Below are 57,671 nucleotides of genomic sequence, written 5' to 3' on the forward strand. Positions count from 1 at the left end.
TAGAATAACTACTTATCGAAAAATTGCGCCTTGTTCTCAAGCATTTTCCCTACGCTATTTCTGATCACTTATTTACTGTGATTGGTATTACAAGAACTCGATGACTGATCTTTATGAACTCTTAAAATTCAGTTGCTAGTACCTTATACCAAACGAAAAAATACAAATAGTCTCAGGTAGTTAGACATTAGTCGTAGGGTTCGGGCTAACGGTATGAGCGTTGTGGTGGGATTTGATAGAACTAGCCTAAGGTCATTGGCGAGAGCGAACGAAAGGTGTGGAAGCGTGGTAAGCCAACAGCAACAGAAAGCTTGGGTTAACGGCTTTTTATCCAATTAAGAAAGGGGCTCATGTAGCCCCTTTTTGTCTGTTGATTCATTTATCGCAATTGGTCTAACAGCGCATCAACTGGATAACATTTTTCGAAACACTCGCTGCTTCAATGTCTTCCAGCGCACCAGCAACAAACCAATGGCGATTAGGATATAGATGGTTGGCTCTGCTACCTCTGACTTCACCGACCAATAGAAATGAATCGGTGCCAATATCGCAGCTAAGTAAACCCAGTTATGCAGCTTTTGCCATTTAGGACCCATTTTACGTTGAATGGATTGAATCGAAGTTACCGCCAGAAGTAACAAGATTACCCACACTGCTGCACCAACGGTCAAATAAGGGCGTTTGACGATTTCAGAGGCAAGCAAACTCCAATCTAACCCTAAATCAAGCACGGCAAACGCAACCAAATGAAGCACTGCCCAGAAAAAGCTGTATAGCCCGAGTAGTCTCCTAACTCGAACTAACAAACCCTGCTTGGTCCAACGCGCAAGCGGAGAAACTAACAAAGTAATAAACAGCGTATTCAGCGCGCTGATACCCGTGTAATGGATAATGCCTTGAACAGGGTCACCACCTAAGTTGTCGGTATTAATCGCAATAACCAGCAGACCTAAGAAACCGAGAGAGACAAGGTGGATCAGGACTTTAAGCGCAATGATGTGTTTTGGCGTCAGCTTTCTCAATAGAACTTCCTCAGATCCATATTCTTATAGAGATGTGCCACCTCTTCTTCGTAGCCGTTGAACATCAATGTTGGCTGCCTGCGAGTGCTGAGCACACTGCCCTCTCCGATAAAACGCTCGCTTGCTTGGCTCCAGCGTGGATGGTCGACATTCGGGTTCACATTAGCGTAAAAACCGTATTCATTCGGTGCTAAACGATTCCACGTTGTTGGCGGCTCCCGGTCGGTTAGACGAATTCGAACAATAGACTTGATGCTTTTGAAGCCGTACTTCCACGGCACAACTAAGCGAAGTGGCGCACCGTTTTGTGGCGCAAGCGTCTTACCGTATAAACCCACAGAAATCAGTGCGAGCGGGTTCATTGCTTCATCAAGGCGAAGCCCTTCGACGTAAGGATATTCAATACTGCTGAACGAGCCTTGAGCTGGGAACTGTTTAGGATCGTAGAGGGTTTCAAAAGCCACATATTTCGCGCTACTTTTTGGGTCCGCCATTTTGATTATGTCCGCTAAAGGAAAACCAATCCACGGAATGTTCATTGACCACGCTTCCACACAACGTAAGCGGTAGATTCGCTCTTCAAGTGTGAACTTTTTAAAGATGTCATCGTAGTCGAGCTTAATTGGGTTATTCACCAAACCATCGATCTCAACCGTCCATGGGTCAGACACAAACTCAGAAGAGTTTCTCGCGGGATCAGACTTATCGGTACCAAACTCATAGAAGTTATTGTATTTCAGAATCTTACTTTCAGGAGTAAGAGAAAGATCCGCTTGGTACTGTTGTGGCTTCGCCGCGCTAAGGTCAATTCGATTGTCTGAGACTGGCTTTTCCTTTGACGAGAAGATGTCCAAAATACCAGCTTGTGCATTCGCAGCGAGCGGCATACCGACAACCGCAATGCCAAGCTTTTTCAATATCTCTCGACGCTCTTTATAGACGGACTCTGGCGTCGCTTCGTTTTCAGATAAAGCCCAGCGATGATTCTTCTTAATCCACATAATCTTCCCCGAATGTGTTCATACTTTAGTAAATAGCGAACTGGTAATACGTTGATTTAAACAGACCGTAGCAAAAACAAATTTATTTCATAAAAAACAAAAAGAGACACGCATTCAAGTTAAGCTTTTTGCCCAGCAGAGTTGCACTCATACTGCCTCTTTTTAGTTCATTATTAACCAAATCTAAAAACTGATTTAGGGAATAGCCCTCTTATCATTAACAATCGCAACTCTATACTGGCATTGTTCCCGAACTTTCGAATCAAGAGCCTTGTGATGATAGCGATTTCCTCGACCTTAAAATCCGTTCTCGAAAAAACACTGCCGCTGACTGTCGGTCTTTTTGCGATCATGTCAGTACAACTTATCGACGCAGTGTTTATCGGCATGCTCGGCGTGAATGAGCTTACCGTGCAAGGTATCACCATGCCGTTCCAAGCTGGCTTTATTGGCATTCAAGTCGGCATTGGTGTCGCGGCAACGTCGATCATCTCACATGCTTTTGGCGCGAATAATACGCAACGCGCGACAAATACCGCTTCACTTGCGTTACTGGTCGGTAGCGCTTTTATCGCTCTCATTGGATTTGCGTTGTGGTTGATGGAGCAAAGTGTGTTTTCTGCATTTGTCTCTCTGAAAGACAGCGGCGCACAATATCAGCAGCTCGAAACGTTATTTGGTCAGTTCTGGGGCCTATGGTTGTTGAGCGCACTATCCAGTGCCGTGCTGTATTTAATGACCTGTGTTTACCGTGCGAATGGTGATACTAAAGTCACGGGCTCTGTCTTTGTTATCGCAAGCCTTATCAACCTCGTGCTCGATCCGATCTTTATGTTCGTTCTAAACATGGGAATTGCGGGTGCTGCATTAGCATCGATGCTTGGCTTTGCCATCAGCGCGCTTTACATGATGAAAAAAGCCAAAGGTCGTCAATGGTTCGCGCCTTTCTCTTCGGCTTTAGCTAGCAAAGACGATGCTGCTCTGCTGATCAAAACCACGATTCCAACCATGATGAATCAGATATTACCGTCAGTCAGTGCTTTCGTGACAGTTATGTTCATCGCTCATCTTGGTACTAATGAAATCGCATTTTGGAGTTTGTTAAACCGAGTGGAAAGCTTCTTGCTGATCTTCACGCTGGCACTCACCATGTCATTGCCACCAATTATTGGCCGTGAACTCGGTGCCGAGCGTTTTGATTCAATCCAAGCACTCGTCCAATCGGCTTCTCGCTTTGTGATTTTGTTCCACTTGGTCATCGCAACTTTGTTGGTGGTGAGTTTACCAATTGTTGTTCCTCTACTATCGGCGGACAACACAATGCAAGAGTGGTTAAAGCTAGCGCTTTGGGTGATTCCGTTTAGCTACGGCCCTTTAGGTTTGTGTATGGTTGTCACTTCTATCTTCAACGCATTGGGTAAACCAAAAACTGCCCTGTTCGTTTGCTTTGTGAGATTGGTAGTTCTGTACATCCCAGCGATTGCTATTGGTTCATTACAGGGTGACATTTTTACAATCGTCATCGCGGCGACAATTGCTAACGTTCTCGCAGGTTTGCTTGCATGGTTACAACTTACTAGCTATGTAAAACAAAACTTGTCTGCGACTCAAACGTCGATGTTGGAAGTGGAAGCAGTGAAGTAGCAGCGGGTTTTGGATTGAAAAGATAAACGCCCACTCTGCTGAATAAGTGTGGGCGTTTTTGTTCCAGGAGTTAGAGTGTGTGTCACTTTCCTTTATAAGGTGTTTTGGACATAAGCCTATCGTCCGTTTACTTTATTAGTAATATCAATAGGTTTATCGCCAATATCTAACTTGTAAGGTGCCTCTTTTTCTAGTTTTTTAAAGTCCAATTTATTTAGGTCTAAGCTGAATATCTGTGGTGATTCATACATTCTCACAGAGTACTTTTTATTGACCAAATCAGATACGGTTGCCCACTGTGTATAGTCGTGAACCAGATTGCCAGTGGAGTCTCTGCTCGTTCCCTGCGGAATATCCACGGTATTTAAAATGTGAAAAGCTAATGTTGTCGCGTCTTCTTTGCCTACACGAATATCTCTGCTCAGTGCCTCTTTTCTATATTGCATAGAATCCAAGTTGGCAGCCAAAATATCCTCATCATCCGTTAACTGATACACAGGGAAAGAGAAATTGGCCATCATCGACGCTCTCACAAAACGATCTAAAGGAGTCGAACTACCAGGAACTTTAGAAAAGCCTGTACCTTGAGCATTAGAGTTGCACTTAAATCGGCTTGCTGCATTATCATAGGTTTCAACATTAGGAGTCGCAGCGTGACTGTCATTATCTTGGAAAGTTAAATGGCACCACATCAACATAGTTGTATCGGACATTCTCTTGCTGCCAAGCAATCAACGGGTCGTTCGTTAGCACTCCGATTGGGTTAAGGTCTGTAATCGTGAGTTTGCCGTCCACGTATTCCAATACAATACCATTGCCCAAAGCATCTTGAACATGAAAATGAAAATACATTGCACTTGGTACTTTAGAGAAAGGATTGGCAACTAAGATTTTATCTTCATCTGGGATATCGCTTTCTTTTAAGTCAGAGTCATTCTCATTGACTACCAATTTATCGTATTGGAGACCATCAATAACATCTTGGCACGTAGCGCAGTTAGACAGGATCCATGTAGTGATACTCGGATAATAAATCACCCCTTTGCAGTTTTTGAACTCTCCATCTTGCTTCAATGGTTCTTGATATTCAGATTGTACCAAAACCATAGTTCCAGACGTCAATCCTTCTTTATTCATCCCATTGCTTGCAATATCGGCCAACATCTGTGTTACACCAACGCTTTTTTTGATTGAGGTAGAAAACCCATTCAAAGCAACAAAATCGTACTTGCCTTTCCATGTGTATAACTTGGTATTCACTAGGGAGATGTCTGGTCGTATAACAAATTCATCACTCTCAAAACTGTATGGCGTCAACTCCTTCGCTGCACCTTGTGTGTACTCATGCCCTTTGCTGCGGAAAAATAACTCTGATTTAAGACTTGGTCCTAACTCCATTGAACGACCGACTACGGGTATGTTCTTGTTTGGATCCAATGTCATCCCTGTAATGGAAAAATTAGTACACATATTCACTGTCCTTGATAAGTAGAGAAATGGCTCCCAATGGTTACAAACATAAGTGAGTTACCTTAAGTAGTTGGTCCAGCTTATGCTGCGTATCTTTGCCTACCGAAATAATCTTCATCAGGATTGAGGATTTGATGGTTACATCCACTAAAATAAAACACGGCGCATATCGAAATTTCTCAAGTTATGATTCTCTTTATGCGGAGTGAATTTTAGGCACAACTCCGTGTCGGTAGACATTAGAGTTTGAACAGCTTCTAGGAAAGTATTGGACAGAAGCTTCTTAGGAAGTTTGTACAGCTTAGGTTAGTTGATATTAGAAAAATTAGGGCGATGTTTGATTTTTAAACCATCCCCCTTATGATATTGGCAATGTTTTCTTATATCAGATATGTAATATTAGCGTGATCTAATTCAACACATTGGATAAATGTTATTTGAGAAAGACCAACAGCATTAAACAACCAAATTCAACATCTTCCTATAATCTTTTGCCTATTAATATCAGCCTTTCACTAAAAATTGGAATAGCCATAATCAATGCAGAGATATAAAGTGAATACTGTACGTTAAATATATCTGTTATCTGACCAAAAAAGAAAGATCCTATTGTCATCGCTAAGTACATAAAAGTGTATGATATTGATATAGTTAACCCTATGTTGTTTCTTTCTCTACCCATACGTTGAATTTCTCGGTTTATAATAGTCACCTTTATTGACCATAAAAAGCCAAAGATAGCAATAAAAAAGGATGCGATTATAGTTGAATAGCTGATAGAAAAGTTAGTTATTAAGAGCGTTAATGATAGGGTTATCGTGACTGATTTATATGTAAAACTATTAATTTTAATCGATGATATTCTCTCCCTGATCAGGAATGCGGGTACTGCCCCAAGAATCATTAGAGACATTAGTAGTGATTGGAATGATTGATTTAAACCTAATTCATGTGATGAGATATAAGGCATTAATGACCATAATGAACTGCCACTCAAAAAGAGAATAACAGAATCAAATAAACATTTCTTATATTCTTGGTTCATGGAAATACTATTGTAAAAACTTTGCTTTGGCTCTTTTTTTCTTACTCTTTCTACTTTGTAGTTAACTGATTTAATTGATATTGGTATGGTTATCACCATTAAAATAGCAATTATTAACAATGACTCAAAAAAGCCTAAAAGAGAATATAAGTAACCCGATGTTAAGGTTCCTAATATTCTTACAAAAGCAAGAGAAATGCTATTTATACTTGCTGAGGTGTTAAGCTGACTAACATCGATAACGCTGGCGATATATGATTGCATTGCAATTACTCTTACTGCTGCTATCGAAGAAATGAAAAAAGTTATTATTAAAATATATTGTATCGATTGAAAAAATAGCATTAAAAAAACAAAAGAAACGATAGAGAGATTTGATATGAGAATTATATTTTCTTTATCATATTTATCGCTAATTATCCCTGAAGCAATGCTAAATAAGGCGATTGGAGCGTTAATAGATATAAATGCCATCACGCCAATTGAAGCGGAGTTTGAATACTCAACAAGTAATAGCATTATTGAAGTATTAAAAAACCATATTGAAAAGTTACCAATTATATTATTGCAAATGGCCAGCTTATATTTTTTATTATGTTGTAAAGGTGTAATTAATAAACAATCATTCATTTGGTATTCCTTGAACACTGATTTGTTACGAAGCCCTAGAGTTTATGCTGAAGGTACTTTCTCAGTGAGCAGGCTTACCTAAATTCACTCAGCAATAGCTACCCCCAGCCAAATATGGGATGACTGATGGTTGCTATGAGATGAGACTAAATTAAAAATTATCATAGAAAATATATACCTTTTTGGTATGCCTTCGTCAACATTTAAATGATGCATTAATAAACAGTAAATGAAGCTAATCTAAATTCATGTAAATAGGATATTAATGAGTAAAAGGTCTAACTCAAAACGGGGCAAAACCAAGTTAGCCTGAATCATAGAGTCCCCGATTCTAAAGCTAAAAGAAAAAACAATCTAATTTCAATATAAGGGGACTCAAATGAGTCCCTTTTGTGTTTTTGAGCTGCTTACCTTATAAAACTGGCACGTGATGCGCTTCCACTTTAGTTTTGTGAATGTGGCTCATCTTATGGGTATTAACGAAATCTGTTCCGCTCCTAAAGCCCGTTTTCACTTTAGTCGTGAGCACGGCAATGTTGTTACCAAAGACGACGTCCGTGTAACGGGCATATTCACACATCGTAGTCTTAACACCACGCTCAGCGAATCCCTTCTCCATCCTACGAGAGTAAGTAACGAAGTCTGCAGGTGTGATTTTTTCGTTGAGTTTCGAGTTGCTTGTCACTTCACTTATCACATCTGCTGGCTTCAACGATTTATCGAGGTTTTCTAATACCTCCACTGCTTTTTTAGGATGCACCGTTGGTGCTCTTTCACAGGTATACATTTCGTAGAGGTACTCAACAACTGTCTCAATATCTTCTTTATCGTGTCCACCCATCAAATAACTCCCGTTACCTACTGCACCGCCGGAAAATTTGCTCTCGCCATTAAGATGCTTAACTAAATTCCCGTCTGGCTTGATGCTGACACCAATATCGAAGAAGTAATCTCCAGCATTTAGGGCAAGTAAAGAGACCATATTCTTCGCAAAAGCTGGGCTGCCATGGTTGATACTTGCCTCATACAATTCAGTCACCTTCTTGGCAATGACTGGCGTCGCGATGTTTTTCTTGCTCAGCAATTCATCAACTGAAACAAACTTAACATTATCAGGAAGCTCAACGCGTGAGTCATAACAGGTTCGCCCCTTAGTGCGTCTATCAACATATATAATGTGCTTTACCTTCGGGGTGATTTTTGCATTACTAATGACGTTCAATAGACCATGCTCCTTTTCAACGCTTGGAATAATATTGTCTTCACCACTTTCCGCTTTTGTATTAACCCAACAATAAGCAACGGTCTTGGTTGGGAGCTTGGAAAAACTCGGTTTCGCGCACAACAAAGAACTAAGCCCACCCTTTTTCTTATTTTCTTTTAATTGAGTTAAGGTGACTTCAGTATTTTCACTGTTGCGTTCAGCCATGACTCTTTCTCGATTTGCAGCCCAACGCTTATTATCTTCTTGTGTCACTTTAAGCTCTTCTTTTCGAGCCAGACGTTGTTGTTCAGCGCGTTCTTGAGTTGACTGTTGTAGCTGTTCTGTATGGTTACTTGGTGAAGATTGATATCGCATTAAACTGCCCCTAAATACCAAATGTAAGAATTTGTTACAATATGATAGTTCTAACAATTAGATAAATAGTGGCGACAAATTAACCATTAAAATAGATATTTTTACTACTCAAAAGCTCATCATGAAATCTCAGAGGGCTATTATTCCCTTTCTTTTAAGATAACTGTTAGTTTAATTAATTCACAGAAAAAATGAATTTGAACGCTATTTATTCACGAGTTTTAAACAACGGAAAATTTTTGGTGAATACAACGACAGACGTTTACATCTCTATCCATAATTCAAATTCAATATTATTTAGAGCGACAGCTACTCCCATCTAGTTACCCCTTTAGAACGACAAACAAATGTATTTGAATAGGCTCAAACATAGAGCTTTCAAAAACTAAGCCCACCGTAAAGTGGGCTTGGTGTTGTAAGTTAGTAGTTCGCCTGAATGGTCATACCGCTGTAGCTAGAATATGCGTAAATCATGATGTAGTACCGACCGCTCTGCGGTGCGGTCACTGTGCATGTCTCGTTGTTACCGTATTTGTATGGTCTGCAATCCCAGTTATTGCGTGTTGGTTTCGAGCCAAAGCGTACGTAGAGGTCAGCATCCCCACTTCCACCAATGGTTTGAACAGTTAGACGTTGGCCTGCCTCTAGGTCAGCATAGAAATAGTCCATCGCACCTGTTGCGCCGCTCAAGCCATTCACTGGTAAACCAGAGGTTAGCTTGCCCTCAGGATCCGGTGTTGGATTTGGACCACCACAATCTTGACCACAGTCAGAATCTGACAAGCTATAGAGCAGCTTGTTTACGCTTCCGCGAGTGTCTGAGACTTTTCCATTGGATGCTCGTTCAGCAATCAGAGCCTCTAGCTGGCTTGGTGATAATGCACTGTTTTCTTGAAGATATAGCGCTGCAACACCGGCTACATGTGGCGTTGCCATTGAGGTGCCACTGATGGTTTTGTAGCCACCATCATACCAAGCAGATTTGATTTGCGAGCCTGGTGCAAATACATCGACACAGCTACCCCAGTTTGAAAAGCTCGAGCGTGAATCTGAGCTCGTTGTGGAGCCAACGGTCACACCAGAAGCAACACGAGCAGGTGAATAGTTACAAGCATCCGCATTAGAATTGCCAGCAGCCAGCATAAAGCTCACGCCAGACTGAACTGCACTTTGCACCGCGCTATCGAGAGCGACAGATTGGCCGCCTCCCAAACTCATGTTGGCAACAGAAGACCCTGAAGCGTTAGCCGCCACCCAGTCCACCCCGGCAATGACACCGGATGTCGAACCTGAGCCAGAACAGCTAAGCACTCTTACACCAACAATATTCACGTTCTTTGCCACACCGTACTGGCTGCCGCCAATGGTGCCCGCAACGTGTGTGCCGTGTCCATTACAGTCACTTGAGTCTGAATCATTATCGACAAAGTCGTAGCCAGAAACAGAACGCCCACCAAACTCGGCGTGTGAATTGTTCACACCTGTATCGATGACATAAGCCGTTACCCCAGTGCCATCAAAGTTGGCGTTGTAATTGCTATCAAGCGGTAGGCTGCGCTGATCAATTCGATCAAGTCCCCAAATAGCATTGCTTTGGTTCGCTTCTACCGAGACTATCGGTTCAAGCGTTAGCATTTTATCTTGTTCGATATAGTCTACTCTCGGATCAGCACGCAGTTCGTCCAGCTGATTTGTATTCAACGTGGCAACAAAGCCGCTAATTGAGCGATCAAATACGGATTCTACCTGTATTGAATATAAGCCGGACATACTGTCCACGGATTGCTGTGTGGACTGCTGAAAATCAGGAGAATCGTTCGGTATCATTTGTGGCTGTTTAAAGACCACAATGTAACGATCAGCGATGGCAACATCGTCCGGAGCGAGCATCAACGCTGCAGGGGCTTGTTGTAAATCAGAAGCACCTGGCAGATCCGTTGATTTAGAGTAAACGGAAGCAGAATGAAAACAGAGTGCCGAGGTTATACAACAAGTAAGTAGTTTCTTTGACATAAAATGTTCCTTGAAATCATAGTGTTGTTGATTTTTACCTAGTACCAAACTGTCAACACGAAAACACAGACAATCAGCGTAATACGCTCAATACGTGCTGCAGTGACGTTACACGATTCAACCTAGAACAATGCGCAACCGGATGCGTAATTGATAATAATTCACACACTCAGAAACATGATCAATAACCAAGCTTTATTGAAATTGAAATACAAAGATTCATTTAGACTTAGAGCAAAATCCCTAAAATAGAATAATTCTACACACCTGACATATTACCTGTTACATACCCTCCTACTACCGATAATTTACGCAATAAAGACTTCACTTTTCTTTCATTCTAGGTTTTTCACCTACTAAGGTTCATTTGATTGCATAATTGACCTAAATCAACGAACCTGTCGTTTATATTCTTTGCATATTTGTAAATGAAAGGTGACCAACTGCTTGGGAAGCTAGCAAAATCAAATCGTGCAAAGTTTGTGCGTTTTTAACATCGTTTTTTGCCATAAAAACCATCGATTTTTTGCATTTTATCGAATAAAACGATTGCTATACCGTGACTTCCAGAGCGTACCAATAAGAAGTACGCCGCCCTAGTGAGAGTGAAAAATCACTTAAAAAGGAAGTTATTATGAAAACTCTTATAGCAGTGAGCGTCTTGTCAGTCCTATCTTTCGGTGCCTATGCAGAGCGCCAATCTGCAGAGCCAATCAAGGTCATTGAGCCTATTTCTGGCCTTGATGCTAAGAAAGTAGAACTGGGTAAAACGTTGTGGTTTGAACCTCGTTTATCCGCCTCCAACACCATTTCTTGTAACTCTTGCCATAACATCGCAAAAGGTGGCGTCGATAACCTACCAAGCTCCATTGGTCATAAATGGGCCATTGGTCCTATCAACTCACCGACGGTGTTTAACTCAGATTTGAACTTTGTTCAGTTCTGGAACGGGCGCGCAAAAGATTTGCAAGAACAAGCGGCTGGCCCTATAGAAAACCCACTCGAAATGGCCTTTAGCCACCAGCTTGCGATCGACACGCTCAAGTCGATTCCACAATATCGCGAGTGGTTTAAAGAGGCGTATGGTACTGAGACCATAGATATTGATAACGTCACCGATGCGATTGCAACGTTCGAACAAACCTTGCGTACACCAAACGCGCCATTCGATCTTTGGTTAAAAGGCGACGATAATGCCCTCACTACCGCACAGGTCGAGGGTTACAACTTATTCAAAGCGAAAGGTTGTACAGCGTGTCACAGCGGCCCTCTCGCTGGTGGTCAAATGTACCAAAAAATGGGCTTAGTGAAGCCGTTCGCAACGGATAACCCAGATGTGGGACGTAAAGCGATCACGGGTAATGATTTCGATAAGTTTGTCTTCAAAGTACCGACACTAAGAAATGTTGAACTGACCTACCCTTACTTCCATGATGGCTCAGTTTGGGAGTTAGAAGAAGCGGTGTCGATGATGGCTGATTTACAACTTGGCCAAAAGCTGACGAAGGAAGAGTCTGGAAAAATCACTGAGTTCTTACGTTCTCTAACGGGTGATCAACCGGAAGTGACGTTGCCTCACTTACCGCCATCCACTAACGAGACTGCTCGCCCGAATATCTAAATTGTTCGATAAGAAACACAAAGGAGCCACAATTGGCTCCTTTACTATTTCCATTACCAACTAAACGCTTTAAGCAACGCTCACTGATTTTTTCATTGTACTGCCTTGCTCAAAGAACTCTTCGTGCAGTGCACAAATCGCTTGTTTATACTCGCCATCACTGACCACAAACTGTACATTCACGTTTCTCATTGATGAATGGAGCGCGATCGGTGTTACCCCACTGTTCATCAGCGCTAGTACGCCTTTCGCTAAAGTTTTATTAGTGTCAATCTGAGAACCAATCGCTGAGATCAACGCGACCATTTTTCCTGTAATTGATGCTTTAGGGTGGCGCTTTTCAGCCTTGTAGAGCACTTTGTTTAAACTATCAATGCTGCCGCCTAGGTAATAAGTGATTGAGTTTGCGTTCATCTCCTTCCCAATCAGATTAACGCGAGCGTCCGCAATGATTTCCATCAGTTCGTAACTGACATTATCTACTTTGCCTACCATCGCTTGGTCAAACAAATGAAGTGCAAACACCTTTTGTTTACCTGCAATAATCTCAATACGATCATTCTCTGGGCGATAATCTGCTGAGATTAACGTTCCTTGGTGCTCAGGCTCAAACGTGTTCTTTATTTGTAACTCAATACCGCTCTCACGTAGACCCGCAGCAGCATTGGGATGGATGGCTTCCATCCCTAAGTTTGCCAGTTGATCAGCCACATCATAGTTGGTCGAGCCTATAGGGTTAACGTTATTGACACCAACCACTCGCGGATCGGCAGAACTTAAATGGTATTCCTTATGGATAATCGCCAGATCAGCTTTAGTCATGGCAGCGATGCGACTGAACGTCATCTCACTGTAACCGCGATCATAGGTGTGCATTAAACCTTCTTTGCAGTAGGCATACCCTGTGACAATTGGCAATTCTTGAGTAACATCAATCTCAGCAAAGGCATCAGAGATAGATTCATCCAGTGTTTTGGGTGTTTGGTTATCCCAACCAGAAAGATCGACAAACTTTGCATTAATGCCGATATTTTTCAATTTCAAAGCCGTGTTATAGGCACTGTGTACTTCACCTATCGAGGAGAGAAATTCACGAATTTGAGGCAAATAATGACGTAGAGAAAATTGACCATACTGACAAGTTTCAAGAATGTTGGTGACACAGTTTTTAGCTTCTGCGATGCGAGAACGGATGAATTTATCCGCACGCATTCTATTCATTGGGTCAGCAAAGATATGTTCATTGGTCAGTAGCATTCGACTTTCAACATAATCTAACGCCTCCTCCCATGCTTCATCTCGCTTGGCAATCAATTGATAGACGCCTGGCTTGCTGGTTTTTTTGCATTCCAGTAGTGCATCCGTCATACCACCGTAGGCAGAAACGACAAAAATCCGGTTATAAGGGTTTTGTGGACGAAGGAGAATGTTATCAAGCACAGCATCGAATGCTGTCATCGAAGTACCGCCGATCTTTTCTACGGTAAATGTCATGAGAGGGCCTTAATGATTGGTAATTTGAAAGAAAGGAAAAGAAAATGGGGTGAAGCTTCACCCCATTTCAAATGTTTATAGAGTTAGGCTAGTCAACCAGAGGGTAAACACCGTTCTCATCGTGCACTTCCGCACCTGTAATTGGTGGGTTAAACACGCATGCCATCACCATTTCTTTGTTTTTGTATGCACGAAGATAATGTTCGTCATGCTTATCAAGGATGTACAGTGTGCCGGGTTTAATTGGATAGGTTTCGCCACCTACGACTTCTATTTCCCCTTCTCCACTCATGCAAAATACCGACTCGAGATGGTTCTGATAATGGATGTGCGTTTCTGTTCCTTCGTATATCGTCGTGATATGGAATGAGAAGCCCATGTTGTCATCTTTCAATAACATACGTACGCTTTCCCAGTTGTCCGACACAACACGTCTTTCGCTATTGCGACACTCATCGAGTGTTCTAACGATCATAATTCTTTCCTTGCTATGATGCTTGTTTGAAATGTTTGCTTGCGATGGCTTCGACTGAACCCTCGAAGATATTCAGCCCTTGCGTAAGTTCGGATTCTGAAATGGTCAATGGACAGAAGAACTTCACGACTTCATCATTTGGTCCTGCAGTTTCAATCACCATGCCATTGTCGAAACAGGTTTTAGCAATATCGCCTGAGATTTGACCGTTCTTACATTCAATTCCGATCATCATGCCGCGGCCTTTGCGCTGTACAAACAACTCAGGGAATCGTTGAACCGAACGTTGAATAACTTCATTAACCATGCTTGAGCAACGCTTAATGTGCGTTTCGAAGTTATCGTTTGACCAGTAAGCCTCGAGTGCTTTCGTGGCAGTCACAAACGCGTGGTTATTTCCTCGGAATGTGCCGTTATGCTCGCCTGGTTTCCACTGATCAAGTTCTGGCTTTAAGAGCACAATAGCCATTGGTAGACCATAACCACCAATGGATTTAGACAGAGTCACCATATCTGGCTTGATACCCGATGGCTCAAAGCTGAAGAATGTACCTGTTCTGCCGCACCCTGCTTGGATATCGTCAACAATCAATAAGATATCGTGTGCTTTACACAACTTACTTAACCGCTGCAGCCACGCGTTGGATGCCACATTTAGACCACCTTCACCTTGCACGGTTTCTAGCAGTACTGCCGCTGGCTTATCCATACCCGCCGAGTTATCGGTCAACATGGTTTCAAACAGTTTGAGACCATCAATATCAGCATAACCTTCGAAAGGAATACGAGTGACGTTGTTAAGACTAGAGCCCGCGCCTTGGCGATGATGTTGGTTACCCGTTGCCGCTAACGCACCCGCCGTACAACCGTGAAAACCGTTGGTGAAAGCTACGATACTACTGCGCCCTTTCACTTTCTTTGCCAATTTAATGGCGGCTTCAACGGCGTTGGTTCCCGTAGGGCCAGTGAATTGAACTTTGTAATCAAGCGCTCTTGGTTCAAGAATGTACTTATTCAAGGCTTCAAGAAAAGCGGCTTTTGCTTCTGAGTGCATGTCTAAGCCGTGTGTAATGCCATCCATTTCAATGTACTCAAGAAGCGCTTGCTTGAGTACTGGATTGTTATGACCGTAATTTAGAGATCCCGCTCCAGCAAGGAAATCGAGGTAACGTTCGCCTTGTTCTGTTTCTAGCCAGGAACCTTTTGCTTTGCGAAAGACAACCGGGAAACTGTTTGAGTATGAACGTACGTTGGATTCCTGCTTTTTGAAAATATCCATGATGAGACCGTTATTTGATTCCTATTGGGTGGGAGTTAATTGAGGGGAATGCGATACAGGTATTCCGTATCGTGTTTGCCCTTGAAATGATCTTTTTCGTCCAAGAAAGTGGTCACCTCACCAGCATTACTATTTTGAGCATCGAGTTTTTTAAATAGTGCCCAAGATGCCTCATTAGATTTAGTAATTGTGGTTTCGACGGTGTCGATGCCTTCAAGCCCTTCTCGCTTTAATAAATTGTCGAGCATTTGAAAAGCCAAACCCTTGCCTCTAAAACGAGGAGCGACGGCGACCTGCCAGACGAACAACACATTAGGTTCATCTGGCTTTTGATAACCAGAGATAAACCCTGCGAGCTCGCCTTTATGCTCAACCAAAATACAGGTTTTGCTGAAGTGCGTAGACTGAAGGAAATTGCAATATGAAGAGTTCATATCGAGTGGTGGACAATCTGCTATCAAGCTGTAGACGTTGTCACCATCCGACACTTCTGGCTCACGAAAAATCCATTTTTTGCTTGGGTCTTCTCCAATTTCTGGATACATCACCCAAGGAGCTGATGTGATCATGTGTAGATACATATCCTTCGTGTTCTAATTAAATTTCCTTTTTATTATGGGCATCTCTCGTAGCTAAAAATCAAATAAACAAGAGATTAATCGTCATTAAGTCGATCAATATCACATCATTAGTGGTTGAGGGTGAAATGAAAATTAGTTTGAGCTCTAATGTATTTATAGGGCAACGTAAGAAATTAGACGATACAGCGTCACTATTCGTCAGCAGCCCACCCAAAGAAATGATTACAACCGTAAGAAATCCTTCCATTCGGTATTAATGCAACAGATTGGGTGAGAAAAAGAAATAAAGCATAAGAAAAGAAAACGGCACGCCTAAGCATGCCGTTTTTTATTGAAATTTATCAGAGAAAAGATTCGCGTTACGCTTTCGCTTTTTTCGCTGATTTAGATTTTGGACGAGGCTCATCCATTAGGCCTTTCACCAAAGACACTGTCGCCACAAGAAGTACGATTGTGAATGGCAAGCCCGTTGTTACCGCCATCGCCTGTGCCGCTGCTAGACCGCCACCAAGCATCAGTGCAATTGCTACCAAGCCTTCGAATGTGCACCAGAACACACGTTGTGGTGTTGGCGCGTCCACTTTACCGCCCGCGGCAATCGTATCGATAACCAAAGAGCCAGAGTCAGCTGACGTAATGAAGAATACGACTACTAGAATGATACCCACGATAGAAGTGATCTGAGAAAGTGGCATCACGTCTAACATAGCGAACAGTTTAAGAGGCAGTTCTGCATCAAATACTGCTTGGTAGCCATCGTTCACGTATTGGCTGATCGCCGTTCCGCCGAATGCGGTCATCCATAACACACACACTGTAGATGGGATCAAAATTACACACACGATAAACTCACGAACAGAACGACCACGAGATACGCGCGCAATAAACATACCTACGAATGGTGACCATGAAATCCACCATGCCCAGTAGAACGCAGTCCAACCTTGCGAGTAGTTCACGTCTTCACGACCAAACGGCATCGACAATGCAGGAATATTCGCTAGGTAAGCACCAATGTTGTCAAAGAAGCCCGTCATAATTGCCATAGTTGGACCAACAATGATCACGAATAATAGCAATAGCGCCGCTAAACCCATATTGATTTCAGACAGACGCTTAACACCACTATCTAGGCCCGCAACCACAGAGATCAATGCAAGTGCCGTGATGATAATGATCAACACAACTTGCGTGGTGTCTGTCATTGGGATACCGAACAGGAAGTTAAGACCTGTTGCCGCTTGCGATGCACCGTAACCAAGAGAAGTCGCTAGACCAAATACCGTTGCAACTACGGCAAGAATATCGATCACGTGACCAGTCCAGCCCCAAACGCGCTCACCAAAAAGAGGGTAGAAAATGGAACGCATCGTTAGAGGCAAGCCTTTGTTAAACGAGAAAATCGCCAAACCAAGAGCCAACAGTGCATAGATAGACCATGGATGCAGAGCCCAGTGGTAAATCGTTGCAGCCATACCAAGTGCAGACGCAGCCGAGGTGTCCCCTTCCGCAGCACCCAGTGGAGCCCAGTCAGTACGAACGCCGTTCTCAACGTTTACACCACCTAGTGCCGCACTAAAGTGAGACATTGGCTCAGATACACCAAAGAACACCAAACCGATACCCATACCAGCTGCGAATAGCATCGCAAGCCAACCGGCATAAGTATAATCTGGCGTTGCTTCTGTACCACCGATACGAACACGACCAAGTGGCGTGACGATCAGGATCAAGCACACCACGACAAACACGTTGCCCGCAGATAGGAAGAACCAATCAAGATTTGATACCAGCCAACCACGCAAACCCGCAAAGAACGGTTCTACTTGTTGTCTGAATGTCAGTGTTAACACTACGAACAGGATGATCGACATGCCTGAAATAGCAAATACACGGTTGTGAATATCAAGTCCAAAAGGACCGACTTTTAACGCGACGTTATCCTGACCAATCTGGTAATCAGTATCGATCGGGTTCACCTTACCGTCGGGGCGCTGTATACCGCCATTGTTGTCAGTGCTCACGATTTATCTCCTTAAAATACGTGGCCAAATTAAAAAAATCGTTGTAGGAATCGAAGGGATGGCTTTTTCGCGCCACTTGCTGCAAAGCTTATTGCGATCGTTGCGCCGCTATTAGAATTGTTACTCTACTGTGTAATTTTAACGTTAAACGCCCCGATATCGCATTGCATTTCGTTATCGGGACGACTAATTATTTTTATGGCTAAATTGCAGCGTGGTTATTGCCAAATCGTAGACAATCGCATGTCCTCGTCAAAATGGTATTGCAGTTGCGCTTGTAGCAGTTCCGCTGTCGCAAGCGCATCCGTAAGTGCATGATGAGGTTGATATACTGGCAGATGATATCTTTCACGAGCGTGCCCTAAACGCACCGAGCCCGGCTTTTTACCTTTGAGCTTATTTAACCAACCTTCACATTGACGACGCTGAATCGCGTATTCAATATCCAAGGTATCTACAACAGGGAATTGAATCCCCTCACCTATGCTATTCAACAAGGCATTGTTAAAGAATTGACGCTCAATATTTTTGTAATGCACCACCACAATCTTGCCTGAGAGTTCTGCCAATATAACCTCTAAGATTTGATTAAGTTGCGGCGCACTCTTCACTTCTGAATCGGTAATACCATGAATCACAACCGATTCTTCATTCAATTCTCGATTTGGATTCACCACCCAATGACGCGAGCCACTGCATTGCACTCGTTCCAGAGTAAACGGAACTAAACCAATAGTAAGAATGGCGTCTTCTTCTGCATTTAAGCCCGTGGTCTCAAAATCGACGGAGACAAAAGGTACCTCTTTTAATGGCGTATCTCCATTCACAATAGGCGCAGAGTAATAACGTTTTAATCGATCATCTTTCGCTTGCGCGGCAAGTTGCTCAAAGAAAACGGGCCAATCAGGTGTCTGGCTGGTATCTAATAAATCACGTGCATCTTGCTGTTGTTTAAAAAACCACATCATTTACTGCTTCTCTGATAGCGGAACTTAATGAAGTTTTGCGCGTTACTTAGAATCTGGAAGGCGGCTTTTAAATTACGGCGCTCAAACTCAGACATATGTTCAGGCTCGATGTTGTTGTCCGGCTCTTCGCCATTTTCAATATCCAATGCCTGATGACGAATACGTACCATGTAAATAAGTTCCATGGCATCTTTCAAGTCCATCCCTCGCCCTTTCGGCAAGATCCCAGCGTTATTGATGTCATCCAGACGCTCGAATGAATTTTGTGAGCGAGAGCCAATGGCAAGAGAATGGACACGAATCAAGTCCGCCATCGGTGCAGTGCCGCGACGTTTCAAGTTAATGGAGTTTCGATGACGGCCGTCCTTCTCCATTACAAAATCTTTAAAGAAACCCAGAGGTGGTGTTCGACGAATTGCGTTGTAGGCCATACAAGCGAGGAATCGGTTGTTCTTCTTCGCGCGGCGAACAATGAATCCGCTTAATTGCTCTGCCCACTTCACTCGGCCATGCACACCTAATAGATCAAAGAAAATGCTGCTATTGAGCAGACGTTCCGGTGTTGGGTCATCAATCCAGTTAGCAAAACACGCTTCCCATTCTGAGCGCGTTTTGCGCCATTCTGGATTAGTTGCCATGATGTCGCCAGAACAGTAGGTGTAACCACATTCTGCTAACCCATCGCAAATAAACTTAGCAAATTGCTCAAAGTACTGACCATGCTCACTCGGTTCGTAGCTGTTATCGAGAATCAATGCGTTATCTTGGTCCGTGACGATCAATTGCTCATCACGCGCCATGGACCCCATTGCGAGCAAACAATACGGAATAGGTGCTGGACCAAGCTCTTGTTCTGCTAACTCAGCAAGACGCTGCTTGAAGCTACTGCCAATAACCGACATCGCTCGGCCGACCATGTGGGCGTTCGCATCTTCACTCACCATACGGACAAAACAGTCTTTCACTTGTTTCGATACCGCTTTAAGATCTTCGATCGTGTTCTGTTGGAATATCGAACTCACAAGCAATAAACTGTTTTGCGACTCGTATCTGACGATATCCGTCATACTGAGTACACCAATCGGTTTTTTGTCTTTGAGGATTGGCAGGTGGTGCACGTTATAGCGCAGCATGGTCAGCATGGCTTCGAAGACATACGCACTGTTATCAAGAGATACGACGTCGTAACTCATCACCTCACTTACGGGTATGTTGGTCTCCCTACCCTCAGCTAAAACGCGTATACACAAATCACGGTCGGTCAGGATGCCTAAGAGTTGGTCGTCATCATCTTCGGTAATTTCTTCTTCTGGACGCACGATCAACAATGCCGTGACGCCCTCTTCTGCCATCAGTATTGCCGCTTCCTGAATGGTCGCGGTAGCAGCTAAGGTTACTGGCTCTCGGCTAAGAATCTTTCTCGCTTTTGCGGTGGTAAAATCGTTGCCATCAGACTGGTTCGAAACCACGGTTCTTAGTCTTGCACTGTCTTCCAATTCCATGAAATCAGCGAAATTCTCAAACTCATCACACAATTCGTTGAAGATGCCCTCTGGGATGCAATACACCAATGTATCTTCAATTGCTTTCGCTGGCATACGGACACGGTTATTCATCAACAACCCCATTTGTCCAAACAAACCACCAGCATCAATACGGTTATACAGCTCCCCCTTGCGGCGGAAAATTTCGACGACGCCACTGCGAACCATATACAGATCACGAATATCGTCACCTTTCTTTAAAATATCTGAGCCTGCGCGGTAGTAAGCCACTTCAGCGTTCATTGCGATATTTTTCAGGTGCGTCTCTGGTAAGTCATCAAAGGGAGGGTATTGGCTAATGAAATTGAGTACTTCTAATTGCTCGGCTTCCATTCTTTATTCCATGCATTGCCTAAACTTCAGCGATAAATATCACCAAGCATTCAATCAGGCAATAAATAAATCCAGTGATGGTATGAATCGACTCAAATAGCAGAACATGTCACCAACACATTAATTCGAACTCTAACTTAAAACATTCTAAAACGGCCTATTTACGAAAGATTTCGTTAGGATCAAAATGTCACTCACCAACCACAATAAATTCAAAAATATTTCACAGGCCATTTCACCCACTTTTGCGACGCACTACAAATAAACATAACTCACTGTTTTTACGTCATTTAAAGCCAAATCATTGGCTAAGCTGTTTATGTCTAATTTGTGTAACGCCACCACACAAACCTTTTATCGAACATTGAAATTCTCCCAAACATTACTTAGAGTACGAAACGTTTTACTACAAAACATTCAAAATTAAGGATGATTTACATGGATCCCATACTGGAAGTTAAGGGACTGTATAAGGTGTTTGGTGACGATCCTGACCGCGCATTCTCACTGATTGAGAAAGGCATCGATAAAGATCGTATTTTTGAACAAACAGGTTTAACGGTTGGCGTTAACGATGTCTCTCTTTCCATCAATGAAGGTGAGATTTTTGTCATTATGGGCCTATCTGGCTCAGGAAAATCCACACTCGTTCGTCTTCTCAATCGCTTAATTGAGCCAACCAAAGGCAGCGTTTACCTAAAAGGTAAAGACATTGCCCACATTTCTGAAGATGAACTTAGAGAAGTTCGCCGCAATAACATTTCCATGGTTTTTCAAAACTTCGCGCTCATGCCTCACATGACGGTGATTGAAAACGCTGCTTTTGGCCTTGAACTCGCCGGTGTGAACCTCAAAGACAGGCAAGAAAGTGCGTTGTCAGCCTTACAACGAGTTGGCCTTGATGCCTACTCAGAATCCTATCCGGATGAGTTGTCTGGCGGAATGAAGCAACGAGTTGGCCTCGCTCGAGCTCTCGCGTGTGACCCTGATATCCTCCTAATGGATGAAGCCTTTTCAGCGCTCGATCCACTTATCCGAACCGAAATGCAGGATGAACTTATTCGACTGCAAAATGACGATAAACGTACGATTGTTTTCATCTCTCACGATTTAGATGAAGCCATGCGAATCGGCGATCGTATTGCCATCATGCAGAATGGCGACGTGGTTCAAGTCGGTACACCAGATGAGATTCTTCATAACCCTGCCAATGATTATGTGGAAGCCTTTTTCCGAGGTGTTAACGTTGCAAACGTACTGACCGTGAAAGACATCGCTCGAAAAAAGCCAGCCGCTGTTTTCAAGAAGTCCGAACATGATGGTCCTGGGTCTGCAATGCAGATATTGATGGATCACGACCGCGATTACGGCATAGTCATTGATAAATCCAGCCACTATTCTGGCATTGTTTCTCTTGATTCGTTACGCGTTGCCCACAAAGAAAATCGCTCACTAGCCAGTGCACAATTGATCGACGAAATCACCCTCCAGCCAGACCAAGCAATCAACGACATTCTTGGTGTCGTCGCTGGTGTCCCTTATGCCGTCCCAGTTGTCGACGAGCAAGGCCACTATTATGGTGTCGTGACAAAATCACGTCTTCTGCAAACGTTGGATAAGGATTAGTCATCATGTCAACAGAACAAACCACTAACGATCCGTGGTCAACGACAGAAGCGGAACAAACCGACCCGTGGTCAACAGCCACAACAGAACAAAGTGACCCTTGGTCACAAGGCAGTGAAGCGACGTCAAGTATAGACTGGTTGAATTCTGAAACCGTTGAAGAAGCCCCTTTTGATATAATGAACCCATTTCAAGATGCGGTCCTTCCTTTGGATACTTGGGTAGAATCTGGGTTAGATTGGCTTGTCGAACATGGACGTCCGGTCTTTCAAGCAATTCGCGTTCCCATTGATTTCATTCTCTCCTCATTTGAAACGGCGCTCGTCTCTACACCTGCCCCATTCATGCTCATCATTCTATTTTTATTAGCATGGCAATTTTCTAATTTGCGTTTGGGGATGTCGACATTCGCTTCATTAGTCTTCATTGGGCTGATAGGTGCTTGGTCCCAAGCAATGACGACCTTGGCATTAGTACTGACATCCGTATTCTTCTGTCTGATCATTGGATTACCACTTGGTATCTGGCTGGCAAGAAACAACACCGCCGCTAAGTTCATACGGCCCATACTCGATGCAATGCAAACCACCCCTGCTTTTGTCTACTTGGTACCTATCGTCATGTTGTTTGGCATCGGGAACGTACCAGGCGTGGTGGTCACCATTATTTTTGCATTGCCTCCCGTGGTTCGCTTGACCATTCTTGGTATTCAACAAGTCCCAGAAGAGCTGATTGAAGCCGGACACTCATTTGGAGCCAGCAAAAAGCAAATGCTGTACCGCATTCAACTTCCCCTTGCCCTACCGACTATTATGGCAGGCGTAAACCAAACCCTGATGCTCTCCCTTTCTATGGTTGTTATTGCCTCTATGATCGCAGTTGGTGGGTTGGGACAAATGGTATTACGTGGAATCGGACGTTTGGATATGGGACTAGCAGCGGTGGGCGGTTTAGGTATCGTAATCCTTGCCATTCTACTCGACCGTATCACACAAGTTTTAGGCGCTAACGCGGGTAACACGAAGTTACGTTGGTACCACACCGGTCCAGTTTCTTACCTTTTAAAACTGACCAACAAATCGAACCAACCTGATCTCAAACTTAGGAGAAACATAAATGACTAATTCATGGAAGAAAGCGCTAACAGCTGGAACGTTAGCAACGATGGCGTTTTCGACTCAAGCTTTAGCGAATGACTTACCGGGTAAAGGCGTTTCAGTTCAACCAGTTCAATCAACGGTTGCGGAAGAAACGTTTCAAACTCTTATTGTTAACCGCGCGCTTGAAGCGTTGGGCTACGATGTTCAACCAACTAAGGAAGTCGATTACAACGTTGGCTACACTTCGATCGCAAAAGGCGATGCTACGTTCTTAGCTGTGGGTTGGTTCCCTTTGCACGCAGACAAATACACGATGTCAGGTGGTGATGATAAATTCTACCGCCAAGGCCAGTACGTTAGTGGTGCGGCTCAAGGCTACTTAATCGATAAAAAAACCGCAGAAAAATACAACATCACTAACATTGGTCAACTTAAAGATCCTGAGCTAGCAAAACTATTTGACGCCAATGGCGATGGCAAAGCAGACCTCACTGGTTGTAACCCTGGTTGGGGCTGCGAAATGGTAATTGAAGAGCAGCTTAACGCTTACCAACTTCGTGACACGGTCACACACAACCAAGGTAACTACGCAGCAATCATTGCGGATACTATTTCTCGTTATAAGAAAGGCGACCCGATCTTGTACTACACGTGGACACCTTATTGGGTAAGTGGCGTACTCGTTCCAGGCGAAGATGTGGTTTGGCTAGAAGTCCCATTCTCTGCTCTACCCGGAGAACGTAAAGATGTGGATACCACACTTAAGAATGGTAAAAACTATGGGTTTGAAATGAACTCAATGCGAATCGTGGCGAACAAAGATTTCACTGGAAAAAACCCTTCTGCCGCAAAACTGTTCGAAATCGTTAAGCTGAATATCAATGATGTCAGCGCACAAAACATGATGATGAGCCAAGGTAAAAATAGTGCGGCGGACATCGAGTCTCACGTTAATGGCTGGATCAAAGCCAACCAACAACTGTTTGATTCTTGGGTTGCCGAAGCTAAAAAAGCGTCAATGTAATTAACAATCGAATTCCTTCCTAAATAAGACCAAGCGCCAGCAGCCAAACCTGCTGGCGCTTTTTTATCCAAAATTCCTTTCGCAATCGTTTCTCTGTGATCTAAATTACATATTGAATGGCAGAACAAAAGTCCGTATATTGCGCCTGCCTACGCGGCACACCCTACAATGCACAACGCCATCCTGCTTCCACTGGTGCATTGATATTGGTGTTTAACTACATCCATGCAAAACACACCTTCCTCTTTTTCTCGTTTTTTTAAAGAATCGGGCGCATTGTTACACCTGTCGATCCCAATCATTTTGATGCAACTCGCAACTCAGTCGATGGGCTTTATCGATACCACAATGGCAGGCCAAGTAAGTGCAGCCGACCTTGCTGCGATCGCGCTTGGCACCAGTTTATGGCTACCCGTTTCGCTATTGCTTCGCGGCATCATCATGGCATTAACGCCTGTCGTTGCTTACCACCGCGGCGCACAAAGTTTAGATAACATCCGTATCTCTTTCATTCAGATGCTGTGGCTATCCGCGTTTGTTAGTGCCATCTTGATTGTTTACTTGCTACTTGGTGAAACCATTCTCGTTGGCTTAGGCGTTGCTCCTGAGATCATTCCTATTGCCAGTGATTATGTTGTCGCATTAGCGTTTGGTGTTCCGGGTATTGCGCTCTTCTATACGCTGAATGGTTTCTGTGAAGGGATGAATAACACCCGCGCTCCGATGCTGATTTCTGTCATCGGCTTGTTGGTGAACATCCCTGTTAACTACATCCTGATTTATGGCAAGTTCGGCATGCCTGCATTGGGCGCGGTTGGTTGTGGCTGGGCAACAAGCTTGGTTTACTGGCTGATGTCTGCCCTTCTGTTTAGCTATATTAAGAGCCATCACCACTACAAAAACATTCTGCACTTCGCTGAGCTAAAACCAGTATGGCAAGAAATCAAACAGCTGTTCAAACTCGGCATGCCGATTGGTTTGAACATTGCGGTTTGTGGCAGTATCTTCGCGGTGATTGCGCTATTGATTGGTCGTATCGGTGCAGAGAACGTTGCCGCGGCACAAATTGCACTGAACATCTCTAGCATGACGTACATGATTCCAATGAGTCTTTCCTTTGGTATCACGATTCGCGTTGGCCATGCATTGGGTGAACAAAAGCTTGAAACGGCCTCTCACCGTAGTTTGGTGGGTATTATTACTGCTGCGCTACTGTCTCTGATTTCAGTCAGCTTCTTCCTGCTTTTCCCAGAGTGGATCATTCGTTTGTACACCACAGATCCTGTAGTTTCAGCGACCGCTGCTACTCTGTTGATGTTTACTGCGATGTACCAGTTCAGTGACGCGCTACAGACCTCTGCAAACGGTGCACTGCGTGGCTACAAAGATACTAAAATCCCTATGATTCTGGCGATTCTTGCCTACTGGGGCTTAGCGCTTCCACTGGGTATGTTATTGGGTATCACGGATGAAATCGTTCCTGCAATGGGCGAAGAAGGCTTCTGGATTGGTATCGTAACCGGCTTAACCACCGCAGCAATTGCAATGCTGATTCGATTGACGCTAGTGATTAAGAAGTACAATCAAACCGCAGAAGTGAATACGGCGTCGCAACCTGAGTTAGCGATTCAATAGCGACGAGAACGTTTATCGTTTCAATTAGAAAGGCTCATTATCGCAGTGAGCCTTTTTGTTTTCTGGCTTACTAGCCTTGTTTACTTACCGTTGAGCTATCACCAGCATCGTTGATTCTATAGCCGAGTTCGGTGACTTTCTGGCGGATTTCGTCAGCTTGTTGGTATTCCTTCTGCTTTTTCATTTGCAAACGCAACTCTACTAATTCCAAGATCTCACGAGGAATTTCTTCTTCGTCTACCTTATCAAGATCCAAACCAAACACACGATCAAAGTAGCGTGCCGTTGCTTTTTTATCCGCGTCATTTAATGCACTTCCAAGCAACTCCCACATTAATGCCATCGCTTGTGGCATGGCTAAGTCGTTGTTGATGAGTGACATAAAACGCTCAATATATGTTTGGTCGACTTTGCCACCTTCTGGTAATGCCGACATTTTCGTTTTCAGGCGCTTTAAAGCTGTTTGTGCGGCATCCAAGCTCTCCCACGTAAAGTTCAAATGACTGCGATAATGGCTGGTCAGCACCAAGTAACGGTAAGCCAGCGGGTCATAGCCTTTCTCGATTAACGCATCAAGACGAAGTGACGTGCCGGACTTAGAGATCTTCTCTTTATTCAATTGGAGGAAGAAGCCATGCAGCCAGTAATTTGCTTGAACGTGGCCATTCTTTGCTTGGCATTGGGCAATTTCGTTGGTGTGGTGAACTGGGATATGGTCTTCCCCACCAACATGAATATCGAACACTTCCCCAAGGTATTTCTCTGCCATCGCAGAACATTCAATGTGCCATCCCGGAAAGCCAACTCCCCAAGAGCTTTCCCATTCCATTTGTCTTGGTGTGTCACCGCTAAACTTCCAGAGTGCGAAATCGGTTGGACTCTTTTTCTCTGCCATTTCGACGCGAATGCCCGCTTCTAACCCCTCGCGGTCCAGTTTGGCAAGTTTTCCATAATCCGGAAGCTTCGCCGAATCAAAATAAACGCCATCGGAGGTTTGATAGGTAAAGCCCTTTTGTTCAAGCTCTCGGACGAACTCTATCTGCTCTTGTATGTGCTCGGTAGCGCGACAAATGATGGAAGGCTGAGTGATGTTGAGGCTAGTAAGATCATCTAAAAACGCATCTTCAAAATACTTTGCGATCTCCCAAGCAGACTTATTCTGTTTTCTCGCACCCTTCTCCATTTTATCTTCACCGGTATCCGCGTCTGACACCAAGTGCCCAACATCCGTGATGTTCATAACGTGGTTTACGTCGTAACCGTTGAGCTCAAGCGTGCGCCTTAACACATCAACAAAAAGGTAGGTTCTCAAGTTCCCTGCATGCGCGTAGTCATACACCGTTGGACCACATGCATACAAACCGACTTTACCTGATTTAATGGTGTTGAACGGCTCAAGGGTGCGCCCCAATGTATTGAATAATTGTAATTTTGACTGACTCATATTGTTATTCCTTTAAATGCAAAAAGGCCGCGGATGAAAACATCGGCGGCCTTTAATATGTCTGTATGATCTTTTGCTAACTAATAGCTACACGAAAGCCGCCGCACATTTTTAGAAGTGCAACAACAACAGTTCGTTGAGATAGAAATCGCTAAATAGTTCATACAGATACCCTAAATAAGAAATCCATAGAAATCAAGCTTGTAATTATCACGCACTTTACGACAACAGACTGAACTACGTACGCCGTCTGGCATTACCCTCTCTTACAAAGCCGTACCAATCATTACAATTAAATTTATAAATAAACCTTATATTTCACGCTTACTTCACGTTTTATTTGATAAAAGACACACCATAAAAATCAGTTACATCAGTAAATTAGGGAATATTTATGAAGAAGCCCACGTTTGGGCCTTTGCAGCCCATCGCTGTATTTGCGCTATTTTCGCTTGCTTTTCTTTCCGTTTCGCGGATTTTACTTGCCATTTGGCTTTCTGACCGAATCGAATCTTTTAACGACCTTATTTATATTCTTGGTCAGGGCCTACGCGTAGACTTTGCCACCATCTGTTGGTTATTCATCCTTCCGGGCTTACTTTCTTCGCTATTACCTGTACAAGGAAAGGTCGGCGAATGCTGGAAATGGGTATTACGTTGCTGGATGGTCGCAGGTTTATGGATCATTGTTTACATGGAATTGGCAACCGCACCCTTTATTCAAGAGTACGACCTACGCCCAAATCGATTATTTGTTGAATACCTAATTTATCCAAAAGAAGTGTTCAGCATGCTTTGGACTGGCTACAAATTAGAGCTGTTCATTGGTGCTGTAGGCACGGCAATTACCCTTTTCCTTGGTTGGAAATGGAGCAAGAAACTAACCGACAACGCGAAGCAAGTAAGCTGGAAATGGCGACCTATCCTTGCCATTCTTGTCGTTTTGGTTGGTATCGCGGGTGCGCGTTCTTCTTTGGGTCATCGCCCTCTAAACCCCGCAATGGTAGCGTTTTCTAACGACCCGTTGATGAACGATCTCACACTAAATTCTTCTTACTCTCTCTTGTTTGCTGTCAACAACATGAAGTCAGAGAGAAGCGCAGAGCAGTTCTATGGAAAAATGGATAACCAGAAGATGCTAGAACTTGTGCGCTCCTCTTCCGCGAAATCAAACTTTGATCCTTCAGTTCTTCCTACAATGAACAGCAATGAAGCGACCTATCAAGGTAAACCAAAGAACTTAGTCATCTTGCTACAAGAAAGCCTAGGTGCTCAGTTTGTCGGAGAACTAGGAGGATTACCACTCACGCCCAATGTAGACAAGCTTATGGCTGAAGGTTGGAACTTTACACAGCTATACGCAACAGGAACTCGCTCTGTTCGTGGTATTGAAGCAGTAACGACAGGCTTCCCACCATCACCATCACGTGCAGTTGTAAAACTAAGCAAAAGCCAAACGAACTTCTTTACTATCGCAGACCTTTTGAAAGCCAACGGCTACCACACCGAGTTTATTTATGGTGGCGAAGCAAACTTTGACAACATGAAGACCTTCTTTTTCGGCAATGGTTTTGATCAAATCATTGAAGAGAAAGATTACAAAAATCCAGAGTTTGTTGGATCTTGGGGGGTGAGCGATGAAGACCTGTACACCAAAGCAGACCAAGAATTTGAACGCCTGTCTAAGACCGATAAGCCCTTTTTCAGCTTAGTATTCAGTTCAAGTAACCACAGCCCATACGAATATCCAGAAGGAAAAATCGAGCCTTACGACTCTGAATACATGACACGCAATAACGCGGTGAAGTATTCGGATTACGCAATTGGTACTTTCTTTGATAAAGCCAAGAAATCGTCTTACTGGGATGACACGATCTTCATCATCATTGCAGACCACGATGCCCGTGTATCCGGTGCTAACTTAGTGCCTGTAAAACACTTCCACATCCCTGCATTGATTCTTGGTAAAGACATTAAGCCACGTAAAGACGACCGTATTGCTAATAACCTAGATATGCCACCTACGCTGCTTTCTTTGATTGGTGTGGATGCGAAAACACCGATGATTGGCCGTGATCTTACTAAGCCTCTGGCACGCAAAGACGAACGTGCCATGATGCAATACGACAAGAACTTTGGTTACTTAACCCGAGATAACCTCGTTGTGTTCTCGCCGGGCGAAAAGGTATCGACCATGCAGTACAACTTCGATAACCAAACCATGAAGCCTATCGAAGTGGACCCAGCTATCGTTGAACGCGCTAAGGCCAACGCTTTGTTTGCCTCTAAGGCTTATCAAAACGACTGGTACTCTTCTAAAGTAACTAACTAGATAAAGATAAGGAGCGCAACATGCGCTCCTTTTTGCTTCACTGTTTCACTAGTGTGGTGCTAGCCGTTTTTCTTTTGCTTGACGAAGGCATTAACGTTGCGCTCAACAGTGCTATCCCCATCCCACCAGCGAGGATGAAATACATCAATACAAACTCTTGTGTATGAGCATAAGTCGCTGTGATAAGCCAATACGCGATAGGTCCAGTACTAAAGCTTAATGTGTACTTAACGGCGTAGATTCTGGAGCGCCATTTCACATCGGAATAACGGCCAATAAGCCAATCATTCACTGGTATTTGCGCGTATGTACACAGCATCAAACCAACAAACACAAGAACCAATGACCATTCATGAGTAACCGTCGCTAATAGGAGGAATAACAGTTGCCCACCAGCAATACAGGCGAGCAGCCTCTTGATATCAACGCGATCGAGCAACTCACCCACAACAAGCTGAATAAACGCAGCACAAACAAAAATCGATGTGGTTAACGTGCTTGAAAGGCTCAATGATTGGCTAAATTGTGCATCCATAATTTTAGGTAACGAGGTCGTCGTAGATTGAAAGACCAAACCACCAAAGAAGACAACCACCGCAGCACAAGCGAACAGCACTTTGAGTTGTCGCAAAGGCATCGTTACGTCGTCACGTCTACTTTTCGCATGTTCGATATCAGTAACACCTTTCGATGCATACCAGTACACAATACCAGTTAATAAACACACAAGGCCTGGAACATAAAATGCGGCTTGCCAAGAGAACCGTTGGCACAACAAAGCGGTTCCCATTGCAGCAAACGCCAAACCCAAGTTACCTGCTAGTCCATTTACTGCGATAGCCCTGCCTGTTTTGTTTGCAGAGCTAAAGATAAGTGCAATACCGACGGGATGATAAATCGCCGCAAACAAGGCTATGGCACAAAGCCCCAGCCCCATTTGCCATGGCGTTTGCGCAAGAGCAGTAAATAATGCAGAGGTGCCCATCCCAAAGTAGAAAACGGTCATCATGCCTTTTCGGCTCCAACGATCCGCCAGCCAACCAGCTGGCAGGGACATAACGCCATAAACCAACATGGCTACGCTCCCCACTTGGAGCAGCGCTGCGTAACTCATGTCCCATTCTTTATGCAGCGTTAGTACAATAGAAGGAAAGATGAGCAAGAAGTAATGATTGAGCGCATGCCCCACATTGAGGACACCTGCGTGAAAGGAACGGTTCATCTCGACTCCAAACCAAATAAAGGAAAGCTAACTAATGACAAGCTCAGTTTATCTGGCTAGCATTTGGCGTATAGATTCTATCAAGACAGGTTATTGCTCAAATGAGCCAGAACATCAAAGCCATCAGTCTGGACGCCAGCATCAATCTCTAAGAAGCGGTGGTCACTCCCAAGCACTACCCCGATGGGCACGTCATTGATTGGCATTGCCATCAACACAACCAATTGGTTTACGCCAGCAGTGGTGTGATGGCGGTCGAGACAGAATCTCAGCTATGGGTGGTTCCGCCTCAAAGAGCGGTGTGGATCCCGGCGCATGAGAGCCACAAGGTGTATATGTATGGCGATGCGGCAATGAAAAACGTCTACTTGTTACCAAGTATCGATACTGAGCTGCCAAACCAGAGTGATGTTCTCAACGTGTCACCAATGCTGCGTGAGATGATCATTCACCTTTCTGAGCAACCGGCCGACCAAGCCAGCACAGAGCCGTATTGGCGTATTGTTCTGGTTTTGTTGGATCAGTTGAAAGTCGCGCCGCAAGCGTCCATTCAAATCCCTCTTCCCAACAATGCCAAACTTGGGCAGGTTTGTAACTCACTGTTGGATGAGCCTGCGGATAATCGTTCATTAAAACAATGGGCAGAGGAAATTAACGTCAGCAGCCGCACTTTGAGCCGTTTGTTTCGCAATGAAGTTAGCATGTCTTTCATCGAGTATCGTCAACAAGCAAGGTTGTTCCTCTCTCTGACGTTGTTGGCGCAAAACCTCCCGGTCACCACCGTGGCACCGGAGTGTGGCTTTACCAGCGTGAGTGCTTTTAATCATCTATTCAAACATAGCTTTGGGGTGACGCCGGGTCGCTTCTTCATGAATTAGTGTTGAATATTGAGAACAGATAACACCCACATTTGATGCACTCAGAAAACAATCGAACACTCAGAGCTCCTGACTGACCTATCTTCTGAAGATTCTACCCAACACGCAATTTGCGTACTTACTCACTAACAAGGCGTAAATAATCAGAAAAACGTTTAATAATGTGCTTTTTAGGCATTCCCATTCAGACTTCAATAAATTAGACTCAAGCCAATGCCCAAGAAGTTTGAATTATTGATAAAAAAGGAATGCCAATGAGCTCAAGTATGATCCTTAATGAGTCGCTAATTGTAAGTGGTCGAGATATTCCACTGAAAGAATTGTTGTATGCGAAGCGTGTGCTTGATAACTACATGGCCGTAGCAAAAGAAAGCAGCCCACTTGAACTGCTCACAGAGATGAAAACCGCGGCAAAACAAGTTGAATACTTCACAACGGAGAGTAACCCTTGTGAAGCACGCAACGTGATCAGCGCGATGATTGATAAGGTGGAGACCGCTGAATCCTTTGATTCGTTTAAAGCGCTCGCGGGCGAACCTTCTCAAGCACTGAATGAATTGATTGAAGATCGTGCGAAGCTCATTAAGCACGAGCGTGAATTATTACTGGCGTCGGGTTACGACGCGTCTCGCATCTGATCGCTACCTTGGTAGCTGCGCATTAAAAAAGGAGCTCATTAAGCTCCTTTTTTAATTTCAAGATTCTCGATACGGTCTTACAACCCCATATCTTCGGTAATCTCTTTAATTTGTTTCAGATCCATTTTATGGACCTCGATCAGCTGGTCAATTTGGCTTAAGCGAGAATTTGCTTCGTCGTGCTTATCACAAGCATCAGATTTTACATCCCACGACTTACCTTCTAAGAAAACATCACACTCTTTCTTGAGCGTTTCAATCTTAGGGAGTAACGATTTACGCTCTTTCTCAAGGGCATCCAGATCTTGTGAAATCTGCATTTCTTTTTTGAATACTTCGCGCGAACGCTCGAACATCGTAGCTTGCATGTCAGCCTGACGGTTCAGCTTATCATTCTCCGTTTTGGTCGAGCTTAGCTTATCCATCTGCTGCTTCACTTGTGCTTCAAGAGACAGGTTCACTTTTTCAACTTCTGTCAGTTGTTCTTGCAGCGCATTTAGTTCAGCCTTGTGTGTTTCTTCTTTCTCAGCTAGCAGAGTAGCGACTTTAGCGTCGATTTCTTTATCTAAACCTGCTTCACGTGTTTTTACTTGAGACACCAAGTCAGACTTGTCATTCACAAGTGCTTGGTATTTCGCTTCTAATACTTGATAAGTCGATTCCCATTTATTTGCCGTTAGAACAGAACCGGCTAAACCACCAAAAGCGAGGCCTAGCACAGCGGCAATACCGATGTAAAAATGAGTACGCTTATCGCGCTCCTCAATGACGACTACTTCGTCTTGATCTTCAATGTTGTTTTGAGAAGTCACTGTATCTTACTCCGAGGACTCTACTTGATTCGCTAGCGAGTGAGTTCCGCTATCATGATTGATGCGGTATAAATTAAGAATGCACCGATCAATGTAATAACGGTCGCTTTTTGGACTTTTTCATTGGTACGGTAACGAAATAACACGAATGCTAACGCGACCAATACCGCAATGGCTAATAATCTGGTCATACTGCCTCCTTGTCCAATAATGAGAACCTATCTGATTCCATAGACAGTCTCGCAAAAATTCATTGTAACCTATTTCTACGAGGCATACGGTCAACATAGCGTAGATTTTAAAGTGATTGCTCCCGTTTTGATCAAATTAATCTCCTATCTTGAACAACTTATCATCACCTCACCAATACCACATTGAACAAACTGATAGGGGCTTGGCCGGCCATTGGCCACTTAAATGCCCTCGCTAGGAAAACATTTCGTTCAAGAATCGTCCGACTATGACTTTGATGCTATTCCAACCCGCATAATGTGTTGAAAATAAATCTGCAATTGGGTGTTGAAATGGTAAAAAAACATGATAGAGTTCACACGTTAATGATGACCAGCATCATTAACTAACCTTTACTCATTTTATTGAGTAAATGTTCCGATGAAGACTGCAGGAGAGTGGTTATTAACTAAATATTAACATTTAGTTAGCGTAACTCGCCGAAGAATTAACTATTTCAGGTGCTACTTAGGTAGCGGGGACTGTAGTTGGAGGAACCTCTGGAGAGAACCGTTAAATCGGTCGCCGAAGGAGCAAGTCTTACACATTTGTGTAGGGTGAAACTCTCAGGCAAAAGGACAGAGGAGTGGAAAGTAACAACCTGACTATTTGGCGTTCCCGCCTACTTTAAATAGCTTGGCTCTATTAGAGATCCTTGATCTCGTCCTTTCCCTCTTCTCCTTATTAGTTGTTTTATTAAGGGGAAATCATGAACGACCTACAATCTTTACTTCAAACCATTGATAACTTTGTCTGGGGTCCACCACTGCTACTATTGCTCGTGGGTACCGGTGTTTACTTCACTTTTAGCTTAGGCTTGATCCAATTTAAGCACCTACCAACTGCGTTAGCGATGGTATTCAGTAAAGATAAGTCATCTGATAAACAGGGTGACGTTTCTAGCTTTGCAGCGTTATGTACAGCGCTATCTGCAACAATCGGTACAGGTAACATCGTTGGAGTTGCAACCGCAATCAAACTCGGCGGTCCTGGTGCCCTATTCTGGATGTGGCTTGCCGCTTTATTCGGAATGGCTACCAAATACGCTGAGTGTCTTCTTGCGGTGAAATACCGTCGTGTTGACGACAAAGGCCAAATGATTGGTGGTCCTATGTACTACCTGCAATATGGTGTTGGCTCGAAAGCGCTAGCTATCATGTTCGCGGTATTTGCATTGGGCGTTGCCTGTTTTGGTATCGGCACCTTCCCACAAGTGAATGCCATTCTTGATGCAAGTGAGATTTCTCTCGGTGTAGACCGCGGGCTGTCAGCTTTCATCCTGACACTACTGGTGGCTTTCGTTACATTAGGTGGTATCAAGTCGATTGCAAGCGTAGCAGGTAAAGTGGTTCCTGCAATGGCGCTATTTTATGTGCTAGCGTGTTTGAGTGTGATCATCATGAACGCAGACCAATTGCTAAACGCAGTTGAGTTAGTGTTGGTGTCTGCATTCACTTCAACCGCAGCAACGGGTGGTTTCTTGGGTGCAAGCATTATGCTGGCAATCCAATCTGGTATCGCACGTGGTGTATTCTCAAACGAATCAGGTTTGGGTAGTGCGCCAATGGCAGCCGCAGCAGCGAAAACGGACTCTTGTGTTAAACAAGGTCTGATTTCAATGACGGGTACCTTCTTCGATACCATCATCATTTGTACCATGACAGGTCTTACTTTGATCCTTACGGGTGCATGGCAAAGTGACCTTGCAGGTGCAGCGATGACAACACACGCATTTGCCGTTGGTTTGAACGCCGAAACATTAGGCCCAATGCTGGTGTCTATCGGTCTTATGTTCTTCGCATTTACCACCATTCTTGGTTGGAACTACTACGGTGAGCGTTGCGTTGTGTTCCTATTCGGTACCAAAGCTGTGCTTCCATACAAACTGATTTTCGTTGGTTTGGTGGCATCTGGTGCGTTCCTTCACCTTGATATGATTTGGCTACTGGCTGATATCGTAAACGGCCTGATGGCAATTCCTAACCTGATTGGTTTGATTGCTCTACGCCACGTGGTGTTGGAAGAGACGAAGCTGTTCTTCAAGCCATCTTCTCAAACAGATGATTTTGATGCTGTAAAAGCCTAAAAACGAGTTAGAAACTTTAAGCCCGCTGTTCACAGCGGGCTTTTTTATCCTCAAGTTTTATATTTAACCTCTCCGACGATCCTCTTTACGGTTTATTTACCATCATCTATTTTACTCTCCAACTGGCTAATAATCGCTTTCAAGTTATCAAATAATTAAATATATAATGATATATACGACAATATTTTATTAAAAACCATCAAGACTCATTATTTAGCAAACTCTAAACCATATTAATTGTGTGTAATTATATCCATCATCACTGAAGCTACATCACTAAATAGAATATTAATATGGCATAGAGTTGATGTTTTACTATGATTATGTTTTCTTCTATCAATAGACAGTTATTGCGATAATAAATTTTAGTCACCAATTGGTAACCTTTATTCATATACTATGAGATGTGAAGATTCTTCTCACCTCTTGAACATTATAATAAAAAAATAACCGTATGATTTTATATAACCCTATAAAAAACACGCTTTCTAATGGTGATATTACGATAAAAATTGGGTATCGCGAGTCACAGATTCTCACGTTATTGCTCGACCAATCCCCCGAAGTCGTTAAGAAACAGGATATCGTACAATATGCGTGGGGAAACGAATATATCGGTGAAACGTCATTAGCAAAAAGTATCAGTGTTCTCAGACAAGGCTTTGTTAAAGTGGGAGTGAGAGAATCACCAATTGTTACTGTCCCGAAAATTGGGTATCGATTAGTCAAAGGTGTACTGCTCAACGAATGCTTAATCGCAGTCACTCCCTCCGTTAAAACAACTGAAGCTATACGGGAAGACACGCCAACGTTCACTCCCACTATCAAACATGAATCGAACTACAAAAGCCTAGCGTGTTACATCTTGTCTCTTGGCATTTTGTTTGCTGCGAGCTTGGTTGGGGCGAGTAAGTTTCACAGTAAGTACAATCATCCACAGCGTAACAACGCGCTGAAGGAGCATTCTGTCGGGATGCTCGAGGTCTACACCGATCCTAATACGCAGTTATCGGTTCGCCTTGGAAAATTGCTGACGAAACATCAGTGCGTTTGTGTCGTTTACATTGAAGAAAATGACCAGTTCTCTGAGATGTCTTGGTTAAACAAACAAACACGAAAATCGATCAATGTGTTCTATACCCAAACGCAGTTTGAGCAAGCTTCAGAGACAATCGCTCAATTCATTGCAGAGGAAAACCGATGAAACCGTTTATCGCTATTGCCCTTTCATGTTTGGTCTTTCTTGGCGCTTGGAGTCTACCTTGCTATCACGATATGGAAGATAGACGCTATCACCATAGCGTGGTTGATATTCTCCCTCATGAGCATACCGTGCGGATTGATGGCTTAACGCGGGTAAATCATCGTATCATCACTCATATTGTATCGCTGCAAGATGAATCGATGTCGAACCCAATCATTCTTAGCTTTAAAGGCAAATCAAGACCCTATTCCGATTCGAGTCTTTCTGTCTCTGGTAAAATGAATCTACTCTCCGTACAAGAAATCCGCCCTGCTTTGAACGATTCATTTCTTTCACCCTATCTAGTATTAAACGATGATCCTATCTATTTTGATATAGAAGTTCTATTACAAAATGAGGTGTTCTCTCTTATTAGAGATAAACAGACTGGACGAACAAAGCTTCTCGCTAAGCGGTAATAGATAATTTAATAAGTACACTTCATTGATAATATTTCGATACAAAGCACTCAACTATTGGCCTTTTAAATTCATTTTTCCTAATACAGTTTTTCTGAAATTACCATTTACTAATACTCTAATTGAACTTTCTACTGATTTCATTATTTAACCCCAACGCTTTAATTAGTCTTATCTGATATAAATCATAAACTCAATTACGTTAAAAACGTATAAATCCAAATTTAGTTATCCTTTCGTTTATTTCACTTAATCATGAGTAATTATTCTAATTTCAAAATGGTTGGTGCAATCCATTTTCCATTTCATGAAAATATAAACGCAATCGATGTCATCGACTAAGAAATGACAAATGAAACAACATAACCAGCTGATTGTATGGGTAATAATATTTCAACTATTTTCAGTACTATCAATCTTATCAGCATGGAACAGTAAGCCTGTCCGCTAAATCGCGGCTCATAACACAAATAAAAATACAGTTATAAGGGAACGTTCATGCGAAACATCAACATTAGCTTATTGTCCGCCGCTATCCTTTCTACCTTCGCAAGTGGTGCATATGCAAAGATCTACCCCGACCAAATCGTACTAGACCAGCTGGGTGAGGACGTATGTCGCAGCGGTTATCGTCCACTCGACCGATATGAGGCAGAAGAGCAAAAAAGTGCCTTGCTATCACGTATGGGTCAATGGCAAATTACCGGACTTAAAGGGGATTGGGTGATCATGGGCCCGGGTTACAGCGGAAGAATCAAACAAGATTTACCGAATGGCAAAACCTTCTGTTACCCAGATGAAGCGCAATCTGAAATCCCCAAATACGCGGCACACGCCGTACCTGAAGGCGGTGAAATCGACGTCCAATACGATTTAGTGACCGACCGTAGCAACTTCGTTCGTCCCTTAAGTTACCTCGCTCATTACCTCGGCTATGCATGGGTTGGTGGCAATAACAGTCAGTTCGTGGGTGAAGACATGAAAGTCGACCGCGTTGGTGATAGCTGGGTCATCCAAGGTAATAACAATGGGTCTTGTAGTGGCTACCGCTGTGGAGAGAAGTCCAGAATCACGGTCAATAACTTTACTTACACACTGAATGACAAAGACTTTTGGCATGGAGAGGTCATTGAATCCGAACGAGAATTGGTGAAAACGATTTCTGCAACAGCTCGAAACTACAGCAACACGCCACAGCAGATCGTTGTCGACCTTAAATTAGATGAATCAACTAACTGGTCGAAAACCAATAGCTATGGGTTCGCTCAACAGGTTAAAACAGAAAATGAATTTAAGTGGCCACTGGTTGGCAATACCAAACTGAGTATTACTTTTGAAGCGAATCAAAGCTTCTCAAATTCCAATGGCGCATCCACCAGCGAGCAAGTCACATTACAAGCTCGCCCAATGGTACCCGCGAATTCCGAATTGCCTGTGCGTGTCGAGCTTTATCGTTCCACTATCTCCTACCCTTACCGATTCAATGCAGACATCAGCTACGACGTAAACTTTAACGGCTTTTTACGCTGGAGTGGTAATGCATGGCACTCTCATCCAGACAACCGCCCTTATCGTAGCCATACCTTTACGATGGGACGCGGCAGCGACAAATCTGCGGATATCCGCTACCAATGGGATCATCGTTACATCCCAGGTGAAGTGAAATGGTGGGATTGGAGTTGGGCCATTCGTGAAGCCGGACTGAGTAGCATGCAGTATGCAACTGGAGCAAGTTTACGTCCGTTCTATTCTTACGTGTCTGGTGATTTTTACGCAGAGTCACAATACGCAGGAACAATCGAAATCGGTAAAGCAACACCGCTTGGCCTTCAAGCGCGTTCAGCAAATGATGTATCTCAAAATAACACCCAACGTGTTGGAGATATTGAAGTCACGAGCAACTTTGATTCTGATGAGCTAAGTGCTCTTGGGTTCAGCAGCGCCGAGATGACGATCCACGCGGCAGAATAACACACAAAAACAACAATAAAGATCGCTAACACTTTGCCCGCGACTCCCCATCGCGGGCTTTTTTAATCAAACGAGCACGAGAATAAGCATCGGCAGAGTATCGATTTATAGAATGCCAACCAATTTAACTAACCATTCAGACATAATGCCTAAGTTTTTCAAATTGGGGATAACCGTTTGCTGTCGCAAGTAAAACCACGCCAAACCAGTATTGCTTATTCAAAAGCTAAAAAAATCATTGTCTTAAATTTAAAGGGTGGTGTTGGTAAATCAACCTTTTCTGCCAGCTTGGCAAGCAAACTCATCCATAACGGACATACGGTAGAGCTGGTCGATTTTGACAAACAACAATCGACTAACAGTTGGGCGAATAGCATTGAGGCACTACCAAATCAAAGCTATAACCCTTCTCTGCGCAGCCTGTCTAACATCGCAGTGACGTTGAAAGTCAGCACCAACACTGATTACGTTGTGATAGATTCCCCTGCAAACTTTTCAGAAAGCGACTTAGTGCGCTATTTGCGTTACGTGGACTACATCGTGATTCCCATGCAACCATCGCCTATCGATTTGCATGCGTCATTGCCGTTCATCAATACACTTATCGAGAAACACATCTTTAAGTCTCGTCAGATTAAGATTGGCTTTGTCATCAATCGTTGTGTCCATCAAGATGAGCGGCTCGATCGTGTGATGCGGCTATTACGCTTTTTCCGTCAGTTTAAAACGCTCGGTATCATGAGTGAATCCCACGTCTATCAGCAACCTTTCATGGACAAACAACTCGTGGATGCCAAATGCATTGACCCAAAACTGTGGGACAACGTCATTAAGTGGTTGAACTAGTGATTCGAACCTCCAAGCGCAAATGAAACTAACGTTGAGTAATCATAACGGATTGTTCAACACTAACTTAACCTCACACCTTTAAGCTTTTCTTTTAAAGCACTCAAAACCTCATAAGAATAATACTTTCATCACCTCAAGAGATTGATAAATAACAGAATTATTTTTCAACTATTTTCAGTGTTTTTTGACTTGTTTTATATGAAAGAGTACGCCCGCTTTTGGGCAATACGAGCCTAAAAGCTAACTAGAACTCAATCATTAAAATAAAGGACACTGTATTTATGCTGCACGTCAGTACGCCACTATCGATTACGCTTGCGCTTTCCTTCTTATCCACTTTTGCTCAAGCCAAAATCTATTCAGATCAGCTTGTTATCGACGAATTGGAAAATCATCAATGTAGATCCGACTATCGTCAGCTTACCTACCAAGAAGCACAAGAGCATAAAACAGCCATTCTATCGCGCATGCAAACCTGGGACATTGTGGGCCTCGAAAGCGGCTGGGCGATCATGGGCTCAGGCTACCATGGCCAGATCAAACCAGAACAATCGAGCCATAAAACTTGGTGTTACCCTATTCACCCAAATACAGAACTGCCAAAGCACCTTGGTATATCTATTGCGGAAGGGAGTAAGGCTGAAATTGAGTATGAACTCGTCTCCAATCAAGAGCTTTTTATTCGACCAGTGAGTTATTTGGCGCATACGCTTGGCTACGCATGGTTAAGTGGTAACGGGGGCAATTTTGTTGGCGAAGACATGGTTGTCAATCAAGTACATGATGGCTGGGAAATACAAGGAAACAACGCGGGCTCATGCAACGGTGAACGATGCTCAGAAAAAACTAAAATCACCGCCAACGACTTTGCTTACCAGCTCAACCCTCATTACTTTTCACATGGCAACATCACTGAATCTACGGAAGATTCAACACACACAATTACAGCCTATGCGATCAACACTCTCGATCAAGCCAAACAAATCCACATTCAGTTTGATGTAGAGCAAACCGCAACTTGGTCTAAAACCGATAACTCCGCTTTTGCACAATCTGTTCATATCAGCTCCTCTTTTCAATGGCCTACCATTGGAACCACATCACCTTGGTTTATTGTCAAAGGGAATCAGGCATTCTCCGACTTAACCTCTGGCACCAGTACTCTCCCTGCGACCAGAGAGGCAAACCTCACTGTGCCTGCACGCTCAATTCTCCCCATTCGTATTGAGCTCTCACATTCTAGAATCTCTTATCCGTTTCGTTTTCGAGCTGACATCAGCTATCGAGTCAATTTCGATGGGTTCTTACGTTACAGTGGTAATGCTTGGCATGCTCATCCAAAAGATAGACCGACAATCTCGCATACTTTCACGCTTGGTCGCGCCAGTGAGCTCAAAGAAAACATCCGCTATCAATGGGATCATCGCTACATTCCGGGAGAAACGAAATGGTGGGACTGGAGTTGGGCGATTCACAATCACGGCTTACCCCTGATGCAGTATGCGGCTGGCGCAACACTTCAGCCATACTATTCTCATGTTTCCGGGCTCTTTGACGCCGAATCACAGCAGATAGGAATGATAGATGTAGGTCGTGAGTTGGCCGTAGATACACCTTTAAATTGGGATAAAAACGCACACGTTCAGCACCTTCAAATTGGTGATATCAGCGTTGTAACAGATTTTGATTCAAGCGTCTTAGACCGACTCGGCTTTTGCGCCGCTCGCTTGTTGGTTCAACCCATAAACTGACCTACAACTAAAAAAAGAGACAAGCGGATGACTTGTCTCTTTTAGTATCAAACGTCAACTCTAAATGAATTAATCACGAAGCCATTGATGTTCCTGACTATCGCCCTGTTTATTGAAAAAAGTAGAATGCTGTTGCTTGAACTGGTCGGCTTTTATCTCTGAAATCGGCCATAGGCGGAAGTCTTCTCGGATGAAATGGTCATCAATCCCAAATTCTAGAGATTTCAACTTCGGACCGACAAATCGATAAATATAACCTTCACCCGACGCTTCACACAGCATAGGCACATGAGACATCGGTTGACCATTAACCGAAACAGACGCCCATTTGCTGGATTCAGGGTCGCAAGCGTCTTCATTCACAACATCGATTTCAAATTTGTTGTCTAACGTCGTCCCTACAAAAACAGCGGTCGCGTCTTGCAAGTAAACTCGCCTAAGCAATAACTGCTTTGTGTCTTGTGTGCGTGTGGTTTGAATTCCATTGGAAAATGGTAAGAAATACTCCCAATGCCAATCCCACTCCATTCCTTTCTCAACAAAGTGCAATTGGGGAATAGTTTTCCACGCCACGAACGCTCCGACAGCAAATAGGAAAGCAACAAAACTAATAATCAGTCGAATCAATACGCGCATTATGCTGGTTTTTCTACAAGTAGCTTAATCCCAAGGGCAACTAATACAGCACCCGTTGCTCCTTCCATCCATTTCATAAAGCTGGCATTTTTTAATAAACTTTTCGCAGAATTGAGCGCACCTGCCAAACCACATTGCCAAACCATCGCGATCATAAAGTGAATAGAAGCCATGATCATAGATTGTAGTAATGGCGATCCTTCTGGATTTACAAATTGAGGAAGAAACGCAAGATAGAATACGGCGGTTTTCGGGTTTAACACGTTAGAAAGAAAACCTTCACGAAAAGAACGTTTACCACTGTAATCTTGGTGTGCTTGCTCAGAAACCGAGATTCCCTCATTCGATTTCATCAATGCACGTAAACTGCTCAACCCCAGCCATATTAGATAAGCAGCGCCCACCATTTTAACCATCTGAAACAGCTCTGCCGACTGTGCCAAAACGGCAGAAATACCGACCGCAGAGAAAAACGCATGCACAAACAAACCAAAACAAATCCCCAAACTTGTCGTGCAACCGTCTTTAAGCCCTGCTCGAGTGGTATTGCGGATCACCAAAGCAGTATCCAATCCGGGTGTCAGCGTCAAAATCGTGATGGCAATCAGGAATGCCTCAAAATTCAAAATATCCATATTTTTTAATAAGTGATTAAGTATCACACATCAATACCGTCAAACTGTTTAATGCGCAAGCAACTTTTGTGATCTAAGTCGTTGAAAGTCACAGAGTGTCGATATCAAGGTCCATTAAAATGCATTGCGTATCATTGCCAACAATTCACATCGTTAACCTTCTCTCGGTTATCTATACAAGTACCTGAATTTGTGCACAATAGACCTGCATTATTTGTTAATAAATAGTAAATTAGACACACTTCTCTATCGACATTACCTTGATGCTGCATTTTGCTCTGCATCGGTGTCGAGAGATACGAACATCACGTTCAAGGACCCCATTTGGGGCGTTTAAGGAAAGAACATAACAAAGAGTAGTCACATGAGCGCATTTCAAAAACTCGTCGAACATTCAAAAAAAGTCTCTAACTTTGGCCATTTATCTGCAATCGTAGGATGGGATCAGGCAGCCGTAATGCCATCAGGCGGTGCGGAAGCTCGCTCTAATGCGATGGCTGAACTAGAGGTTCATATTCACTCTCTTTTGACTCAACCTCATCTAGGTGATCTGTTTGCTCAAGCAGAAGAAGAGTCATTATCAGCACAAGACCAGTCGGTACTTCGCGAAATGAAACGCGATTGGCAGCAAGCGAACCTGCTACCTGAATCTTTGGTTCAAGCACAATCGCTAGCTGGCTCAAAATGTGAGCACGCTTGGCGTACCCAACGTGGCAATGACGACTGGGCTGGCTTCGAAAAGAACTGGGCTGAAGTGGTTAAGCTGTCGCAAGAAGAAGCACAAATTCGCGCAGAAGCGACTGGTACATCACCTTACGATGCGATGTTGGAATTGTACGAGCCAGGCACAACATCAGCATCTTTAGACGTGCTATTTGCAGACGTAAAAACGTGGTTGCCATCAATGATTGATGAAGCCATCGAAAAGCAAAAAGCGAGCAACATTCTGCTTCCAAACGGTCACTACCCAGCAGAGAAACAAAAAGCCTTGGGTCTGGAAGTCATGAAGCTGCTTCAATTCGACTTCGAACATGGCCGCCTTGATGAGAGTGTTCACCCGTTCTGCGGCGGTGTGCCAACAGATGTTCGCATTACCACCCGCTACGATGAAACAGAGTTCGTGCAATCTTTGATGGGTATTGTGCATGAAACAGGTCACGCGCGTTACGAACAAGGTTTACCTAAATCGCTAGCAGGCACCACGGCTGGTGAAGCTCGTTCAATGGGTATTCATGAATCTCAATCGCTGTTCTTCGAGATGCAAGTGGGTCGCAGTCAAGCGTTCGTAGAACACTTAGCACGTCTGGCCTCTAATCACTTTGAAGGCCCTGAGTTTGCACAAGATAACTTGTCAAAAATCTACACGCATGTAGAAAAAGGTTTCATCCGTGTCGATGCTGATGAACTGACATACCCTGCTCACGTTATCTTACGTTACGAGATTGAACGCGACCTAATGAACGGCGTGATCAAGCATACAGACGTTCCAGAACTGTGGAACGAGAAGATGAAAGAGTACTTGGGTTTATCGACTGAAGGTAACTTCAAGAATGGTTGTATGCAAGACATCCACTGGACAGATGGTGCCTTCGGTTACTTCCCGTCATACACATTAGGTGCGATGTACGCAGCACAGTTTATGGCAGCGATGCAGCAAACCGTGGACGTGGATGGCGCGATTCGCTCTGGCGATCTGTCGCCAATCTTTACTTGGTTATCAGACAACATCTGGAGCAAAGGTAGCCTGTTCTCGACCGATGATTTGGTGACGCAAGCAACAGGTGAAGTGTTAAATGCGAAGCACTTCAAAGCACATCTAAAAAGCCGATACTTGGGTAAATAACTTTCGCCAAGTCATCGCACGAAAAAAGGCTGGTTTAATACCAGCCTATTTATTTGCGCTAGAGTCTACTCAAAGCGCCCAGAAGCTTATCATTAAGCTAGATTACGTTTCACCGTACTCTTCATATTTTGCATGAAGTTTCTGAAGTGCGGCATGAAATCAGCGAATAACGGATGCTTGCGATCTTTCATCATCACAGGACCAAGCAGACGAAGGGCAACACCAACGCGTGTCGCATCTGCAGGTTCTAATCCGCTGCCTTGACCGATCTTATCTACGATATTGAGCATGTCTTCGCGATCTTGGACTTCAAAGCTCAAGCTTTTTGCTTCACGGCCTTCTTCTACGTTTACTTCTTCAATAGTAATGCGGTAGTGGTTATCTTTTCTCATCTCATTTCTCCAATCAATATTCACTCGCTTTTTAGAAAGCGTTCAATCTTTGGTTTGATGGTCATGGATGTAATGGTCATCAACACCATTGCTACAGGTAACGCAGCGAAAAGTCCTTTTAACCAAGCAGATCCAAATACGGATACGTCCTCAAACCCTATGTTGTTAGCAGCGGTGATAAACGCCATAACGGATTCCATAATCAGCGCCATAAAGACACCAACGACAAGGTTTTTCTGCTTTTCACTGGCTCGGCTAAATAACTTGCCAACCAGTTTGGTCATTAGCGTCATCATCACCATGCCCGTTGGCACAAGGACGACAATCGCCATTAAGAATGAGTGCAGCCAATCGCTGAAGAAAGAATCGGAATAGCCTACGTTCATGTAAGTCATTACGCCTGTCAGTGTCCCTCCCATTAGTGTCATCATCCCTAATACAACAGCAATTTTATGAATCAGTGGCGTCTTCGCCGGTTGTGTCAGTTCATTCGACATGGTCAAGGATTCTGTCATTCAATTCTCGCTCTTGAAGTTACCCTCAATTAAGTTGATAATGTCAACTATAGTTATTTGGTTGACAATGTCAACCACTTTTGTTTGGAGTGTTACATGTCGAATCCAAAATCGCTGGATAATCTGTTCCATCTTGTGCACGTCTTAAAGCGTCAACTGCACGAGCAAATTGAGCAACTAGAACTCCCTATCGCGCCTATGCATGTGCGGGTGATAAAAATCATTAGCAAACAGTCACCATGTACTGCAATGGATGTGGTGAACTTCTTAAACCGAGATAAAGCACAAGTCACACGCTTAATTAAGACATTGATTGAAGAAGGCTTTATTGAGAAGAGACCGAATCCAGAAGATAAACGTAGCCAGTGTTTGTTGACCACCGAGAAAGGCAATGAAGTGTTATCGAATATCAAAGCCGTCGATGCTGAGATCTTTCAAAAGATGACGTTAAATGTGTCTGAGGAAGAGCTAGAAGCGTTCCAACTTGTCGCTGGGAAACTGGCTGAAAACCTGTCGAAAAAGCCAAGCTAAAAAATGGTAATCATTTAGAAATCAGTTCAGCTATTATGGATTATTGGCTGAACTGAGGTATAGAAAGCACTAGCAAACCACCTCTTCTAGCGCGTGATAAACGAGTTTTCCATTAACTGTTTTGCTTTCCATTAGAGCGATAGAATAAATGGGAAGTAGTAAAGGTGATATCTCGACAGCATCAAGTGACGCTTGTTGATCGACATGGCGAGCAAGTGTGATGTGAGGAACATAGTCACGCGACTCCGTCACAAAGCCATGCAGTTCTATTGCCTCTATGAGTTCGTTTTGCAATGTTGTAACCGCTAAATTATCTTTAATCCCCAACCACGCCAGTTGTCTGCCACTTTGGCGAAATGAACCTAGATGATCGACGGTAATCTGCTCACAACGACTGCGAAGTTGATGAAAAATATCAATAAGACGCTGCGTTTCTTCTTCTGTCGATTCACCGATAAAAGCCAACGTAATATGAAAATTATCGACGCAAGTATAGCGCCCTTCTATCTCATGCTGTTGAAGCCTATCTTGGATCTGCTTGAGCTGTGATTTACTGCCTTTATCAAACGTGAGGGCGAAAAATAATCTCATTTAAACGCTCCTACAACCACTCTAAACCTTCATAAGACTGATGCTTTATGCTCTCTAATCGCGAGTACAAATCACCACTGTGGATTTCTAATTTGTGCCCATCAGGATCGAGAAGATACAACGAATCCCCTTCACTCTTGTGTGTCATTATTGTGGCAAACAACCAAGCAGAAATGAATCGACAGATAAAAGAAAGCCCAGAGCGAACGTCTGGGCTATTGAACTACATTGCAGGAGCTAACTGAGGCTTATACAAACAGCACTCGCCGCTCGGTCTGGTTTTAAAGCGTCTGTGCAACCACATATATTGGCTTGGACTCGCTAAAATAGATTTCTCTACAATCTTGTTTACAAAAGCGGCAGCTTGGTCTGGATCGTTTTTCGGGAATCCTTCAACCGGAGCACTAATGGTTAACGTGTAGTGCCCGTTGTCACCTCGCACCATAGTAAATGGCACAATGGCACAGTCTGTTGCGTCAACCAACAAACTTGTACCCGTTGTGGTACAAGCACGCTTAACCGCAAACAAAGGCGCAAACGTTGAACGACGCGTCCCGTAGTCATGATCCGGCGCATACCAAACACGTTCGCCAGTATTCAGCGCATTCAGCATAGCTTTCACATTTTTGCGATCAATCAACGTTCGGTTGGAACGCGAACGGCCTTGATATTGAAAATAGTCAAAACAGGGATTGTTATTTGGACGGTAAACGCCCATACCTGATTTTTTAATACCAAACGCTCTTGCGCCTAACTCTAGGTTCATAGAATGAACGGCAAGCATTAAAGCACCTTTGCCCTGTTTTTCTAGAGCTTCGATGTGTTCCATCCCCTTGATCGTCACGTGTTTGTTGACACGATTATCAGACCAAAACCAAGCCATTGCGGTTTCAAATAGTGCAATACCCGCGTTGTCGATATTGTCTTTTAAAATTGCTTCACGCTCTTGAGCACTCATATCGGGAAAACACAGCTCTAAATTACGTTTGATCGTGACTTGACGCTTTTTCATCAGTCGCATAGCAATACGACCAATTCCGCTTCCTAGCGATAGCTGTACACGAAAGGGAAGAAGGCTAAGAAGATACATGATCCCTATGATGATCAATGTACCCCAATAGCGAGGAGCCAGAAATTCTGCCTTGAATTTTGGTGTATTTTGCTTATTCATGAATGTGTCATCAGACGAAACTCGCCTATAAAATCCTTAAAAACAACGATAAATGAAAGTAACTTTTATCATTGAGTGTGCTTATTATAGAAACTAAAGCGCGCGGATTTTATGGTTGTTCGACACAGGACACAATAAGAACTTTCTGATCTTGCGGTTGTCCGTAGCAAGTTAGACAAAAAAGAGGTGATTTCGCTCGAATCGCAACAAAAACACCACACATAATGCTTACAACGTGCGGCATATGGCTAACTGACTTTTAATACCGAAGCATCCAATATCCCCTTCTCAACCAAATCTGTAAGGATGACTTTAGTTTTTTCTCTGAACAGATCGCGTAGCAATCTCACTGTTGGCGTAATTGATTGACGGCTCGGGCAAATCAACCACAGTTCTGTCGGAGTGGGTTTATATGCACTCATGACATTGACGACATTTCCTGTAAGCAAATCTTGCGACATATCCAAACAAGACTTTATCGCTAAGCCCTTTCCAGAAACACACCAACGCCTAACGAGATCGCCATCATTGGAAGCGCGATTACCTTTGAGTTTAATTTTGTGCTCGTTATAACCATCATTAAATCCCCACACGTCCTGCAATGTATCGTGCAGTTGGTACAGCAAACCATTGTGTTCGATTAAGTCTCGCGGAGTCTTTGGTGCGCCGTGCTCTACAAGGTATTCAGGGGTTGCGCACAATAGCCTAGGCACATTGCAAATTTTAAAGCCGTACATGTTGGAGTCTGTTGGTGCTCCATAGCGCAGCGCCATGTCTACCGAGTCTCGGTAAAAGTCCACGTTACTGTCGCTGATGTTGCTTCTCAACGTGACCTTTGGATAGCTATCCATAAATTCATCGAGCCAAGGTGTGACTAAATTTCGCCCTAAATCGGAAGAGAGCGCGATTCGAACTTCTCCATCGATAATATCCAGATCTTCACGCATATTCTGTTTCGCGTGTTCTAACATTTCTAGCGCTTTTTCACACTGAGGAAGGTAACGCTCACCCGCACTGGATAAACGCAAATGACGTGTAGTTCGAACAAATAATTCTGCCCCTAAGGAGGCTTCAACTCTCTTCACCGCCGCGCTGGCAGTTGCCGTTCTCATGTCTAACGCCGTCGCAGCTCCTGTGATGCTACGAAACTCTGCAACTTTGAGCACGACTTGAAGATCTTCAAGCAACATATTATCTAATCCTATTTGATAATCTTCGAAAAATTATGCGGTTTGAGCTAGGTTATTATGCTGCATCCGAACAGGAAGGAAAGAGGAAAAATAAAACCATATAAATTTACGCCAGCCAGCACACAATCACGATCGTTCTTCAAATCTGTGAAAAACACTGGCTTTCGTAATAAGCGCCATTTGTTTTTCCCTGCACGCAAGTGTACAGTCTCGCCTATCTTAGGTGATGCCAATCTTTTGCTTTAATTGGAATAATAATGAATCTCGACACCTTGCTCGCTTTTGGCGGTATTGTTTTCTTCCTTGCTGTCATTCCCGGTCCCAATGCTTTGCTGATTTTATTTACTGCACTCACGCAAAGCCGCCGTTTCGCGATCGCCAATATCCTCGGTGTTGCGCTTGGTTTTTTAATCCATGCGTTTGTTTCCGCAAAAGGATTGAGCTTGCTGCTCTCTCAGTCTGCACTTGCATTCAACATTCTAAAATGGATGGGCGTAGCGTATTTGATTTGGCTTGGTATCAATAACCTCAAAAGTGGCTTTAAGCTCGCAGACAAAAAATTGAAATTCGACCGTAAGATTGAAAAGCACACCTTGAAGCAAGCATTCGTTAAAGGCCTTCTGACAAATTTACTCAACCCGAAAATCGTCCTTTTTTACTTGTCTATCTTTCCGCAATTTGTCAAACCAGAACATATTCTAGAGCAGAGCATGATGCTAGGTGCGTTACAGGCAAGCATTGTGGCAAGCTGGTTCTTGTTTGTGATTTTCTTCGCGACAAAAGTAAAGGCGACACTGACCTCTCCTAAAACCAGTAAATGGCTTAATTACGTCAGCGGCGGTTTGTTTATTTTCTTCGGAATTAGTTTGGCCAATACCCGCTTCTAGGTAATCTAATCAAACGCAACACTCGCTTTAGGGCGTGTTTGTGTTTGCTCGCTTCTAACCGAAGAACGCCGCTAACAGCAAGATAACCACAAACAACAAAGCCATTAACCCTAATAAATAGGACAGTTTTCCCGTGCCACCTTTCGGTGTTTGATTGCAACATCCCATCATATTCTCCTACTTCTGTTTCATTCGAGTCGCACTCAATCTAGACCTTCCCCTAAGGGCAGAGTCAAACAATGGTGTATTTTCATCAAATTTCTAGGTTTCTGGTAATAATTAAATCGCTATAAATACCTTTACTTATATGCATTTTTTGATTCAATCTTGCGTTTTTTAAACAACGCAATCGATTATATTGATTACGAATAAACCACTGAGATTTCGGTTCATTTTTGAGTAAATACATACCATTTTTGGCTATATACCCGCTGATTCTCACAGACCTACAATACGCTCGTCTTACTTGTAGCACGCGGGTTCTACAACCCAAACGCGTGGCTCAATCACTAAAGGTATCGAATGAGCAATATCGCCAAATCCGCCGTCAAACTCAGTGTCTTTTCTGTCATCATGATTACGGTTACGTCCGTCGACAGCATAAGGAACATTCCGGGTGCCGCCTTATTTGGTAGTCACGCAATTTCTTTCTTCTTGTTGGCTGGATTGTGCTTTTTCGTCCCGACAGCTTTAGTATGCGCAGAATTGAGCACCACTTATCCGCAGCAAGGTGGCGTATATTTATGGGGTAAGGAGACCATTGGGCCAAACTTCGGGTTTGCTACCGTGTGGTATCAATATGCGGAAAATATTGTTTATTACCCGCCACTGATTTCGTTCATTGTCGCCACAGGGGCATATCCATTCTTCCCTGAACTAGCACAAAACAACATTTTTATGCTGGTGATGATTAACGTGATTTTCTGGGCACTAACCTTGGTGAACATCTTTGGGTTACGTTTATCATCAATCATCACCAATGTTTTCGGTACTTTAGGACTTATCTTCCCTATTCTTCTGATCATCGGTCTTGGGGGCTATTGGGCCTACACAAACCCTAGTGAGTCGCATATTTCACTGCGTCACGCATCAGATTGGTTACCCGATTTTTCACAAGATGGCATTGGGGCTGGCTTTACTGCCGTGGTATTGTCATTAACCGGCTTGGAGATCACCACATCATACGCCAGTGAAGTCGACAATCCGCAAAAGACCTATCCAAAAGCATTGATTTTCTCTACTGCTCTCATCTTGGTGTCCTTAACAGCATGCTCACTGTCTATCTCTTCCGTTGTATCGAGTGATCATTCAAGCTTGAGTGAAGGTGTCATTCTGGCCTTTAAGGCTTTCTTTGATGACTTGAACCTGTCCTTCATGCTGCCAGTTATCGCACTCGCCATTGTCTTCGGTAGCCTAGCAAGCTTGAACAACTGGATCATCGCGCCGACAAAAAGTTTGCATGTGGCGGCAAAAGATCACTTCATGCCGATGGCGTTATCTAAGGAAAACAAAAACCAAGCGCCCGTTCCTCTGCTACTGCTGCAAGGTGCGATTGTCAGTGTTCTTTCACTGGTGTTCATCTTGGTGCCAAACGTCAATCAAGGCATGTGGTTGCTGAATATTCTGATGACACAACTTTACATGGTGATGTACATTTGTATTTTCGTCAGCTTTTTGGTTTCTCGTCGTAAGCACGCCGACATTGAACGCCCATTCCGAGTGCCTGGTGGGAAATTAGGGATGATGTTAGTCGCCACTTTAGGTTTGATTAGTTGCATGGTAACTATTTTTGTTTCTTTCGACGTGCCTGCTGGCATCAGTGAGAAGACTGGAGCCTACGCGCTTATCCTAGGCTTTATAGCATTCAGCTTACCTGCCTTGGCTGCTGTGATGTACCGAAATCGTAAACACCGTCGACAAGTAGAGCTCATTGAGGCAATGGCAAATTAATGTGAATCAACCGCCTCAATCAATCAGAAGTAAGTAACAAAAAAGCCGCAGCACATAACGTGTTGCGGCTTTTTGCTGTTTCATTCTGCCGTTTAATGCCCGGCAGTTTTAGAAAGTAAGTTAACAATCATCACACCGGTGAGAATAAAGCTGATCCCAACGATCGCCGCTAGGTCGAGTTTTTGCCCGTAAAGGAAATAACCTACAGCAGCAACCAAAACAATACCTGCTCCACTCCAAATCGCATATACGATACCAACAGGCATGCTTTTCACTGTTACAGACAGTAGGAAGAAAGCAATCCCGTAACCAATAATGACAATGGTGCTCGGCATCATTTTGGTGAACTGTTCAGTTTTAGGGATTGAAGAAGTAGCAATCACCTCACATACGATAGCGATAGACAAAGCAACCAGTGGAGGCATAGAAACAAGCATTTTGAACATAAGGCAATCAACGCTCAATAAAACCTGAACTCGATGACATATCGAGTCTCTGAGCGGCGCATTATAATCAAAATCCTTTGATTAGCTATAAAAAGTGATACAAATCACATTTACGTGGACGTAATAATCAAACCTAAAAGTCATTATCTTCTAAATTGATGACACAGCTAGAGCCACTACGAGCAACAAGTAAAGATTCTGGGTCCGCGTAAACAATGTTGTTCAGCCCCAACTTTTGCATATCATCGATATGGTACGTCCACGCAGCATCGTCAGTATCACAGCCGGCTTTTTGCAACTTTTCACGCTTGTTTATATGGCCATACATTGTGATTTTAGGGTTAACATCGACCAAAGCAAAAAATGCGTCTTCTTGTTGACGCCATAGACTGAGCGATTCGTGCCACTGCTCAAGTTCTTGCTTATCAAACCCGTCTTGCAACCACTCATCGCTCATCGCTCCGCCAAACCACAAAATCTCGGAACCCTTCATGACAAGTGTACTTGGTGCAGCGGTCAAAACGTAGTTTGCACAAGCCGACGCACAAACACCATTGACGATAAGATGTATCTGATTGTTATACAACCAACGTCCAAGCTCCATGGCCGGACGATACTCACCGGAGTCACTGTCAATCATTAATGCAACAACGCCATTTGGCTGAACATTGGCAAGATCAATCACTTGAGCGACTTTTTCTGCAGTGATTTCACCGTTAAAATACAAGGTTCGACCTTCGATATGTACCTCTTCAGACAAACTGCACCCAAACAAGCTCACGACCAACCCCGCTGCTAGACACTTATTCATGCATCCTCCATGATCCTAGTTCCAAAAATTGGTTAATCAACTAGAAATGAGTATTAGACACATTGCATATGTAGTTCGTAAAAAGTGGCATAATTTTGACCGATGTCAAAATATGCACACTAGCGCTTATTAATTTCAATCTTAACGATGAAGAAATAGAGTGATTGAGGTGCGTGGACGGATGACACTTAGCGGAGGGTCCCAGAAGATTCCCAAACCATTATTGTCGTCTCTACTCCGTTATGATTCGCTTTGTGTAAAGGACGAAAACCATGCCTAACATATAAGGCTTGGTTATGTGCTTCACATTGTAAGAAAAGCTTTGCGATACCAAGTTGAAGTACATGGTTTTGAGCGTGAGTGACAAGCGCTGCTGCATAACCTTTTCCTCTTGATGAGAACTCCACATACACGCCACCTAACCAATGTTCATACTCTGGAAAATGAACATTTTCACGAATTTTTAACTCCGCCACAGCAGCAAGCTTGTTGTACTCATCATGAAGAACAAAGGCCAAAGGAAATTCACGTCGACTGTTGGCTTTGAGTAAAACCTTTTCTTGAACTTGTGAAGGCGTAACACCCGGAACTGTGTACGCCCACTCATCAAAATACCACTGAGCAATAATGCTAGTTTCATGAGGGAAATCAGCAAGAAAATGGATGTTAGAATTCGGCCCTGACACTAGTGGCTACCACCCACACTGCTCTCGACAACCTTTGCTTCATTGCCGACATCAACTTGGTTTGTATTAAACTCAGGTTGCTGAGCAAGTTCAAAGTATATGTACATATCGATAGGCTCGGGTGTGTTGAGCAGCATCTTGCCGACTTCTCGCTGAAAATGACCATAATTACCAAGCTCTTCCGTTAAACCCAGTCGTTCATAACTGACTAAGTTCGCAAACATGCCATAAGCGTATTGATACCTCGTAGCATCCGCATGCTTTTCATGACCGAGTTGATTTAACGCTTGGTCAATTTCTTCTGGCGAGTAAGCTTCCTTATCGCCAAACTCTTTCAGCAAGAGAGTTGGTACCTGATGCGCAATACTCTGAATCGTCTCTTTCTTTTTAAACATACCGAACATGATGTCCTCCACTGACGATGATGACCCAAACAACGCACTTAAAGCACGCGTCGGTCAGCTGATTAAGGTATTTATTAGTATCACAGCTCAAGAATCATACTAACTTGATATCATAATAACCTACAAATGCTAGCCGACACGTTGCAGTAAGATGTAATCAGAAACCTTGCCGCAATCACAATTGGTCGTTCACTTAATCGGATATTCAATACGCTTTCGTTAAGCGTTATCGTCATCCGATTCCCATTATCAATAGAATCTAAAAAGTGTTTTGCAATCCTTCTTGCTTATCACAATCGCTTTATCTCATTACACTAAAATTCATTGGTCAGAGCACAAATAAGGAGCAAACCGTGACCTATTATTCTGTACTAGATGTAACCCCTACCAGCCAAGACTGGGTACCCGCTTATGTAAACGTTTCAAACGATTTAGTTGAGAAACACGGTGGCAACTACATTGCACGTACTAATGTTCATGAACGGTTGGAAGGAACGGGAGACTCACCAGCCCTTCGAATCATGATCGAATGGCCATCTCGGCAGGCTGCGCTCAATTTTATGAATGACCCAGATTATATTCCGCATCTTAAAGCTCGTACCGAAGGCTCGGTCAGTAATCATTATCTAATTGAAGGTAATGACCAACTTGCTTAGCTATTACGCCCAGTTAACCACTGGGCATTTTGTTTTATTGGGCAAAAGAAATCTTGTGCAAAGTCACATTTCGTATCGACATCCGTAAGCAATTGCGTTAGCTTTAGATGTATAGACGTCTAAAAAGTGAAGCTTAGGGAGAGAAAGCCGTGCCAATTAGAATTCCAGATCAGTTACCCGCTAGCGATGTATTAAGGACAGAGAACATCTTTGTGATGAGCGAGAGTCGAGCGGCAAGTCAGGAAATCCGTCCATTGCGAGTGCTTATCCTCAATTTAATGCCAAAAAAAATTGAGACCGAAACTCAGTTTCTTCGCCTACTTTCAAACAGCCCTCTGCAAGTAAATGTCGAGCTACTGCGTATCGATAATCGTCCAAGTAAGAACACACCAACTGAGCATCTTGATACCTTCTACCGTCAATTTGAAATGGTAAAAGGTAAAAATTTCGATGGCATGATCATTACTGGGGCGCCACTCGGTTTGGTCCAATTTGAAGATGTCATTTATTGGGACCACTTAAAAACCATCATGGAATGGGCAAAAGACCACGTGACCTCCACACTGTATGTGTGTTGGGCAGCACAAGCAGGTTTAAAACTGCTTTACGATTTACCCAAAAAAACCCGCAAAGAAAAATTATCTGGGGTTTATCATCATAAAATTCACAACCCTTACCACCCAGTTCTGCGTGGTTTTGACGATACTTTCTTGGCGCCACATTCTCGTTATGCTGATTTCTCACGAGAGTTCTTAGAAGAACATACCGATCTCGATATTCTAGCCACGTCTGATGTTGCGGGTGTTTACCTTGCAACAACCAAAGACAAACGTAACGTCTTTGTCACTGGTCATCCTGAATACGACTCTCATACGTTACATAATGAGTACATTCGTGATTTAGGTGAAGACATGGAGCCCGCTATTCCTGTTAATTATTACCCGAACAACAATCCGGATAACGGCCCTGTCGCAAGTTGGCGTAGCCATGGTCACCTGCTTTTCTCAAACTGGCTAAACTACTGCGTTTATCAACAAACTCCTTACGACCTGGACCATTTCAGCGAAGCCGCCTTTACCAAAGACGATTAATTCACTCGTAGAGATTGTGAACCAAGCCGCCAACTGGCGGCTTTTTCATACGAGTTTGCAAACCTGATCGCATTGTGTTTTTTCCTCATTAGGCTTTTGCACTGTAATTCATATCATGCTGAAAGAATTAGGGATGTGGGAAAGACAAATGAAGATCATAAAACTCAGCGCTCTTATACTGGCGACTCAGTTTAGCCTGCTCGGTTGTGTGACCGTGAATGAAGATGGTAATAGTCCAGTTGTAAAAGCCGACCCGGTCGCCATGGCTGAGTCTCGTATCGCACTTGGTTTGGGATACCTAGACGGTGGCAACATGATCCGAGCACATGATAACTTCCAACAAGCCCTCACCCACGCTCCAAGCTACTACCGTGCTCAACTTTCTATGGCTCATTATTACGAAACGGTTGGTGAAGACAAAAAAGCAGAAGAGATGTACAAACGTTCTCTGCGACAACATTCCAAAAACGGTAACGTACTTAATAACTACGGCACATTCTTATGCAAGCAAGGAAGTTTTGAGAAAGCGGATAAAATGTTCAACCGCGCCATTGAACAGCCTTATTACTTCCTTATCCCTGCTAGTTATGAGAATGCTGGCTTTTGCGCACTCAAATCCGACAATACAGAAAGAGCAAAATACTATTTCACGCGCGCTATTGATCATGACCCTCACCGTCCAAAATCCATTCTCCAGTTAGCAAAGTTAGAAATAGAAAGCGGCAACTACACAGATGCACGCATTCGCCTTATGCGCTTTAATCAAATGTATGGGGTCAAAAAACCTTCCCTTCGTTTAATGGTTGAACTTGAAGGCGCAGCAGGTAATGAAGCACTTAAAAAGAAATACCAAACACAGCTCAATCGAATGTCTTAACTGTTGAACTTCAGCACGCCACTTGGTATTCAGAAACAAAGAATACCAAGTGTTCCTTACTCCGTTTTATTCTTCGTTTATTTCTGCTCAGGGTAATGTAGGTACTGTAAGCTATTATTTAAAAACGGATTTTTAGTTAAAGCTAATTTAGCACACCCCTATATCTGACGTTTTATATGATGCCAATCACACTTGATTGCATATTTGTTGCACAATCAGACTCAAAATTTATACATTCAAGTAGCTTATATAAGGATTAATAAAAACAAATAGAACCATATACCCTAGTAACCTCAAAATGCTTGGCTCAGCGAGATTGACTCGGGTATATATCACAGATGTAAGGACACGTTATGTTGAAGTATAAACAAGCAG

The 57,671-nt window shown here is 43.5% G+C and carries 52 protein-coding genes, 1 pseudogene and 1 riboswitch (1 of these 54 running past the window's edge); of the genes and pseudogenes, 23 read left to right on the forward strand and 30 right to left on the reverse strand.

All coding sequences use genetic code 11. The features are described from left to right. Positions 1–404: 404 nt before the first annotated feature. Both msrQ and msrP read right to left on the reverse strand, forming a co-directional pair. Positions 405–1,022, reverse strand: coding sequence for a protein-methionine-sulfoxide reductase heme-binding subunit MsrQ (gene msrQ, locus VJL_RS13305; RefSeq protein ID WP_038878602.1), 618 nt, complete (start codon positions 1,020–1,022; stop codon positions 405–407). Beyond that, positions 1,019–2,023: a protein-methionine-sulfoxide reductase catalytic subunit MsrP gene (gene msrP, locus VJL_RS13310; protein WP_038878604.1), complete on the reverse strand. Its 1,005-nt coding sequence runs from the start codon at positions 2,021–2,023 to the stop codon at positions 1,019–1,021. Before msrP ends, msrQ begins: the two co-directional genes overlap by 4 nt. A gap of 276 nt (positions 2,024–2,299) precedes the next feature. Here msrP and VJL_RS13315 point away from each other — a divergent pair, with 276 nt between their 5' ends. Continuing rightward, a complete protein-coding gene (locus VJL_RS13315) occupies positions 2,300–3,667 on the forward strand; it encodes an MATE family efflux transporter (protein WP_038878606.1) in 1,368 nt (455 codons plus the stop codon). 116 nt (positions 3,668–3,783) lie between these two features. Here VJL_RS13315 and VJL_RS29995 read toward each other — a convergent pair whose 3' ends face one another. The 5 genes from VJL_RS29995 to VJL_RS13335 all read right to left on the reverse strand — a co-directional run bounded on the left by VJL_RS29995 (position 3,784) and on the right by VJL_RS13335 (position 10,404). Continuing rightward, entirely contained in the window at positions 3,784–4,380 is a 597-nt protein-coding gene (locus VJL_RS29995) for a linear amide C-N hydrolase (RefSeq protein WP_227741133.1), read from the reverse strand. After that, a complete protein-coding gene (locus VJL_RS30000; RefSeq protein WP_227741134.1) occupies positions 4,331–5,137 on the reverse strand; it encodes a linear amide C-N hydrolase in 807 nt (268 codons plus the stop codon). Before VJL_RS30000 ends, VJL_RS29995 begins: the two co-directional genes overlap by 50 nt. A 481-nt stretch (positions 5,138–5,618) precedes the next feature. Next, the gene (locus VJL_RS13325) at positions 5,619–6,812 is read right to left on the reverse strand and encodes an MFS transporter (protein ID WP_038878607.1); all 1,194 of its coding nucleotides are present in this window, start codon (positions 6,810–6,812) and stop codon (positions 5,619–5,621) included. A 412-nt stretch (positions 6,813–7,224) separates the two neighbouring features. Continuing rightward, complete coding sequence (locus tag VJL_RS13330; RefSeq protein WP_227741135.1) at positions 7,225–8,289, reverse strand: hypothetical protein; 1,065 nt, start codon at positions 8,287–8,289, stop codon at positions 7,225–7,227. 522 nt (positions 8,290–8,811) lie between these two features. Then, positions 8,812–10,404 (reverse strand): S8 family peptidase, encoded by a 1,593-nt coding sequence (locus tag VJL_RS13335; RefSeq protein WP_038878610.1) that lies wholly within the window; start codon positions 10,402–10,404, stop codon positions 8,812–8,814. 634 nt (positions 10,405–11,038) lie between these two features. On the opposite strand from VJL_RS13335, the gene VJL_RS13340 reads away from it, so the two are divergent. After that, the gene (locus VJL_RS13340) at positions 11,039–12,025 is read left to right on the forward strand and encodes a cytochrome-c peroxidase (protein WP_038872414.1); all 987 of its coding nucleotides are present in this window, start codon (positions 11,039–11,041) and stop codon (positions 12,023–12,025) included. Positions 12,026–12,094: 69 nt separating this feature from the next. On the opposite strand, the gene VJL_RS13345 is transcribed toward VJL_RS13340, so the two are convergent. From VJL_RS13345 to VJL_RS13375, 7 genes are all read right to left on the reverse strand, one after another. Then, a complete protein-coding gene (locus VJL_RS13345; protein ID WP_038878612.1) occupies positions 12,095–13,519 on the reverse strand; it encodes an aspartate kinase in 1,425 nt (474 codons plus the stop codon). Positions 13,520–13,607: 88 nt separating this feature from the next. Beyond that, a complete protein-coding gene (locus VJL_RS13350) occupies positions 13,608–13,994 on the reverse strand; it encodes an ectoine synthase (protein WP_005393369.1) in 387 nt (128 codons plus the stop codon). A 13-nt stretch (positions 13,995–14,007) separates the two neighbouring features. After that, positions 14,008–15,273, reverse strand: a complete 1,266-nt coding sequence (ectB, locus tag VJL_RS13355) for a diaminobutyrate--2-oxoglutarate transaminase (RefSeq protein ID WP_038878614.1) — start codon at positions 15,271–15,273, stop codon at positions 14,008–14,010. Between the two features lie 35 nt (positions 15,274–15,308). After that, a complete protein-coding gene (gene ectA / locus VJL_RS13360) occupies positions 15,309–15,842 on the reverse strand; it encodes a diaminobutyrate acetyltransferase (RefSeq protein ID WP_038872407.1) in 534 nt (177 codons plus the stop codon). A 371-nt stretch (positions 15,843–16,213) separates the two neighbouring features. Next, the gene (locus VJL_RS13365; protein ID WP_038878616.1) at positions 16,214–17,878 is read right to left on the reverse strand and encodes a BCCT family transporter; all 1,665 of its coding nucleotides are present in this window, start codon (positions 17,876–17,878) and stop codon (positions 16,214–16,216) included. Between the two features lie 218 nt (positions 17,879–18,096). Further along, positions 18,097–18,846, reverse strand: coding sequence for a 3'-5' exonuclease (locus VJL_RS13370; RefSeq protein ID WP_038878618.1), 750 nt, complete (start codon positions 18,844–18,846; stop codon positions 18,097–18,099). Continuing rightward, positions 18,843–20,723 (reverse strand): DUF294 nucleotidyltransferase-like domain-containing protein, encoded by a 1,881-nt coding sequence (locus VJL_RS13375; RefSeq protein ID WP_038878619.1) that lies wholly within the window; start codon positions 20,721–20,723, stop codon positions 18,843–18,845. Before VJL_RS13375 ends, VJL_RS13370 begins: the two co-directional genes overlap by 4 nt. A 438-nt stretch (positions 20,724–21,161) precedes the next feature. On the opposite strand from VJL_RS13375, the gene proV reads away from it, so the two are divergent. The 4 genes from proV to VJL_RS13395 all read left to right on the forward strand — a co-directional run bounded on the left by proV (position 21,162) and on the right by VJL_RS13395 (position 26,108). Further along, positions 21,162–22,349: a glycine betaine/L-proline ABC transporter ATP-binding protein ProV gene (gene proV, locus VJL_RS13380; RefSeq protein ID WP_038872399.1), complete on the forward strand. Its 1,188-nt coding sequence runs from the start codon at positions 21,162–21,164 to the stop codon at positions 22,347–22,349. A gap of 5 nt (positions 22,350–22,354) precedes the next feature. Further along, positions 22,355–23,473 (forward strand): glycine betaine/L-proline ABC transporter permease ProW, encoded by a 1,119-nt coding sequence (proW, locus tag VJL_RS13385; protein WP_038878621.1) that lies wholly within the window; start codon positions 22,355–22,357, stop codon positions 23,471–23,473. Beyond that, positions 23,466–24,473 (forward strand): glycine betaine/L-proline ABC transporter substrate-binding protein ProX, encoded by a 1,008-nt coding sequence (gene proX / locus VJL_RS13390; RefSeq protein ID WP_038878623.1) that lies wholly within the window; start codon positions 23,466–23,468, stop codon positions 24,471–24,473. The genes proW and proX overlap by 8 nt, the downstream gene beginning before the upstream one ends. 225 nt (positions 24,474–24,698) lie before the next feature. Then, the gene (locus tag VJL_RS13395; protein WP_038878625.1) at positions 24,699–26,108 is read left to right on the forward strand and encodes an MATE family efflux transporter; all 1,410 of its coding nucleotides are present in this window, start codon (positions 24,699–24,701) and stop codon (positions 26,106–26,108) included. 70 nt (positions 26,109–26,178) lie between these two features. Here VJL_RS13395 and cysS read toward each other — a convergent pair whose 3' ends face one another. After that, complete coding sequence (gene cysS / locus VJL_RS13400; RefSeq protein ID WP_038878627.1) at positions 26,179–27,552, reverse strand: cysteine--tRNA ligase; 1,374 nt, start codon at positions 27,550–27,552, stop codon at positions 26,179–26,181. Positions 27,553–27,946: 394 nt separating this feature from the next. Here cysS and VJL_RS13405 point away from each other — a divergent pair, with 394 nt between their 5' ends. Beyond that, positions 27,947–29,884, forward strand: a complete 1,938-nt coding sequence (locus VJL_RS13405) for an LTA synthase family protein (protein WP_038878629.1) — start codon at positions 27,947–27,949, stop codon at positions 29,882–29,884. A 37-nt stretch (positions 29,885–29,921) separates the two neighbouring features. On the opposite strand, the gene VJL_RS13410 is transcribed toward VJL_RS13405, so the two are convergent. Continuing rightward, complete coding sequence (locus VJL_RS13410; RefSeq protein WP_038878631.1) at positions 29,922–31,106, reverse strand: MFS transporter; 1,185 nt, start codon at positions 31,104–31,106, stop codon at positions 29,922–29,924. Positions 31,107–31,264: 158 nt separating this feature from the next. Between VJL_RS13410 and VJL_RS13415 the strand changes: the two genes are divergently transcribed. Both VJL_RS13415 and VJL_RS13420 read left to right on the forward strand, forming a co-directional pair. Continuing rightward, entirely contained in the window at positions 31,265–31,984 is a 720-nt protein-coding gene (locus VJL_RS13415) for an AraC family transcriptional regulator (protein WP_227741136.1), read from the forward strand. A 254-nt stretch (positions 31,985–32,238) separates the two neighbouring features. Next, positions 32,239–32,622: a hypothetical protein gene (locus tag VJL_RS13420; RefSeq protein WP_038872381.1), complete on the forward strand. Its 384-nt coding sequence runs from the start codon at positions 32,239–32,241 to the stop codon at positions 32,620–32,622. Positions 32,623–32,699: 77 nt separating this feature from the next. On the opposite strand, the gene VJL_RS13425 is transcribed toward VJL_RS13420, so the two are convergent. Both VJL_RS13425 and VJL_RS29035 read right to left on the reverse strand, forming a co-directional pair. Then, positions 32,700–33,434, reverse strand: a complete 735-nt coding sequence (locus tag VJL_RS13425; protein ID WP_038878632.1) for a hypothetical protein — start codon at positions 33,432–33,434, stop codon at positions 32,700–32,702. 32 nt (positions 33,435–33,466) lie between these two features. After that, entirely contained in the window at positions 33,467–33,625 is a 159-nt protein-coding gene (locus VJL_RS29035) for a hypothetical protein (protein ID WP_010447828.1), read from the reverse strand. A 530-nt stretch (positions 33,626–34,155) separates the two neighbouring features. Further along, a riboswitch (glycine riboswitch) is annotated at positions 34,156–34,257 on the forward strand. A 117-nt stretch (positions 34,258–34,374) separates the two neighbouring features. Here VJL_RS29035 and VJL_RS13435 point away from each other — a divergent pair. The 6 genes from VJL_RS13435 to VJL_RS13460 all read left to right on the forward strand — a co-directional run bounded on the left by VJL_RS13435 (position 34,375) and on the right by VJL_RS13460 (position 41,984). After that, the gene (locus VJL_RS13435) at positions 34,375–35,751 is read left to right on the forward strand and encodes an alanine/glycine:cation symporter family protein (RefSeq protein ID WP_038878634.1); all 1,377 of its coding nucleotides are present in this window, start codon (positions 34,375–34,377) and stop codon (positions 35,749–35,751) included. Between the two features lie 454 nt (positions 35,752–36,205). Beyond that, on the forward strand, positions 36,206–36,955 hold the full coding sequence (locus VJL_RS13440; RefSeq protein WP_038872473.1) for a winged helix-turn-helix domain-containing protein: 750 nt from the start codon (positions 36,206–36,208) through the stop codon (positions 36,953–36,955). After that, entirely contained in the window at positions 36,952–37,413 is a 462-nt protein-coding gene (locus VJL_RS13445) for a hypothetical protein (RefSeq protein ID WP_038872374.1), read from the forward strand. The genes VJL_RS13440 and VJL_RS13445 overlap by 4 nt, the downstream gene beginning before the upstream one ends. Positions 37,414–37,911: 498 nt before the next feature. Beyond that, on the forward strand, positions 37,912–39,384 hold the full coding sequence (locus VJL_RS13450; protein ID WP_038878636.1) for an aerolysin family beta-barrel pore-forming toxin: 1,473 nt from the start codon (positions 37,912–37,914) through the stop codon (positions 39,382–39,384). A gap of 177 nt (positions 39,385–39,561) precedes the next feature. Continuing rightward, positions 39,562–40,230 (forward strand): ParA family protein, encoded by a 669-nt coding sequence (locus VJL_RS13455; protein ID WP_038878638.1) that lies wholly within the window; start codon positions 39,562–39,564, stop codon positions 40,228–40,230. Between the two features lie 284 nt (positions 40,231–40,514). After that, a complete protein-coding gene (locus VJL_RS13460; RefSeq protein ID WP_038878639.1) occupies positions 40,515–41,984 on the forward strand; it encodes an aerolysin family beta-barrel pore-forming toxin in 1,470 nt (489 codons plus the stop codon). A 69-nt stretch (positions 41,985–42,053) separates the two neighbouring features. Here VJL_RS13460 and VJL_RS13465 read toward each other — a convergent pair whose 3' ends face one another. Next, complete coding sequence (locus tag VJL_RS13465) at positions 42,054–42,620, reverse strand: hypothetical protein (protein ID WP_038878640.1); 567 nt, start codon at positions 42,618–42,620, stop codon at positions 42,054–42,056. Further along, a complete protein-coding gene (locus VJL_RS13470) occupies positions 42,620–43,255 on the reverse strand; it encodes a LysE family translocator (RefSeq protein ID WP_038878644.1) in 636 nt (211 codons plus the stop codon). Before VJL_RS13470 ends, VJL_RS13465 begins: the two co-directional genes overlap by 1 nt. Before the next feature lie 364 nt (positions 43,256–43,619). On the opposite strand from VJL_RS13470, the gene VJL_RS13475 reads away from it, so the two are divergent. Next, positions 43,620–45,098 carry a carboxypeptidase M32 gene (locus VJL_RS13475; RefSeq protein WP_038878647.1) on the forward strand — a complete coding sequence of 493 codons (1,479 nt, stop codon included), beginning with the start codon at positions 43,620–43,622 and terminating at the stop codon, positions 45,096–45,098. Between the two features lie 92 nt (positions 45,099–45,190). On the opposite strand, the gene VJL_RS13480 is transcribed toward VJL_RS13475, so the two are convergent. After that, on the reverse strand, positions 45,191–45,490 hold the full coding sequence (locus tag VJL_RS13480) for a DUF3861 domain-containing protein (protein ID WP_020197642.1): 300 nt from the start codon (positions 45,488–45,490) through the stop codon (positions 45,191–45,193). 20 nt (positions 45,491–45,510) lie between these two features. Then, a complete protein-coding gene (locus tag VJL_RS13485) occupies positions 45,511–46,005 on the reverse strand; it encodes a DUF2798 domain-containing protein (protein ID WP_038872358.1) in 495 nt (164 codons plus the stop codon). 96 nt (positions 46,006–46,101) lie between these two features. Between VJL_RS13485 and VJL_RS13490 the strand changes: the two genes are divergently transcribed. After that, positions 46,102–46,536 carry a MarR family winged helix-turn-helix transcriptional regulator gene (locus VJL_RS13490; protein ID WP_038878650.1) on the forward strand — a complete coding sequence of 145 codons (435 nt, stop codon included), beginning with the start codon at positions 46,102–46,104 and terminating at the stop codon, positions 46,534–46,536. A 69-nt stretch (positions 46,537–46,605) separates the two neighbouring features. Here the strand turns inward: VJL_RS13490 and thpR are convergent, their stop codons facing one another. From thpR to VJL_RS13505, 4 genes and pseudogenes are all read right to left on the reverse strand, one after another. After that, positions 46,606–47,127, reverse strand: a complete 522-nt coding sequence (gene thpR / locus VJL_RS13495) for an RNA 2',3'-cyclic phosphodiesterase (protein ID WP_038878653.1) — start codon at positions 47,125–47,127, stop codon at positions 46,606–46,608. A gap of 10 nt (positions 47,128–47,137) precedes the next feature. Next, positions 47,138–47,269 (reverse strand): annotated as a pseudogene (locus tag VJL_RS29040) (glutathione transferase); the annotation flags it as partial. An 81-nt stretch (positions 47,270–47,350) separates the two neighbouring features. Further along, positions 47,351–48,298, reverse strand: a complete 948-nt coding sequence (locus tag VJL_RS13500) for an LpxL/LpxP family Kdo(2)-lipid IV(A) lauroyl/palmitoleoyl acyltransferase (protein WP_038878656.1) — start codon at positions 48,296–48,298, stop codon at positions 47,351–47,353. A gap of 248 nt (positions 48,299–48,546) precedes the next feature. Further along, positions 48,547–49,488 (reverse strand): LysR family transcriptional regulator, encoded by a 942-nt coding sequence (locus tag VJL_RS13505; protein WP_038878658.1) that lies wholly within the window; start codon positions 49,486–49,488, stop codon positions 48,547–48,549. A 257-nt stretch (positions 49,489–49,745) separates the two neighbouring features. On the opposite strand from VJL_RS13505, the gene VJL_RS13510 reads away from it, so the two are divergent. Then, entirely contained in the window at positions 49,746–50,375 is a 630-nt protein-coding gene (locus tag VJL_RS13510) for a LysE family translocator (RefSeq protein ID WP_038878661.1), read from the forward strand. A 522-nt stretch (positions 50,376–50,897) separates the two neighbouring features. Beyond that, positions 50,898–52,325 carry an APC family permease gene (locus VJL_RS13520; protein WP_038878667.1) on the forward strand — a complete coding sequence of 476 codons (1,428 nt, stop codon included), beginning with the start codon at positions 50,898–50,900 and terminating at the stop codon, positions 52,323–52,325. Positions 52,326–52,417: 92 nt separating this feature from the next. On the opposite strand, the gene VJL_RS13525 is transcribed toward VJL_RS13520, so the two are convergent. The 4 genes from VJL_RS13525 to VJL_RS13540 all read right to left on the reverse strand — a co-directional run bounded on the left by VJL_RS13525 (position 52,418) and on the right by VJL_RS13540 (position 54,672). Further along, positions 52,418–52,750: a DMT family transporter gene (locus tag VJL_RS13525; RefSeq protein ID WP_063344241.1), complete on the reverse strand. Its 333-nt coding sequence runs from the start codon at positions 52,748–52,750 to the stop codon at positions 52,418–52,420. A gap of 154 nt (positions 52,751–52,904) precedes the next feature. Then, complete coding sequence (locus VJL_RS13530) at positions 52,905–53,582, reverse strand: hypothetical protein (protein WP_038878670.1); 678 nt, start codon at positions 53,580–53,582, stop codon at positions 52,905–52,907. 188 nt (positions 53,583–53,770) lie between these two features. After that, positions 53,771–54,268, reverse strand: coding sequence for a GNAT family N-acetyltransferase (locus VJL_RS13535; protein ID WP_038878672.1), 498 nt, complete (start codon positions 54,266–54,268; stop codon positions 53,771–53,773). Beyond that, the gene (locus tag VJL_RS13540) at positions 54,268–54,672 is read right to left on the reverse strand and encodes a DUF6559 family protein (protein WP_038878675.1); all 405 of its coding nucleotides are present in this window, start codon (positions 54,670–54,672) and stop codon (positions 54,268–54,270) included. Before VJL_RS13540 ends, VJL_RS13535 begins: the two co-directional genes overlap by 1 nt. Positions 54,673–55,025: 353 nt before the next feature. Between VJL_RS13540 and VJL_RS13545 the strand changes: the two genes are divergently transcribed. The 4 genes from VJL_RS13545 to VJL_RS13560 all read left to right on the forward strand — a co-directional run. Beyond that, complete coding sequence (locus VJL_RS13545; RefSeq protein WP_038878677.1) at positions 55,026–55,328, forward strand: DUF1330 domain-containing protein; 303 nt, start codon at positions 55,026–55,028, stop codon at positions 55,326–55,328. A gap of 149 nt (positions 55,329–55,477) precedes the next feature. Continuing rightward, positions 55,478–56,419, forward strand: a complete 942-nt coding sequence (gene metA / locus VJL_RS13550) for a homoserine O-acetyltransferase MetA (protein ID WP_038878680.1) — start codon at positions 55,478–55,480, stop codon at positions 56,417–56,419. A 148-nt stretch (positions 56,420–56,567) separates the two neighbouring features. Next, positions 56,568–57,296: a type IV pilus biogenesis/stability protein PilW gene (gene pilW, locus VJL_RS13555; RefSeq protein WP_038878754.1), complete on the forward strand. Its 729-nt coding sequence runs from the start codon at positions 56,568–56,570 to the stop codon at positions 57,294–57,296. Positions 57,297–57,649: 353 nt separating this feature from the next. After that, positions 57,650–57,671, forward strand: the start of a protein-coding gene (locus tag VJL_RS13560) for a S41 family peptidase (protein WP_038878683.1). Its footprint extends 1,568 nt past the window's final position; only the first 22 of its 1,590 coding nucleotides appear in the window; the start codon lies at positions 57,650–57,652; its stop codon lies beyond the right edge, outside the window.

Origin of the sequence: Vibrio jasicida CAIM 1864 = LMG 25398, assembly GCF_000400365.1 — a bacterium.
GTDB classification, from domain to species: domain Bacteria; phylum Pseudomonadota; class Gammaproteobacteria; order Enterobacterales; family Vibrionaceae; genus Vibrio; species Vibrio jasicida.

Coding starts and splice junctions, on each gene's coding strand:
- VJL_RS13435 (WP_038878634.1), top strand. CDS start 34,375: ATGAACGACCTACAATCTTTACTTCAAACCATTGATAACTTTGTCTGG.
- VJL_RS13485 (WP_038872358.1), bottom strand. CDS start 46,005: ATGACAGAATCCTTGACCATGTCGAATGAACTGACACAACCGGCGAAG.
- proX (WP_038878623.1), top strand. CDS start 23,466: ATGACTAATTCATGGAAGAAAGCGCTAACAGCTGGAACGTTAGCAACG.
- VJL_RS13445 (WP_038872374.1), top strand. CDS start 36,952: ATGAAACCGTTTATCGCTATTGCCCTTTCATGTTTGGTCTTTCTTGGC.
- VJL_RS13340 (WP_038872414.1), top strand. CDS start 11,039: ATGAAAACTCTTATAGCAGTGAGCGTCTTGTCAGTCCTATCTTTCGGT.
- VJL_RS13420 (WP_038872381.1), top strand. CDS start 32,239: ATGAGCTCAAGTATGATCCTTAATGAGTCGCTAATTGTAAGTGGTCGA.
- proV (WP_038872399.1), top strand. CDS start 21,162: ATGGATCCCATACTGGAAGTTAAGGGACTGTATAAGGTGTTTGGTGAC.
- VJL_RS13540 (WP_038878675.1), bottom strand. CDS start 54,672: ATGTTCGGTATGTTTAAAAAGAAAGAGACGATTCAGAGTATTGCGCAT.
- msrP (WP_038878604.1), bottom strand. CDS start 2,023: ATGTGGATTAAGAAGAATCATCGCTGGGCTTTATCTGAAAACGAAGCG.
- VJL_RS13470 (WP_038878644.1), bottom strand. CDS start 43,255: ATGGATATTTTGAATTTTGAGGCATTCCTGATTGCCATCACGATTTTG.
- VJL_RS13505 (WP_038878658.1), bottom strand. CDS start 49,488: ATGTTGCTTGAAGATCTTCAAGTCGTGCTCAAAGTTGCAGAGTTTCGT.
- VJL_RS30000 (WP_227741134.1), bottom strand. CDS start 5,137: ATGTGTACTAATTTTTCCATTACAGGGATGACATTGGATCCAAACAAG.
- ectB (WP_038878614.1), bottom strand. CDS start 15,273: ATGGATATTTTCAAAAAGCAGGAATCCAACGTACGTTCATACTCAAAC.
- cysS (WP_038878627.1), bottom strand. CDS start 27,552: ATGAGTCAGTCAAAATTACAATTATTCAATACATTGGGGCGCACCCTT.
- ectA (WP_038872407.1), bottom strand. CDS start 15,842: ATGATCACATCAGCTCCTTGGGTGATGTATCCAGAAATTGGAGAAGAC.
- VJL_RS13490 (WP_038878650.1), top strand. CDS start 46,102: ATGTCGAATCCAAAATCGCTGGATAATCTGTTCCATCTTGTGCACGTC.
- VJL_RS13315 (WP_038878606.1), top strand. CDS start 2,300: ATGATAGCGATTTCCTCGACCTTAAAATCCGTTCTCGAAAAAACACTG.
- VJL_RS13440 (WP_038872473.1), top strand. CDS start 36,206: ATGATTTTATATAACCCTATAAAAAACACGCTTTCTAATGGTGATATT.
- VJL_RS13475 (WP_038878647.1), top strand. CDS start 43,620: ATGAGCGCATTTCAAAAACTCGTCGAACATTCAAAAAAAGTCTCTAAC.
- VJL_RS13395 (WP_038878625.1), top strand. CDS start 24,699: ATGCAAAACACACCTTCCTCTTTTTCTCGTTTTTTTAAAGAATCGGGC.
- VJL_RS13525 (WP_063344241.1), bottom strand. CDS start 52,750: ATGCCTCCACTGGTTGCTTTGTCTATCGCTATCGTATGTGAGGTGATT.
- thpR (WP_038878653.1), bottom strand. CDS start 47,127: ATGAGATTATTTTTCGCCCTCACGTTTGATAAAGGCAGTAAATCACAG.
- VJL_RS29995 (WP_227741133.1), bottom strand. CDS start 4,380: ATGTCCGATACAACTATGTTGATGTGGTGCCATTTAACTTTCCAAGAT.
- VJL_RS13465 (WP_038878640.1), bottom strand. CDS start 42,620: ATGCGCGTATTGATTCGACTGATTATTAGTTTTGTTGCTTTCCTATTT.
- VJL_RS13405 (WP_038878629.1), top strand. CDS start 27,947: ATGAAGAAGCCCACGTTTGGGCCTTTGCAGCCCATCGCTGTATTTGCG.
- VJL_RS13325 (WP_038878607.1), bottom strand. CDS start 6,812: ATGAATGATTGTTTATTAATTACACCTTTACAACATAATAAAAAATAT.
- VJL_RS13375 (WP_038878619.1), bottom strand. CDS start 20,723: ATGGAAGCCGAGCAATTAGAAGTACTCAATTTCATTAGCCAATACCCT.
- VJL_RS13500 (WP_038878656.1), bottom strand. CDS start 48,298: ATGAATAAGCAAAATACACCAAAATTCAAGGCAGAATTTCTGGCTCCT.
- VJL_RS13345 (WP_038878612.1), bottom strand. CDS start 13,519: ATGACATTTACCGTAGAAAAGATCGGCGGTACTTCGATGACAGCATTC.
- VJL_RS13530 (WP_038878670.1), bottom strand. CDS start 53,582: ATGAATAAGTGTCTAGCAGCGGGGTTGGTCGTGAGCTTGTTTGGGTGC.
- VJL_RS13480 (WP_020197642.1), bottom strand. CDS start 45,490: ATGAGAAAAGATAACCACTACCGCATTACTATTGAAGAAGTAAACGTA.
- VJL_RS13520 (WP_038878667.1), top strand. CDS start 50,898: ATGAGCAATATCGCCAAATCCGCCGTCAAACTCAGTGTCTTTTCTGTC.
- VJL_RS13335 (WP_038878610.1), bottom strand. CDS start 10,404: ATGTCAAAGAAACTACTTACTTGTTGTATAACCTCGGCACTCTGTTTT.
- VJL_RS13370 (WP_038878618.1), bottom strand. CDS start 18,846: ATGATGTGGTTTTTTAAACAACAGCAAGATGCACGTGATTTATTAGAT.
- proW (WP_038878621.1), top strand. CDS start 22,355: ATGTCAACAGAACAAACCACTAACGATCCGTGGTCAACGACAGAAGCG.
- VJL_RS13450 (WP_038878636.1), top strand. CDS start 37,912: ATGCGAAACATCAACATTAGCTTATTGTCCGCCGCTATCCTTTCTACC.
- VJL_RS29035 (WP_010447828.1), bottom strand. CDS start 33,625: ATGACCAGATTATTAGCCATTGCGGTATTGGTCGCGTTAGCATTCGTG.
- VJL_RS13410 (WP_038878631.1), bottom strand. CDS start 31,106: ATGAACCGTTCCTTTCACGCAGGTGTCCTCAATGTGGGGCATGCGCTC.
- VJL_RS13350 (WP_005393369.1), bottom strand. CDS start 13,994: ATGATCGTTAGAACACTCGATGAGTGTCGCAATAGCGAAAGACGTGTT.
- VJL_RS13460 (WP_038878639.1), top strand. CDS start 40,515: ATGCTGCACGTCAGTACGCCACTATCGATTACGCTTGCGCTTTCCTTC.
- pilW (WP_038878754.1), top strand. CDS start 56,568: ATGAAGATCATAAAACTCAGCGCTCTTATACTGGCGACTCAGTTTAGC.
- VJL_RS13510 (WP_038878661.1), top strand. CDS start 49,746: ATGAATCTCGACACCTTGCTCGCTTTTGGCGGTATTGTTTTCTTCCTT.